Raw genomic sequence first — 57,671 nt, forward strand, 5'->3', positions numbered from 1 at the left:
CACAATGGTGGACAGTACCATTAGCCGTCATACTCGCGGTTCCCATGTATGCCAATGCCGCTGGGATTGTGCCAGTCATCCAAGTATTTGTGGCCAAAGGCATCCCTCTTGGTACCGCAATTGTCTTTATGATGGCCACCGTGGGACTCTCCTTTCCTGAGGCTACCCTACTCAAAAAAGTAATGACTACAAAACTCATCGCCATCTATTTTAGTGTGGTAACATTGTTTATCATATTATCGGGATTCCTGTTTAATGTGCTGCTTTGAAACTTTCCCCTGTTTCATTTATGTGAATTGCCCTTGAACAATTCCAAACAACACAGTAACTGTTACAAATTCAATAATTTGTCGTCTTATAGCCATAAAACCACATAAGATGGCATTTTCAATAGAACAATTCTTAAAATCCGGTCACGACATTGAATATTCCAAAAACGATTACATCTTACGTCAGGGCGACATATCGAAAAGAGCCTACTTTGTCAAAGAAGGCGTGGTAAGGCATTTTGTTATTGATTTAAAGGGAAATGAAAAAACCATAAGACTTTCCAAAGAGAATGATTTTTTCTATTCCTCCAACATCAGTTTTTGGACAGGGGAATCATCGTATATAAACTGTCAGGCCCTATTAAATGCCAAACTGTTATACTGGACAAAAGAAGAACTTGACAGCCTAAGTAGTTCTCAACCAGATTTTCTCGCTTTTGAAAGTGCCAAACTAAAGGAGTTCATTATTGAAAAACACAAAAAAGAACTCGCTGGTCTTACTCAAAATGTCACACAAAGGCTCTTGGAATTCAATGCCCTGAACAGCTCCCTTTTTAACCGTATTCCCCACCATATCATTGCATCTTATTTAGACATGACCCCAGAAACATTGTCGCGGATAAGAGCCAGATTAAAAGCTGTAAAATATTGATTTAGATCAATGTAAAGACATTTTCAGCATCATAGTTTTGTTTCATCAATCATAAAAACGTAAAACAATGACAAAACAATCCGTATTTTCACTAGCCTTTGCCCTATTCCTAATGTGCGCCTGTTCCGTTGATACCATTGAAAGATCAGGTATTGAAACCACCCAATCCAGAGAGTTGCCAACCTTCACAAAAATTGAAAGTGAAGGTGTTTTTGAAGTCAATATCATCCAGAGCAGCGACCAATTGGTGGAGATCACAGCCGACAATAACATCATTCATTTGGTTAAAACAGAAGTAAGTAACAATACCCTAAAGTTATACTTGGACGAGGATAAAAACTACAGAGACATCACGGTAAAAGCCACAATTCATGTAGAAAATATTACCAGCATTAAAAATTCAGGTACCGGAGACATTACCGTGATGGATGTCGACCTAGCAGGCAATTTTAAAATCGATAATTCTGGAACTGGAGACATTTCTATATACGGGATATCCGAAGGTCTAACCTTTACAAATGAAGGCACTGGAGACTTTCACGGCTTTGATTTCTTTATAGACCACGGCGACATAAAAATTGAAGGCAGCGGCGATTGCGAAATCAATTGCAGCAATCAGTTGAACGTAAACATTGAAGGTAGCGGTAATATTTATTATCTTGGTAATCCCGTTATCTCCGCCCAAATTACAGGATCTGGAGAAGTGACTAATGTCAATTAAAAGAGTTCAAAACCAACCTAAACAATATAGTCATTTATGAGATACTTGATGCTTTCCATTATAGCAATAACGCTGTCCTGTGCCCAACCCACCAAAAAACCACTTAATGATAACAAACTAACCCAAGAATTGGATAGTTTAATTGAAGTACAGGACTTCTTTAAATTAAAAAAGCAGTATCGCTCTCAAAAAAATAATTTGAGCAAAGAAAATAGCCTCTACTATGAAGCTATCATTCTAAATCGGTTTAACGACTTGGAAGCATCCAATTCGAAAATTGCTGAACTGCTCAAGATGGAAACATTACATCTAAATGATACCATGTTCAATACCCTATACAACACCAAACTGTTAAACCACGTCAATCTATATCAGTACAAAGAAGCAGCTGAAGCCAGTGAACACATCTTAAAAAACTATCGTCTTGTCAATGACTCCTCTAAAATTGAAAATTTAGAAAACGAATGGAAGATTTGGACATCTCTATCATCCATACCTCCTCAAGAAATCATCAAAAATGAGGACGCCACAATCCCCATGACCAAAGACAAGGTTGGACTTTTTAATATCGATGCCTCCATTAACAATAAAACCTACAATTACATTTTTGATACGGGTGCCAATATTTCGGTGATAAAGCGATCCCTTGTAGAAGAGCTGGGCCTCACCTACATCGAATCTAACTTTTATGTCACGGCCTTCACAGGAGAAAAGGTAGATAGTGACCTAGCTATTGCTAAAGAACTCAGCTTAGGAAATCTCACTTTTAAAAATGTGGTATTTTTGGTTTTGAATGATGAGGACATTTCCTTTCCTCAGATAGAGTACTATATCAACGGAATTATTGGCTTCCCGGTTATTGAAGCCATGGAGGAAGTACGCATTTCAAAAGACAATACCATCTCTACTCCAAAAACACCAATTGACTATAAGCAAAACAACTTTGCTTTGGACGGTCTGACACCTATAATCGCTGTAGAATACCAAAAAGACACTTTAAGCTTTGGGTTTGATACGGGCGCCAAAAGCACCTCATTATATGCCCCATTTTTTAGAAAATATAAAAAGGAGATTGAACAGCACTATACTTCCCAAACCTTTACCTCTGGCAGTGCAGGTGGCATTATTGAATTTGAAGGTTATATTATGGATAGCATCCCCTTAACCATTGGTAATTCCAAAACAACTTTAAGCAGCATACAACTTCATAAAAACGATATAGAAGCAGACGCCGATCATTTCTATGGCAATCTTGGTCAAGACTTTATAAAACAATTTGATGAAATGATCATAAGTTTTAAATACAGCTCGGTTATTTTTAAATGAAAGAAACCAAATAAATCTCAGTTATTATAGAAGGAATTTTCTTAAATTTATTCCAACCTTTTTATTAAAGGTATTTGCGAGTAATCCTTAACCAACCCATACATGAAACCTGAGTTTACCGAACAACAAAAATTCACCCAATGGTGGCTTTGGCTTATTTTAATTCCCATTGGCATCATGCCACTTGTGGGCATTTACAAACAGTTCATTCTGAAAGAACCTTTTGGGGACAAACCCATATCAGACCTCGGACTTATGGGCTTCGCTTGTTTTATCTTTGCTTTGGTTGCACTTTTTTTTGTCATGAAATTGACAACCCGAATCAACAAAAGCTGCATTGAAATGAGTTTCTTTCCCTTTGTAAAAAAGACCACCAAATGGAGCGACATCAAAACAGCCCAGGTAATCAATTACGGGTTTGTTGGAGGTTGGGGCATCCGTCTTTGGACCAAATATGGCACCGTCTACAATATGAAAGGCAACAAAGGCTTGGCTATTGAGCTTTTAAATGGTAAAAAATTCCTGATAGGCACACAAAAGGAAGCGGAATTAACAAGTATTCTTAAAAAATTGGGTGTTTGAGAACAGTCTATCGTCTTTTCTGAATCAACAATAACCTTTATCCTAACTAAAAGTCATGACCGCTGTAATGGATATTAAAAACATTATGTTTAGCCCTATGTTGTCTATAAATTATCTTGATTATGAATAAAATTATTTTAAGAACATTAGTTTTTGCTGTTTTGATTTTTGGATGCAATGCTGATAAAGCGAAGACTATCATAGGAATAAAACAAGTTAACTGCGAGAGTCCAACTGATGCCATAGTAAAATTCAAAGAACTAAAAGAAAGTGATGTTTCATTAGCTGTATTAAACTATGCAAAAAGTAAAAATATTGAATTTAGCAATTTAGAAGAAAAAGAAATTTCTGACTGGATCAATAACACTGTATTCAGTGACCAACGAGGTTATTCAGGAATTAAAGAATGGAATATTAATGATGATGATATTTGCTTTGTACAAAATTTGAAAATTAAATCAGCTTCAGACTCCACTCAAGTTTCTGAAGTTGACATCAAAATATGCAATTCAGTTTTAACTAAAGATGTTTCTGCTGGGAACTACTGGGAATTTGATTTCGAAAATTTTGTAATTCACCTAACTTATTGTTTCGATGCAATAGAGTTTATTAAACCAGTGGGCTACTATGAAATTTTAGATAAAAATGGACAAATGGAACGCTCTTTAAAGACAAACCTAAGAAAGCATAATTGTGTAGTTCATATCAACTTGACATTTATAGACAAAAAAAGCAATACAGAATTTCATAAGCAAATCTTATCTGATAATGGCCTTTTATATACCGATTTTAGAAACTGGAAAAACTCTAGACAACACCGGCTATAATCCATTACCAGCTCTTAACTATTCCTTTAAAAACCTCTCGGATTTTGTTTATACCCGTTCCTCAAGTTATAGCCAAACGGTTCACTATTCCCTCTACCCGTCACTTAGAGTACTATTGACACAGGAATCAGTGTATCGAGAAGTCGCAAATCACTAATTCTTACAAGCGTTGGATAAATTTTATGATTATTTTATAGATTTTTCTTACACATTATAAGAAAGAACTACTAACTTCATCAACATAAAACCATAAACATATATGCCGGCAACAAGATGAAAAAAGCAATAACAACCTTATTCCTAATCTTTACTCTAAATTCCATTTTTGCTCAAATCGAGAAAGACATCTATGAATTGAATCCAATGGAAAATCTTTTAACCAAGGATGTAAAAGAAATTCTAGACTCAAATTTAACAGACAAAAAAGTTGTCTTCTTAGGAGAGGCTGAACATCATATCGGCTCAGATTTTTTAGCTAAAACTCAATTTGTAAAATATTTAGTTCTAGAAAAAGGATATAAAGACATTGCTTTTGAAGGCGACTTTTTCAGACTTTATTTTGAGCACGATAAGATTAATCTATACTCCTTTTGGTCTCGCTCCTTACAATGCGAAGAACTATTTGAATTTTTAAAGGAACACAACGTTACAATTTGGGGCTTTGACAATCAAATGGGTTCTGGATATACTTGGGATAATTTCACAAAAAACTGACTGAATTCCTTAAAACCAACGCCATTAATTTTGAAGAAAATTTTATTGCAACAACTGAAACTTACATCAAAAACAGGCAAAATGCCAACAGGTCTCTTGGTAAAACAGATCTGGAATATTTAGTCAATGAAGTTGAAAAACTATTAAAAGATGACAAAGTTATTCAGGACAAACTTTGGTATCAATTTTTAGAAAGCTTCAAAAGCGATATTATCATAAATTCAACGCACTCCAGAATTGCAAAAGCAATCCCGGTTAGGGATACTCAGATGGCAAAAAACCTTGATTTTCTGGTTAAAACAATGCCTGAAAAAAAATTCATTGTATGGTTAGCGAATGCCCATATGGCAAAATATGAATACGATTTTATGAAAGGCCAAACTATGGGAGGTCAGTTTGTAAATTTAAATCCAAACATATCTTATCATATTGCAATTTCTTCTATCAATATGCCCTACAGAACAGGAAAAAGAATAAAAAGATGGAGCAATGACCAAGAAAACTTGCTTAACCTGCTACCATCAACTGAAAAAAACTACTTCATCGATTCCAAACAGCTAATTACCGACCATCCAGATTATGCCGACAAGAAATATGATGGAATGTTCAACCTTGAAGAAAATAAAACCAATTGCTTCAAACATTTTGATGCCTTAGTTTTTGTTGGAAAAGGAGAAAAAGTAAAATATCCTGAAGTAAAATAATCCACATTTACCTAGAACTCATAAAATTTGATTTCCATTGAATACACAGTCAAAGACCACGGTTGGACCAATGCACAAATAGGTAACGGTACCATAATTGAAGAAATTCATGCCTCCTATCTTCATGATACATTTGCTGACTTCGCCAATGCTGCCATTCATCTCTTAGAAAAAAAGCAACAGACAGTAGTGTTCTTTAGGGAACCAGGAGAAAGTCAACTAATTCTTAACATGATCAATGAAAAAGAAATAACCCAAGTTTTACAGTACAGAATTGTAGACCTACAGAGCTCACAATTTAAATTTTGGCCAAGGCTATTTTTATTCCCATAGCTATAAACACTAAACCTGTCAATTTATTCAACCATAATCCTGATTTTGGGCTGTACTTTAACTTTTGGCTAAAAACACTGGCGAATATTGTTAAAATTGAGAACCAAACCATACCGATTACGGCATAGGTAGTTCCTAAAACCAAAAAAGGAATTGGGCTATCCATTTGTTTTGCTTCAATAAATTGAGGAAAAAACGCCAAAAAGAATAATGCCACTTTCGGGTTTAAAGTATTGGTTAAAAATCCTGCCCAAAAATCATTTTTTGAAGTTTCACCTCCTGTTTTGATCTCAGTTGGAAACCCATCCTTTTTGTTTTTCAACTTTAAAACCCCTAAATAAATTAAATAGCCGGCACCTAAAAACTTGATGAAAGCCATAGCAAAAGTTGATTTTGCAATAAGCACGGACAAACCTAAGGCTGCAACCAATGTATGTACCAAAACGCCAGCATTTATACCTAAAGTAGCATAAATGCCCGATTTTCTTCCTTGACCTATTGACTTGTTTAAAACAAAAATGGTATCAAAACCGGGAGTCATAACGAAAAACAAAGCCGTTACCATAAAAGTTATTAAATTTTGAATGCCCATAAGGTTTGATTGTTTAGGGTTACTAACATATTTGCAGCAAAGAAACGGTTTTGACGTACTTCAAAAAATACATATTTTTGACTAACTAATGCTAAAAATGCATTAATCATGACAATTCAACAAATAGAATATTTTTTAGTCCTAGCCAAAGAACTTCATTTCTGGAACACAGCAGAGAAAGTTTTCATATCACAATCTTCATTAAGCAGGCAAATCCGAGCCTTGGAAGATGAATTACAAATACAGCTTTTTGAAAGGGACAAAAGAAATGTCAAGCTTACCAATGCGGGCAAATTTCTTCAAGAACAGTGGACGGAGCAAATAAAGGAGTTTGACCAAGTGATAAGGCAGGCAAAAAAAATTGACAAAGGCGGAGCAGGAACCATTGCCATAACCTATCCCGGCTCCATTGCCTATGAATTTTTACCGAACTTCCTAAAGGCTATAAGTGACCATTTACCCGATTTGAAAATGGAACTCATAGAACCAACCGATGAAAATCACGAAAAGTTTTTATTGGATTATAAAGCCGATTTAGCCTTTAGTAGAGACCAAATCAAGAACGCCAATATTGATTCGCAAAAGCTCTATTCAGAACCAATTTGTTTGGTGGTACCAAAAGCACATAGATTAAGCAAGGATAACTTGACGGGATTGGAACACGAAAAGTTCATTATTTCGGGCCTGCACCAAACCACTTTTTTTGCCTCATTATTAAGGTCGTGGTTTTCTAAAAACGGACTTGAACCCAAAACAATTGTTGAGTCAGACTTTGGAGGAATGATATTGAACCTTGTTTCAAAAGGACTTGGTATTTCAATCTTACCATTATCGTTTCAATCTGCACAAATAGAAAATGTTAAGTTTATAGAATTGGAAGAAAACATAGATTTATACATTAACTGGCGCAAAAAGGAACTGAATAATACCATTAAAACGGTTGTTGAACTAGCTAAAAATGTGACAAAATAATAAAAACCACCCCGCTACTACGCGACATCGAAGATTCAGCGAAGCTAATGTATCCCTTTCCCTAAACTATAAGCCAAAGGACGCACTACTCACTACTCACTACTCACTACTCACTTCCCCGTCACTTCGAGTGCTGTTGACGCAGGAAACAGTGTATCGAGAAGTCACCACACACGATTCCGTCACCCTAAGCTTGTCGAAGGGTCCTCCACTCATCATCATAACTTTTAATAACTCATAGTATGTTCTTATTCACCAATGGGAAAAACAACTAACTTTATAAATAATAAAAACAACCAAAACCTATATAGGCCATAAACGCAATGTGTTTGGCCATATGTTGGGCTTCATTATAACCAACTATCAATATATGATAAAATTCTTTAGAAAAATACGCTACGAACTTATGGAACAAAACAAAACTGGAAAGTATCTTAAATATGCTTTAGGAGAAATTGTACTTGTCGTTATTGGAATTTTAATAGCATTACAAATTAATAATTGGAACGAACAGAGAAAGGTAAACAATAAAGAATATCTAATCCTAAATGAGTTTCTTAATTCAATCAATAGGGACTTAAAGCAATATGAAGATTTTTTAAATCAAAGAATAGAAAGAAAAAAATCTGGATTAGATAGTCTTCAGAGGTATGTTTTTCACAAAAAAACAATTAACGATTCACTTTTTTTAGATTTTTATGCCAATTTAAGTATGGACATGTACCTGCGATTCGATAATGGGCCGTTTGAAGCTCTAAAATCAACTGGTTTAGATGTAATAAGGAATGATTCTTTAAGAACAGCAATTAATAGGGCTTACACTTCCAGATTACCTAACGCTACCTATTTTGCCAATGGCTTAAATAAGAGAACCGAATCCGAAATATCTGAATTCCAATACAAGTTTTTAAAGTTAAAGCGAGTATATCATGATAATGGACAGGAACACATGCATTTTGACCTAAAAGTCGAAGATATTCTAAATAATCAAGATTTTCTTTGGGCTTTTGATTTAGAACGTCAAAAGTATGAAGAGTATCAAAGAAGGTCAAATTCAATTAAAACTACTTTATTAGAATTAAAAACAATGATAGAAATGGAATTAGAAAAATAACGAAAGCACAACAATGCTATAAATAATTGCTTGTTCTCGCCTACTTCTGAAAATCCTCACGGGTTTTCTGTTCAACATATATTTGCAAAGTTACCATGCTTATGCGCGATTGTATCGCGTTCCCTAAGCTATAGCCAAAGAGCTCTCCACTCACTCCCCCACCACTTCGAGTGCTGTTGACGCAGGAAACAGCGTATCGAGAAGTTACTACCTTTTACCCCGTTAGCAACTCACAATATTTTCTTATTCACTAATTGGAAAAACAACTAATTTTATAAGTAATAAAAACCACCGCGCATATAACCTAGCTAAATGCAATGGTGTTTAACCCCATATGGTGCTTCATTGTAGTAAACCAACGTGCCAAGTAAAAAGTGGGTACACCACAGATCCCTTTTTATATCAATAAAAAAGACTATTTTAACTTAAAAATGCAAACAAATACATTTACAAATTTTAAAACCTTTAATAGTTTTATTGGTGCTCCAGAACCAATTAACGAGGATATTGATATTGGAAAATATCCAGAAACAACTTTGCTAAAATCGCAAGGAGTATTTATTGACTTTTACAGAATTTCCTTTAAAACCAATTACATCAATCCCGACTCCCCTGATTTTGCCCCTCAAAACCCTAAACCCATAACCGCAGTTTTTTTCAATAGTCCAGGAAAATTATACGAATGGGAATTAACCGATAAATTTGAAGGGTATTATCTTCAATTATCAAAAGAGATTATTGAAAAGAACCGCTATCTGTTTCAAAACTTTTTGGAGTATGGCTATCACGAAGCCCTATTTTTAACAAAGCAAGAAGAAAATGAAATTGTGCTACTTTATGAGAACCTAATACAGAAATCCAATAATAAAAATACTAACCAAAATGTGCTGTTGGCCTATGTCAATTTAATTCTGAATTTGGTAGAATCCTTTTATAAAAGGCAATTTACTACCGAAACAAAAAAATACAATTATATAGTTAGTGAATTTCAGCAATTGCTAAGAGACTATTATAATGGACGAATCGAGGACGTTCCTACTGTGCATTATTTTGCAGACAAAATGAAGCTCACCCCTAATTATCTGGGTGATGTGCTTAAAACTTACACTCATAAATCTGCCATTGAGACCATTCACGAGCACATTACCAAAAAAGCGAAAAAATTACTTCTTGAAAGCAACCTAACCAATGCCGAAATAGCCTTTGAATTGGGTTTTCACTATCCCAACTACTTTGCTAAGTTTTTTAAAAAGCAAACCCAGCTTACTCCAAAACAATTTAGGACAAGGCAACAATTCTTAAAAAAATAATCAAAATATCGCGCATCCGTAAAATGTTTCTTTTTAATCAGTAAATCGTTCAGCATAAACCATTTGTTATCAAGTAATTTTGGGTTGTAAGAAATATGAATCTTAAAACCTAATATGATGTCACAACAAAAAATTTCCTATAAAAACACAAATAACGGACTAACAATGTCCGCTTATTTAGACCTTCCAACCAATTTTGATGAAAACAAACAATACCCAGCGTTGGTAATTACGCATCCAGGAGGAGGTGTAAAAGAACAAACAGCCGGTATTTACGGCAGAAAATTTTCAGAACACGGCTTTATTACTATAGTAACTGATGCTTCATACCAAGGAGAAAGTGGTGGCGAACCACGTCAATTGGAAAATCCTTACATCAGAACAGAAGATATCAGTTCCGCGATAGACTACCTGACCACATTACCTTATGTTGATAATGAACGCATAGGTGCCTGGGGAATCTGCGCTGGCGGTGGATATACAGTAAATGCGGCCATTAATGATAAGCGAATTAAAGCAGTTGGTACCGTAAGCGCTGTAAATATTGGACATATGTTCAGTAAAGGTTGGCTAGGTGATCAAAACATGAAGGACGCTATGGGCTTTTTACAATTTGGCGCACAAGTTCGCACCAAAGAAGCTAATGGTGAACCTATTGAAAAAATGCCAATGGCGCCATTCAACAAGGAAGATGTACCTTATGCAGACTTACAGGAAGCCTGGGAATATTACAGAACTGATAGAGCACAGTGTTCCACTGCCCCTGGATATGGTACCGCACGAAGCCTAACGCAATTAGTAACTTATGATGCGTTCAATTTATCAGAAGTATTTTTAACACAGCCGCTGTTTGTGGTTGTTGGAAGTATTGCCGAATCAAAATGGATGAGCGACGATTTGATGAAACGTGCAGCATCTGAAAACAAACAGATGTACATTGTAGAAGGGTCAAATCACATGAAATTATATGATATTCCAAAATATTTAGATGAAGCCGTTGCACAGTTAGCACCTTTCTTTAAAGAGCATTTAGGAGTGGCCGAACTCATTGAAGCCTAAAATTAATTCCATTAGATAAGCCGAAGCCATGCTTCGGTTTTTTTTATTAATTTAACAAAAACCAAACCAATGAAAAAAGAACGCTTTGAGGCAATTACAGATGCCGTAATGGCCATTATTATCACCATCATGGCATTGGAAATCGAATTGCCAAATTTTAACGAAGAAGGTATTAACGAGTTTATGGTCCAAATCATAATCTACATCATCAGCTATGCGTTTATCGCCATTCTTTGGATCAACCATCACAACATTTTTAAATATGTAAAAATGGTTGACCATACCACATTATGGTGTAACTTTTTATTGTTGTTTTCAACCTCGTTAATCCCATTGGCCACAAGAACTATTGATAAGGAGTTTTTTAATAATCAAAGCCATATTTTGTTTGCTTTGGTATTGGGGTCAGCTACAGTGTTTTACTTTTTACTGGACGAAAGGGCAACCAAATTATCAGGAATTAAACGAACCACAAATACTCGTAAATTGAATAGTATAGCCACGGCATTGTTTGCTTTGGCAATTCCTTTAAGCTATGTGAGCATCTATATATCGGCTGCCATTTTTGTTTTGGTTCCAACCGCCTATTTTTTGTTGCCTAGAAAAATTCTAAATAAAAATCCTACCGATTGATCCAACACTATATTTTAACACATGGTAACCTCGTCCCTTTGGTTATAAAAGTTTTCACGACACTACTTAATGAAATAATGACAAACAACGAAAGCACAACACCGGTTATGATTCAGCAGGTTGCTAGTATGTGAACCAAAGAAAAAAGCGTATATTTAAGTTGCTTTCTTAAGCGTATAAATCCAGAGAATCCATCCCCGCCCAAATCACACCCTAAACGGTACTGCAAGCTAAAGCAACTCTTAACAAATGAAAAATGTAATCATAATATTCATCCTATTCATTGCTTTTGGTTGCAAACAGAAAGATTCTCAAAAGGAAAATGACGAAACTTCTGAAAATATTGAGAAACTTAATTTTTGGAAAAAACAATTTGCCCAAAAGGAGTCAGACGCCCTGAAAGAGCCTTTTGTTGGAGTTTTTACAGAAGATGGCGATTCGGCTGATTTGTTTCAAATTCATTCTACAGGCGTTTCAACTTTACCAATTCAAAAAGCTGCTGAACATTTTTTAAATAGCTTATCTCCTTCACAACTGCAACGTACCACATTCGACATGGAGGATGAGGAATGGAGAAAATGGTGTAATGTAGACAACGGCATATATGACAGACAAGGAGTTAGCCTGAAAGAATTGACCGAGAATCAGAAAAAATGTGCTTTTCAATTAATTCAAGAGTCTTTAAGTGCAAAAGGGCTCCAGCTTAGCAAGGATATTATGAAGACTGACCATACGCTTAAAGAACTCAACAACGGCTTATGGTATTATGATGAAGAATTGTATTTCCTGACCATTATGGGGAACCCCTCAAGTACGGAACCTTGGGGTTGGCAATTGGATGGACACCACCTGATTATTAACTACTTTATTTTAGGAGACCAAGTGGTAATGTCTCCTGTGTTTATGGGAGGGGAACCAATAATTACAACTACTGGGAAGCACAAAGGAAATACCCTTTTTCAAGACGAACAGAATTTAGGATTGAACATTATGCGTTCTTTAACGCCAGAACACCAAAAAGAAGCTACAATCACAAAAATTAAAGCTGGCAATAACAATGTGGCTGAAGCCAATAAAGATAATTTAACGCTCAATTATCAAGGGGTTCAAGTCTCAAAATTTTCTAATGAACAGAGGCAAAAACTCCTAGACTTAATTTATTTGTACATCAGCAATATTAGGGAGGGACACGATAAAGTCAAAATGGAGGAAGTAAAGGCACATATAAATAACACCTGGTTTTCATGGGTTGGAGACACTTCTGAAGATGCTGTTTTTTACTATCGAATTCATAGTCCGGTTGTATTGATTGAATTTGATCATCAAAAAGTTGTTGGTGTACCAAATGCCGATGATGGAAAGCCATCAAGAAACCATATCCATACCGTTGTAAGGACACCAAACGGAAATGATTATGGGAAAGATTTATTGAGACAACATAAAGAAAAACACCACCACAATAATTAACAGCCAGCAACCAACAACAGAATAAGCCCAGCTGGGTACGAAATCGAAGATTCATCGAAGCTAAGGTATCCGTTCACTAACCTATAACCAAAGGGTTCACTACTCTCTCCCTCGTCACTTCGAGTACTATTGACGCAGGAAACCGCGTATCAAGAAGTCACCACCCACTATTCCGTCACCATGAGCTTGCCGAAGGGGCCTCCGCTCATTATTAATAACTTTTAGTATTTTCTTACATATCATAAAAAAACACATAACTTTATAAATAATAAAAACAACCAAAACCTATATAGGTGATAAACAGCATAGTGTTTAGCCCAATGTTGTGGTTAATAACCAAACCAAGTTTAATAATCCCAGATTTAAATGAAAAACATAGTAACGACAATATTAGTTTTAGTGCTATATTCTTGTGTTAGTTCGCAAACCGTTGTTGATATGTCTGATGAAAGAAAAGAAGAGTATCGCAAAAATGGAAAGTACTATATAAAAGACAAGAAGAACTTTATGAATTCTTTCATAGGTACATGGCAATATATAAATGATAATACAGAGTTTAGAGTAACATTATCTAAAATTGAAAAGTACCATTATATAGGACCTTTTAATGTAAATTATTATAAAGATGGAATGGTAATTCAGTACCAAAAATATAAAAATGGAAAATTAGTTTATAATTCTACTGTTGGTACCCATCCAAATGGTGTTATTGAAGAATTTGGAAAACTATACATGTCTTTTTATGATTATGAAAAAAGAAATAACTACCTATTAGATTTAATTTTAATTCAAGAAACAAATAAAAACGATAAGTTAAGATTTACTTTATCTAGTATTATGTCAAGAAATAAATCAATCCCAAAAAGATTAGAGTATAGGTTTAGTTCTGGTGAAATAACTCCAGATGAGTCATTTTTTAGCGTACCAGATGATATTATCATGACTAAGATATAAAAACTAACTACAACACAATGTATGATTCATTGCTATCTTTATTTCATAACACGAAAAATCCGGATCACAATTTAAACCAACTGCCAAAAATTGATAACTAATGAATAAAATTTTAAAAACATTCCCGTTTGTTCTGCTCTCAATTATTGCCTGTAAGGCGCAAAACAATGAACCATCCAATTTTATTCCAAATGGATATACTGAATTTGAAAAATATTTTGGAGACCTAAATCAAGATGGATTGGAAGATTGTGTTATGATAATCAAAAAGTCTGACCCAACAAATATCGTTACAAATCGATTTGGCAAAAAAGTGGATAGAAATAGACGTGGAATTATTGTACTATTTAACAACGGGAATGATTACCAATTAGCCGATAAAAATTACGAGTGTTTTTCATCGGAAAATGAAGATGGAGGAGTCTATTTCCCGCCCGAATTATGGATTGAGATTAAAAATGAAAAATTGTATGTGAACTACACACACGGCAGATATGGATATTGGGAATATACTTTTAGATTTCAAAACTCTAATTTTGAATTAGTTGGATTTGACTCAACCAGTAATCATGGCCCAGTCACAAATAAAAAAACAAGCATTAACTTCTTGACAAAAAAGAAACTAATCAAAGAAAATACCAATGAAAATGCAGAAGGTGGAGATGAGATTTTTAATGAAACCTGGAGCAACATTGAAATAAAACATTTAATAAAAATATCTGATATAAAAGACTTTGACGAATTAGAAATGTATAACTTTTAGACACTTTCCCGCTAGTGAGCCAATTCGAAGATTCAGCGAAGCCAATGTATCCGTCCTCTAAGCTATAGCCAAACGGTTCACTACTACTCCCATTACCTCTCTACTGAATTCAATGCACAAAAAAAGCCGAACATTGCTGTTCGGCTTTTTGTCGGGGTGGCAGGATTCGAACCTGCGACCTCCTGCTCCCAAAGCAGGCGCGATAACCGGGCTACGCTACACCCCGAGTGGTTATCTAATCCATTAAGAACATCACAATGCCCTTAAATTGGGTGTGCAAATATATAGCTTTTATTGAAAAACCAACAACATTTCTATAGAAATTTAAAAACCTTGTAAAATTCCCTAATAGCAGTCAATATTTCAGCAGTTAAATTAGGACAAATATCCTCTTTTGCCTTACTGTATTAAACATCAACAAACCATTGACTACCCAAACATTGAAGATAAATAAAGCCACTATAAACTTCCCTAACAACCATGAATAGGCTTCCAATGCTCTTTTTTCATCACAACAAAAAAATTAAAACCAAAAAAATTGTTTAAGATGCGCTTTGCTCCCATAAATCTAACCTACACCCAATGCATGCCTTTTTCCCTTAACATTAACATCCCATTTGTAAAGGAAATTTATTGGCCAAACTTTAAAATTTCAGTACCTTGACAACGCTTATTTCCTCCTTAGCAAAGTAGCTTTGGAAGAACATCCAACCCCTTTGGTTTAGAGATTGGATAAGCTTATAAATTGTCAAACTATTACGCTCAACATAATGAATCTATACACACTCTTTATCTCGCTTTACCTCTCCTTTGGAGCTGGGACAAACTACTATACACCGGTACAAAAGTCATCGTTACAGGACAGCATCAAAAAAGGCAAAGTGGTGTATGAAAGCTTTTGCATGACCTGCCATATGGCCAACGGAGAAGGCCTCCCAAAAGCATTTCCTCCCTTGGCTAAAGCCGATTACCTTATGAACAAAAGAGCAGAGAGCATCAAAGCTATCAAATATGGACTTTCCGGAACCATCGTGGTCAATGGCAACACCTTCAAGGGCTCTATGGCCCCATTGGGATTGTCCGATAAACAGGTAGCCGATGTCATGAATTACATCACCAATTCATGGGGAAATCAAAACGATAAAATGGTCACGGAAAAAGAAGTTTCGGAAATTCGCCCTTGATTATTCTTGTAAATATTTAAATTTGCTTCATTAATAAAAGAGGAATTATGCTAATTATAGGGATTGCAGGAGGAACCGGCTGTGGCAAGACAACGGTAGTGAACCAGATACTCGAACAATCGCCTGATGGTGAGATTGGTATAATATCGCAGGATTCTTACTACAGGAACACCTCACACCTCACTTACGAGGAACGTACGGCTATCAATTTCGACCATCCAAGGTCCATCGATTTTGAGCTCATGGAGGCGCATCTCAAAGAACTGAAAGAGGGCAATACCATAGAGCAACCTATCTATTCCTTCGTAAAGCACAACCGCACGGGCGAAACCCTAAAAACCGCCCCTACCAAAGTGATGATTGTAGAGGGCATTTTGATCCTTACCCACCCCGAACTGCGCAAATTGTTCGACATTAAAATCTACGTGCATGCCGATAGTGATGAGCGCTTGATTCGCCGTTTGAAAAGAGACATCTCAGAACGTGGAAGAGATCTGGACGAAGTCCTGTCACGCTATCAGGATACCCTCAAGCCCATGCATGAACAGTTCATTGAACCAACAAAGGAATATGCCGACATCATTATTCCTAACAACAGATACAACACGGTGGCCATAGACATCGTAAAATCCATTATCAACCAAAGTTTATAAACGCGTTGACCTTTAAAATAAAATACCTTAAGCCCCTTAAAAATCCATTCGTGCTCATCTTGTTGGGCTTTGCTGTTTGGATGCTGTTTTTTGATGCCAACTCCTGGCTCATCCACCATGAACTCAATACCGACATTGAAGAATTGGAAGATGAAAAAGAGTACTACAAAAAAGAGATTTCAAAAGACAAGAAAGCCATCAAAGCCCTGAGTACAGAGGAAGGCCTTGAAAAATTGGCCCGAGAAAAATATTATATGAAAAAAGCGAACGAGGAGATATACATTATCGAATACGAAGACAGCTTAAAAACACAATCGAACCATGACTAAATTGGCGTTCAACGAATTTCAGGAGGTCTCTTCCAAACAATGGAAGCAGAAAATACAGGTCGACCTTAAAGGAGCCGATTATAACGACAACCTTATTTGGAATACCAACGAAGGCATTGATGTACGGCCTTTTTACCATTTGGATGAAATGGAATTGCCTTTTCCAAATCCAAGTACTCAAGCTTCTCAATGGACCATCAACCAGACCATTTTTGTAGCCGATGAAGCAAAATCGAATGCAAAAGTCAAAGAGGTCCTAAACCGTGGTGCCGAAAGTATCACCTTTGTCATTCCTTCTTCGGGAGTTGACTTAAACGCCCTAATGGAAGGATTGCTAAATTCTGAAACCACCTTTCATTTCACCCTGCAGTTTTGCTCAGATGAGTTTGTAAAGGAATTAAAGGCACTTTTGGGCAACACGCCTTTCGCGATACATATTGACATTATTGGAAATTTGGCAAAAACAGGTAACTGGTACCGCAACCTGAACAGCGATATCGAAGCCTATAAAGCCATCGTTGCCGAAACCAACGGCATTACCATCAATATGGGGCTATACCAAAATGCGGGAGCCAACCATATACAGGAACTAGCCTATGCCCTAGCCCACGCCAACGAATATCTGAACCATTTGGATAATAACCCTAGTATTAAGGCCACCTTCCAGGTGTCTGTGGGCAGCAATTACTTTTTTGAAATTGCCAAGCTTAGAGCCTTACGTTTGCTTTGGGCCTCTTTAGCTTCAGAATATAATGTAGACGAAACCTGCCATATCATTGCCACCCCTACCAAGCGCAACAAAACCTTATACGATTATAACACCAACATGCTACGCACCACGACCGAATGTATGGCAGCCATTTTGGGAGGGGCCGACACTGTGGGCAACTTGGCCTATGACGCCATTTACCACAAAGACAACGAATTTGGTGCGCGTATTGCCCGTAACCAACTCTTGGTACTAAAACATGAAAGTTATTTCAACAAGGTGAACAACCCGGCCGATGGCGCCTATTATATTGAACAGCTCACAGACCAGTTGGCAGACAAAGCTCTGGAATTGTTCAAGGACATCGAGCAACAGGGCGGCCTGTTGAAACAGTTAAAGGAAGGCACTATTCAACGTAAAATAAAAGAAAGCGCCACCAAGGAGCAGGAAGCCTTAAATAAAGGCGAATTGGTACTTTTAGGAACCAACAAACACCCCAACCCAGAGGATAGAATGAAAGACGAGTTGGAACTTTACCCCTTTGTCAAAACCAATCCGGTAAAGACACTTCTGCCGCCAATCGTAGAAAGACGCTTGGCCGAAGCTTTGGAACAACAACGAATCAAATCAGAATAACCAAATCATTTAAAATTATGAAATTTAAATTAGTGACATTATCAGTAATCTTAAGTTTTACCTTGTTCAACTGCAAACAGGAATCCAGCACGCCGGACATTCCTTTAATATATGCCAACCGCAACGAGATCAAGCTCTGCAACAGCAAGGACTCCTTACTATTGAACGAAGCCCTTCAATCTTTTGAAACCGATCTTTTGGACACCTATGGAGACGAAAAGAAAAACAGCAATAGGGCCTACACCCAGTTTTTCAATGCGGTGAGAACCAAAAGAATTGATTACACAACCATGGCTTCAGACCATACCAAGGAAGTTTTGGGAGCCCTAAAAACCCAACAGGGGCTTTGGGTTACCGATGGCACCGAATACCACCTAGACTACAACAACCCAATTGTAGAATGTGTGAGCACCAACATGACCGAGTCTGGTTTCAAAACCACTTTTAAAGCCTTATTGGACACAAACAGCATGAGCTACAGAATGTATGGAGAAGCCATTAGAAAACAGACTACTATGCTAAACAAAGACAAATATTTGGCGCTTTTTGTGGCTTTGGACATGTACTATGCAAAAATGCTCAACATCGACTTTTCAAAAGTGGAAGCAGCCTCTAATGTTGATTTCAACCAGACACCTCCTAAACAGGAAGACAACCACGAAGGACACAACCATTAATCATGTATAAAAAACTGCTTTCCATATCCCTCTTGTTCCTAACGCTAACCTCTTGTATGCAGGTGGCACAGCAAGTCAACAATTGGGCGGAACCTATAGAAGGAAGTGAAATATATGGCGACTATTTCCAATTGGATGACGACGCCATAAAAGTATTTCTGCCGGACTCATTTGTAAAATATTCGGCGGTGGAATACCAACAGATGTTGGATTCTATGCTTACCAAAGAAGCCTATGAATTTGAAACTAGAAGGCTCAGGTATTTAAGGGAAATGGAAGGCAATCATTATTTATTTTTCGATAAGGGAAATGGCGCTACTTACAGTATAAACACCATGCCGTTCACCCCTATATACAAGAGGGACGCCCAACAACTATTGGGGCTGATCAGGCTAAACTACGAACAAACAACCGCAGGCTCCGATTTGGAATTCAATAAAATAACAGCAAAATACAGTTCCAATGCGGGCACCCAAATATTCAAAGCTGTCTATCGCGTTGATAATAAGGAGACGCAAATTACGGCCTACAGCGCCAGTTATATACTGTCTGGGAACAAAAAAACGGTAATGATAAATCTAACCACTCCTTTTGAAGTGGATTTTGATCCCTACCTTCAAAAAATGATACTCTAATGCAAAGAAAGAACCTTCAACATATCACCCTTAAAAGGACCTTGGAAGCTCCCGAAAAGAGCCCTCAGGAAACCTTTCAAACGGCCGAGGACATTCCGGTAAAAACCACCTACTCCAAAGCCGATTTGGAGGAAGTAGACCACCTAAATTTCGTAGCAGGGATCGCGCCCAATTTACGTGGGCCTTACAGTACCATGTACGTGAGACGCCCTTGGACCATCAGGCAATATGCCGGTTTTTCCACAGCGCAGGAAAGTAATGCCTTTTATAGAAGAAATTTGGCCGCCGGTCAAAAAGGACTCTCCGTAGCCTTCGATTTGGCAACCCACAGAGGCTATGACTCCGACCACGAACGTGTGGTGGGCGACGTTGGAAAAGCAGGGGTAGCCATAGACTCCGTAGAGGACATGAAAGTGCTTTTCGACCAAATTCCATTGGACAAAATGAGCGTTTCCATGACCATGAACGGTGCAGTATTGCCCATCATGGCCTTTTACATCGTGGCTGCCGAAGAACAAGGCGTAAAACCCGAACAACTCTCTGGAACCATTCAAAATGACATCCTGAAGGAATTTATGGTGCGTAATACCTATATCTACCCACCTACACCTTCCATGAAGATCATTTCGGATATTTTTGAATACACCAGCCAGCACATGCCAAAATTCAACAGTATCAGTATTTCGGGCTACCATATGCAGGAAGCCGGTGCTACCTGCGATATTGAATTGGCATACACCTTGGCCGACGGATTGGAATACATCCGTAAAGGATTGGATGCAGGTATGGACATCGACACCTTTGCGCCTCGCCTATCCTTCTTTTGGGCCATTGGGATGAATCACTTTATGGAAATTGCCAAAATGAGGGCGGCCAGAATGCTCTGGGCAAAACTCCTGAAGCAATTCAATCCTAAAAATGAAAAATCACTGGCATTGCGTACCCACTGTCAAACTTCGGGTTGGAGCTTGACGGAACAAGATCCGTTCAACAATGTGGCTCGAACTTGTATAGAAGCTGCTGCAGCAGCGTTTGGAGGCACCCAATCCTTGCATACCAACGCCTTGGATGAAGCCATTGCACTCCCAACGGATTTTTCGGCACGTATTGCAAGAAACACACAAATCTACCTTCAGGAAGAAACCCAAATTACCAAAACTGTGGATCCTTGGGGAGGCAGTTATTACGTAGAAAAACTTACCCATGACATTGCAGAAAAGGCTTGGGCGCTCATTGAGGAAGTAGAAGCACATGGAGGAATGACCAAAGCGATCGAAGCTGGTATCCCTAAAATGAGAATTGAGGAAGCGGCGGCCCGTAAACAGGCCCGTATCGATTCTGGACAGGATATCATTGTTGGGGTGAATAACTACAGATTGGAGCACGAAGCGCCCATCCAAACCTTGGAAGTAGACAACCAAACCGTACGAAACCAACAGATAGAACGCTTAAATAGACTAAAGGCCAAGCGTAACAGTGAAGCCGTAAAAAAGGCCCTTTCAAAACTAACCGAAGCCGCCCACAGCGGTGCCGAAAATTTATTGGCCCTAGCCGTAGAAGCAGCCCGCGAACGTGCTACTTTAGGAGAAATCAGTGATGCTTTGGAAACAGTCTTCGGACGTTACAAGGCACAAATAAAATCAGTTTCAGGTGTGTACAGTAAAGAAATAAAAGAAGACGATTCCTTTAAAAAAGCAAGGGAATTAGCCGATACATTCGCCAATCAAGATGGTCGCAGACCGCGTATCATGATTGCCAAAATGGGACAGGATGGTCACGACCGCGGCGCCAAAGTAGTCGCCACGGGTTATGCCGACATAGGTTTTGACGTGGATATTGGTCCATTGTTCCAGACCCCTCAGGAAGCTGCCAAACAGGCTGTTGAAAATGACGTCCACGTGTTGGGAGTATCCTCTTTGGCCGCCGGTCATAAAACCCTGGTACCACAGGTAGTAGAGGCCCTCAAAGCCTATGGCCGTGAAGACATTTTAGTAATTGTTGGCGGGGTAATCCCAAAACAGGATTACCAATATTTATTTGATGCCGGCGCAGTAGCTGTATTTGGTCCTGGAACCAAGATTAGCGATGCAGCCATTCAAATTTTAGAAATTTTGATTGACGAATAAAGAGTATCACCACCACATATAGCCCCAATAAACCCTTGCGAGACCAAGACTGCTTTGAAAATAAACGTTTAACGTTTGTTAACAATTAACGTTTTTTAAACTCGCAAATAATCGTATTTTTACCAAGACAAAAACCAAATCAATTAATGGGTAAAATCATTGCAATTGCAAATCAAAAAGGAGGCGTTGGAAAGACAACGACCTCGGTAAACTTAGCCGCTTCTTTAGGTGCTTTAGAAAAAAAAGTATTGCTTATCGATGCCGATCCTCAGGCCAATGCAACCTCAGGCCTTGGTATTGATGTTGAAAGCATTGAAATTGGAACCTATCAATTATTGGAGCATACATTGCCCGTAGAGGAATGCATTATGCCAACCGAGTCCCCTAACGTAGATATCATTCCTGCGCACATCGACTTGGTGGCTATCGAAATTGAATTGGTTGATAAGGACCAACGTGAATACATGATGAAAAAGGCCATTGGCCACTTAAAGTCAACTTATGACTATATCTTGATCGACTGTGCCCCATCTTTGGGCCTTTTGACCTTGAACGCCCTAACCGCTTCGGACTCCGTAGTAATTCCTATCCAGTGTGAATATTTTGCTTTGGAAGGATTGGGCAAACTGTTGAACACCATCAAGAGTGTTCAAAAAATCCACAACCAGGATTTGGATATCGAGGGCATGTTGTTAACCATGTACGACGCCCGTTTACGCTTGTCTAACCAAGTGGTTGAGGAGGTTCAAAAACACTTTAGCGATATGGTGTTTGAAACCATCATCCAGCGTAATGTACGTTTGGGGGAAGCGCCTAGTTATGGTGAAAGCATCATCAACTATGACGTGACCAGTAAAGGCGCCGTAAATTATTTAAATTTGGCGAAAGAAATCATTAAAAAGAATGAGTAATGGCGAAGGTAGTAAAAAAGCAGGCCTTAGGAAGAGGACTTTCCGCACTTCTTAAGGACCCTACTAATGATATAAGTTCTGTTCAAGATAAAAATGCCGATAAGGTTATTGGAAATATTGTGGATTTGGATATCACTTCCATTGAAATCAATCCATTCCAGCCCCGTACCAATTTTAACGAAGAAGCTCTTCGTGAATTGGCCACTTCCATCAAGGAGCTTGGGGTCATCCAACCTATTACGGTTAGAAAATTAGATTTCAACAAATACCAATTGGTATCTGGAGAGCGTCGTTTTAGAGCCTCCAAATTATTGGGCTTGGAAACCATTCCTGCCTACATCCGTATTGCCAACGACCAAGAGTCTTTGGAAATGGCCTTGGTGGAGAACATCCAACGTCAAGATCTGGATCCTATAGAAATCGCTTTATCCTACCAACGTTTGATTGATGAAATCAACTTGACTCAGGAACAAATGAGCGACCGTGTGGGGAAAAAGCGCTCTACAATTGCCAACTACCTCCGTTTGTTAAAATTGGATCCAATCATCCAAACAGGGATGCGTGATGGCTTTATTTCCATGGGACATGGTCGTGCCATCATCAATATTGAAGATCAAAACGCCCAATTGGAGATTTACGAAAAAATCATTTCCAATAAATTATCCGTACGTGATACCGAAGCCTTGGTAAAAACCTACCAAGAAGAAAAAACTGTTAAAGTACCGAAAAGCAAATCAGGCGAACAGGAACTACCTGTGTTCATCAAAGATGGGATTAAGGAGTTCTCGGAATACTTTGGACACAAAATCAACGTTAAAGTTTCCAAGAATGGTAAAGGAACCATTTCCATTCCCTTCCATTCCGAAGAAGATTTTAACCGTATGCAAAAATTAGTTAAAGGTGTCAAATAAGCTTTTTTATAGTACGCTTTTTTTCATCCTATGTCATCTTTCAGGTAACGCTCAAACTCAAACGGACAGCACGGCTGTAAACACCGACCTAATGGTGGTTCAAGACAGTGTAAAACGTCGTCCATTGAATATATTGGCTCCTTCAAAGGCTGCTTTCTATTCTGCTGTGTTACCTGGTTTAGGACAGGCCTACAACAAGAAATACTGGAAAATCCCGATTGTTTATGCAGCATTGGGAACCGGTATTTACTTTTATGTAGACAATAGTAAGCAGTACGACCGCTACCGCGATGCCTACAAACGTCGTTTGGCCGGTTTTAAGGATGATGAGTTTTGGGGTGAAGATTCTGAAGGAAATCCTTTGGAGAATCCGCGACTTTCCAAAGAAGGTCTTATCAGAGCCCAAAAAACTTTACGTAGTAACAAAGAAGTGTCACTTTTGGTGACCTTAGGACTATATGCCCTTAACATTATAGATGCCAATGTCGACGCGCATTTACTGCAATACAATATCGACGAGAACTTGGCATTGAAACCTCACTTTAAATATAACGAACAAGATAATAGTTCCGATTTGGGACTTACCCTCAATTTTAAATTTTAGATCATGAAAATAGCCTTATTGGGATACGGAAAAATGGGAAAGGCCATCGAAGCCATTGCCATCGACCGTGGACACTCTATTGTAATTAAAGCCAATGCCGATACCGATGATTATGATATTACCGAAGCTGATGTAGCCATAGATTTTAGTGTACCCTCTTCGGCATTTAAAAATATCTCCAAGTGCCTTAGCAACGGAGTACCTGTCATTTCAGGAACCACTGGATGGCTTCAGGACTACGACAAGGCAGTTGAGCTTTGTAATGCCAATGAAGGCGCCTTTATTTATGCGTCTAATTTCAGTCTTGGTGTCAACCTCTTTTTTGAGTTGAACCGTGTGTTGGCCAACTTGATGAAAGGACAACCGCAATACCAAGTGAGCATGGAGGAAATCCACCACACTCAAAAATTGGATGCCCCTAGCGGAACGGCCATTACACTAGCCGAAGGAATTATCGACAACAATGCCACCTACAACAATTGGACTTTGGAAGCGCCGCAAGAGGACCAAATCCAAATTGAAGCGAAACGTATTGCCGACGTTCCAGGAACCCACATAATCAACTACGATTCTGAAATTGATTCCATTCAAATTTCGCACACCGCACACAACCGTCAAGGGTTTGCTTTGGGTGCCGTGATTGCTGCGGAATGGATTGTTGGGAAAAAAGGTGTATTTTCGATGAAAAATGTGTTAAACATTGGTTAAGGAGCCATTTCTTCTTTACCTTTTTCGATACATTTCAACTTACTAAACTCTAAAACATGACATTATCACAATGGTTTATCTTTTTCCTTGCCATACAACTAATCCACGGCTTGGGAACCTGGAAACTTTATGTTAAAGCAGGACGTCAGGCATGGGAAGCATTTGTTCCCGTTTACAATGCCGTCATCCTCATGAAAATCATTAACAGACCTTGGTGGTGGACCATTTTGTTATTTGTTCCTATTGTGAACCTAATCATGTTTCCGGTGGTTTGGGTAGAGACAGCTAGAAGCTTTAAAAAGAATTCTACCACTGATACCCTTTTGGCTGTTGCTACTTTAGGATTTTACAATTATTATCTAAACTATGTAGCGGATGTAGAATATGTTGAAAATCGTGATTTACATCCCCGAACTGCTTTTGGGGATTGGGTAAGCTCGATCCTGTTCGCCATTGTAGCCGCAACCATTGTGCACACCTATTTTATTCAACCGTTTACTATTCCTACCTCCTCTTTGGAAAAGACTCTTTTGGTAGGAGATTTCCTGTTTGTTAGTAAAGTAAACTATGGTGCAAGAATCCCAATGACCACTATTGCCGCGCCTATGGTACACGATACCATTCCCGGTGCCAAAATAAAATCGTATATCCCAAAATTTGAATTGCCTTATTTAAGACTCCCTGGTTTTGAAGATATCGAGCGCAATGACATTGTGGTGTTCAATTGGCCTGTAGATACCATGCTGGACATGTATCACACCGATAAGTATTACTACAAACCTATCGACAAAAAAACCAACTATGTAAAACGTTGCGTGGGTATTCCAGGGGATTCTTTGGAATTAAGAGATGGCTATGTTTACATCAACGGAGAGCAAAATGACCTTCCAGATCGTGCCAAGCTGCAATTCTCTTATGAAATCTCTTTTAAAAGAAATATCCATCCACAAGAAATTGTAGCGATGTTGAATCGTTACGACATTACAGACGGTTTGGCTTATGGAAGAAGTCAAGGGTCTTATTTAATTCCTGCTGCTTCTGATGAAGCCATTGCTCGTTTAAAAAACCACCCAGATGTGGCAGACATCGTTTCTTTAAAAAATCCTAAAGGAGAAAGATCTTCTGGAATTTTCCCAAGTAATGTTGCCTACAACTGGAACAACGACAATTTTGGACCATTGTATATCCCTAAAGAAGGAGCTACCATCGATTTGAATCTTGAAACATTGCCACTTTACAAACACTTAATTACCCATTACGAAGGGCATAAATTGTCAGTTAATGGAAATCAAATCCTTGTAGATGGACAACCTACTACTAGTTACACCTTTGCCAAGGATTATTACTGGATGATGGGAGACAACCGTCATAATTCACAAGATTCACGTGTTTGGGGCTTTGTACCATTTGATCACGTGGTTGGGAAACCTGTATTTATCTGGATGAGCTGGGGCAATGGCAAACCGCGTTGGGAGCGTTGGTTCACCACTGTTGAAGGTAGTGGCAAGCCTACTTCCTACTTAATTCCGTTCTTGGTGTTATTGGCAGGTTGGTTTGGCTTCAGCAAATGGAGAAAACGAAAAGCAGAATAAACATTCTCTAGTTTCTAATAGATTTTTTAGTAGTTATGGATATTGTCATACACCCTACCTATTTTCCCAATGTGGCGCATTTTGCAGCACTATTGCAGGCAAAAACTATCACCTTGGAAATGTGTGACAACTATCAAAAACAAACCTACCGTAACCGCGCCTATATATATGCGGCCAATGGTAAGCTGCTTTTGAATATTCCTATTAAGCATACCCAAAAAAACCGACAGCTATACAAGGATGTAAAAATTGCCAACGACACCGATTGGCAATTGCTTCATTGGAAATCTTTGGAATCGGCCTATCGAACCTCCCCATATTTTGAGTTTTACGAAGTCGATTTGGAACCTCTGTTCAAAACACCTTTTGAATATCTTTTAGACTTCAATTTGAAGTGTTTTGAAACTATTTGTGAATGTCTGCAATTGGACATCAACTTTGAAACCACTAGCGAGTATCACAAAGACCCGACTCCGCTAGAAGATTTTAGAAGCTTGGTGAATAGCAAAGGAGAACCCCAAAGAGACTTTGAAGCTTACACCCAAGTGTTTGGCGACAAACATGGTTTTATTTCCAACTTGAGCATCTTGGATTTGTTATTTTGCGAAGGCCCTAATGCCATTACCTATCTGGAAGCTCAGAAACTACAAAAGTAATGCTACAAACCATTATACATTACGGGATTCACTTTATGCTTCCCGTGTTGGTTTCAATTATCTTTTTTAAACCAAAATGGCTAATGGCAACACTCATTATGTGGGCCTGTTTTGCCATCGATTTAGATCACTTACTGGCAACCCCTATGTTTGACCCCACACGCTGTAGCATAAATTTCCATCCACTTCACTCCTATTATGCCATTGCAGTTTATGCCGCACTTTCATTTTGGAAACCTAGTAGAATTTTGGGAATTGGCCTGCTCATTCACATTTTGGCAGACTCGGTAGACTGCCTAATGATGTAGCTTTAATTTGGTCATGATGGGATAATGATCGGAAAGTTCGGTATCGAAGGTTTTAAAACTGTTCACCTCAAAATCCTTATCCGCTAAAATAAAATCAATCCTTACTGGGAAAAACTTGAAGTTAAAAGTTCGTCCAAAACCATTTCCGGCCTCTACAAAAGTATCTTGAAGCTCTCCTTTGATTTCCTTATACACATAGGAATAGGCCGTATTGTTGAAATCGCCACAAATAATCATTTTATAAGGACATTTCGCCTTGTTCCTTAAAAAGAGTTCTGTCTGGCTTTGTTGCATCTTAAAAGTGCCTCCAACGCGCTTAAACAGGTTCTCTGAGGATTCCTCGGCCAACTTTTCCACATTAGGGTCAATCCTCAGGGATTGTAAATGCACATTGTAGATTCTAATGGTATCCTTCAATTTTACAATATCCACATAAATGGCGTTGTTCGAAGAATTTGGAAACTCAATAGAACCGGAATTCACAATAGGGTATTTTGAAAAAATGGCCTGCCCACTCTTTACTTTATTTCCCGACACCTTTTCAAACTTATGATAATTTTTAAGTTGAATGCTTTCATCTGGACGGTATTCCTGAAGGCTTATAATATCTGGTTCCTGCGTTTTGATAAAGCTCAACATCTCTTTCTTAACGTCTTTGTCTTTGATCCATTCAAACAAATTGAACAAACGCACATTATATGTCATCACCGAAAGGTTGGCCTCATCTTCGACATCTTTGGAAGACGAAAATTTATAAAGTGAAAACAGATAGGTATAACCAATACTTAGAACCAAGAGCGACAACAATAATTGCTTCTTGACTTTGAGCAACCAATAAATGACAAAAAGAATATTGAGGAGGATGAGTACCGGAACCGCTAAACTAAGCACCGATAAAAAAGCAAATTTACCAGGCGATACGTGAGGTAAAATATAAGATAGCAACAACATGGTTGCTACAATGGAGTTAATGAAGAATACTAATTTTTCAATGATTTTTAGTCGCTTCATACAGTCTTAATCCTTTCCTGCTTTAAACAAAAATGATTTTTCTTCCTGCGTCAAACTTTCATAGCCGCTCTTGCCAATTTTATCCAAAATAAGATCAATGCGCTTTTGTTTGGTAAATGCGTTGAATTCTTCTTTGTTATGGCCCACAAAAGATTTAGCTTTACTTCTATGCACAGTTTTTAAAGGCGACTTAGGCTTAAAGAAACTCTCAATCCATCCCATAAAATTTTCAAACCACTTGCCAATATCTTTGCCTTTTGTGAGCTGTTGCGCATAAACATATCCCAGCAAACTTCCTCCCAAATGCGCCACATAGCCTCCTTGATTCAAACTGAACAATCCCAAAACATCGATCACTACCATGGCCACACCAATATACCAAAGCTTGATATTAAAAGTCATTAAACGGGCTTCTTTGTGTGGCATATAGGCACTTAAAAATATAATCAAGGCGCGCACACCTGCAGATGCTCCAACAAGGGTTCCTACATTTTTTAACTGTGATTGAGGAAACAGATTATAGACCAACAAAAAGGCCAATCCACCGGAAACAATCCCCATAAAGTAGATGTTCAAAGCCGTTTTGGTACGGAACAAATTGAGCATCATTTGGGAAATAAAGTACAGAATAAGCATGTTGAGTGCCACATGCCAAAACCCATAGTGCACAAAACCATAAGTAAACAAAGACCAAGGCTGATGGATAAAATCCTCAAAACGTTTAGGCAATTCAAACCAATGTAAGCTAGTTCCGTAGGCCTTAAAAAGAATTAAGGAGATAAGGAACACCACGATATTAATACCAATGATTTTTTCAAAGGCATTTAATCGCTTGAGCTTATATTGTATGTCCTGACTCAAGGAAGTCATATCAATACCATCTGTTTTTATTGAACTGTGTTTTCTTCCAATACCACATGATAAGGAATCCTGTCAAAGCACCTCCAATATGTGCTATATAAGCTGTATTACTAGGACTAAAGAACGACTGACCGGTAAGCGCCGAAATCAAATCCAAAATGATAATTCCTGGGATAAAATATTTAGCTTTTATAGGGATTGGCAGAAAAATCAACATAAGTTTTGCTTCAGGATTCATCATTCCAAAGGCCGCCAATAATCCCATAATACATCCGGAGGCCCCCACCATGGAAGAGTTTGTTTTAACATTTAAATGATAAAATGCCTGAAAACTATTCTTATCCACTAGTGAAAAATTCTCGTTAAATGTCGTGAAAATAGGTTGCATTTTATCATATAAGATATCCCCGTTATAATAGTTTCCTTTAACGATATCTAGATTAATAATTTCTTGAACCATATCCGTAGGCAAACCTAAAGAGGAAATTTCTTTTAAATCAGGAAAAATTTGAATATAGTAAACAATGAACGTTAGCAAAACAGCTCCCAAACCAGAGGATATATAAAGAAATAAAAATTTCTTATTTCCCAACTGCTGCTCCACCGCACTTCCAAACATCCATAAAGCCAACATATTAAACGCAATGTGCGCTATATTGCCATGCATAAACATATGGGTAATAATCTGCCAAGGTTGGAAGAATTCATGTTTCGGAAAATACAAGGCAAACCATTTGTAAAACAATTCGCCATGACCTATAGTAATGGTACCAATAAACATGATCACATTAATAATAATGAGATGTTTTACGGTATCGGTAATCCTAATCATAGTCTACATAAATTTTTTATCCAAATCGTCCACACTCATCGTAATGAAGGTTGGTCTATTGGTTGGTGACACAGAAGGTTCTTTACAGGCAAACAGACTGTTAACCATGTGCTCTTGTTCTAACTTTGTAAGAGATTGTCCTGTTTTGATGGCCAAACTTTTGGCGATGGATTTAGCCAAAAGATCGGTGGCACTAAAACTACTATCAGGCACTTCCTGTTCCACATCGCTGATGAGCTGCTCCAAAATAATGGACACTTCACTCTCGGGCACATTTACGGGAACACCAGTAATCTCAACAAGATCCTCACTGAATTGGGAAAACACAAAGCCTGTAAATTCCAAATCTTCCTTAAGACTCTCTAAAATAGGAATTTCATTTGATGAAAAGTGCAATTCCAAAGGAAAAAGTAGCTGTTGGCTTACCGCTTCCCTAACGGTCATACTTTTCAGCAGGTTTTCATAAAGAATACGTTGGTGGGCCCGGTGCTGGTCGATTACCAACATCCCCGACTTAATCGTGCTTACGATGTATTTGTTATGAACCTGATACGTGTTTTGTGTCGCCCCTACTTCATGATCTTGGAACAATGGTTCGGTGGTTTCCTCACTTTCAAATTCTACTTCACTAAAATCCTCTTCATCTCTAGTCCCTTTGGATTCCAAACCAACATAAAGACTCTCCCAACTAGCTCCTGTATCTTTTTTATACGATGTAGTTGCAAAGCTTCCTCCTCCAAAAGAAGAAGAAGAAGAAGAAGAAGAAGAAGAAGAAGAAGAAGAAGATTGACGCGAAGTACTCATCTCCTCCGCAAACGGATTAAAGTTTCTATCCACTTCTATCGTTGGTGTGGATGCCTTCTTATCTTTATAATCATAAGGCGTATCCAAATTGGTATCCAAATCGAAATCCAAAACCGGAGCAATATTGAACTGCCCCAAACTGTGCTTTACCGAAGAACGGATAATGGCATATAAGGTATGCTCGTCATCAAATTTAATTTCGGTTTTGGTTGGATGAATATTGATATCGATAGTTTTTGGGTCTACCTCCAAATTCAAGAAATAACTTGGATGCGCCCCATCTTTTATCAAGCCTTCAAAGGCTGAATTGATGGCATGGTTGAGATAGGCACTCTTGATAAAACGATCATTTACAAAAAAGAACTGTTCGTTACGGTTCTTCTTGGCAAATTCCGGTTTTCCAACAAAGCCCGAAATCTTTAGAACTTCGGTGACTTCATTTACGGGCACCAATTTTTCGTTGGTCTTGCCTCCAAAAATATTCACCACACGCTGCCTATAATTACTAGCAGGTAAATTAAAGGTTTCACTGCCGTTATGATACATCATAAAGGCGATATCCGGATGCGCCAAAGCTACACGCTGAAACTCATCGATGATATGACGAAGCTCAACCGTATTGGACTTTAAAAAGTTACGTCGTGCCGGAATATTAAAAAACAAATGCTTCACAGCTACCGAGGTACCTTCGGGTGTGACCACCACTTCTTGCGCGGTGACCTCACTGCCTTCAATGGTAATTTGGGTCCCTAATTCCTCTTCGCGTTGACGGGTTTTAAGCTCTACATGGGCAATGGCTGCAATACTGGCCAAAGCCTCTCCCCTAAAACCTTTGGTATGCAAACTGAACAAATCTTCAGCTGCCCTGATTTTGGAGGTGGCATGGCGCTCAAAACTCAACCGTGCATCGGTAGGGCTCATCCCCTTCCCATTGTCGATAACCTGAATGAGCGTTTTTCCCGCTTCTTTTATAATAAGTTTTACCTGATTGGCGTCGGCATCAATAGCATTTTCCATAAGTTCCTTTACCACGGAAGCAGGCCTTTGCACCACTTCACCGGCAGCTATTTGATTGGCAACGTGATCAGGTAAGAGTTGAATGATGTCTGCCATTAGGGTTTTGAAAAGAATATAGATAAATCGAAATCGATGATAATAAGGAATATCAGAATCAAGATTCCCACAATAATCAGGACACGCTGGTTGGCGCCCATGGTGTCTGGGTTGTTCTTATAATCTTCCAAAGCATTGTTGACCTTGGTTTTCAGACCTCTGTTGTTGCCTACGGTCTGCCTGTAGTCATCAAATTTATGCTTCAGCTCATAAGGACTTCCTTCACCTTTATAATATCGTGGTGTATACTCGAATTTCTTGTTCTTTTTTAAGCTAAATATTCCCATAATGTATCTGTTATTCGTAACGACTTAAAATGTATAGTAGTACTAGAACAGTAATCAAAAATAAGACCAAAAAAGGAAGCGAGGTAAAAAAAGATTTTTTTCGGCGGTTAGCATCCCTAACTTCCTTCCATTGCGACTCCATAGTGTCTCTGGCTTCCTTCTCCTCACTTTTTAGATGTTTGGGAGTATAGCTGTACCGCTTATTTTTACGTTGGCCAAATAAATTCACTATAAAATTTCGTCACTATTACACTTCAAATGTACTTAAAATACAAGGAAATATCATGCTTGGTATGCTAAAAAATGTTAACACACCCAACTTAAAAAAATTGACGTTGGAATCGGATTGGTACTAAGCGTTTTGGCGCAGTACAGCCATTTTAATGGCCGCTACGGCTGCTTCTACCCCTTTGTTTCCATGTTTCCCACCGGAACGGTCTATGGCCTGCTGCATGGTATTGTCTGTCAACACACAAAAGATCACAGGGATATCGTGCTGTACATTCAAATCCTTGATGCCTTGGGAAACGGCTTCGCATACAAAATCAAAATGCTTGGTTTCTCCTTGGATCACACTACCTATAGCAATTACGGCATCTACTTGTTGTTCCTGCATTTTTTTGCTTCCGTAGATAAGCTCGTAGCTTCCCGGGACATGCCATTGCAGTATATTTTCGGGAAGAGTCCCGTGTTCTACCAAAGTGTCATAAGCCCCTTGGGCCAGTCCTTCGGTGATGTTATCGTTCCATTCTGAAACAACAATCCCAAACCGAAAGTCCTTCGCGTTTGGGATTGTGTTTTTATCGTATTGAGATAAATTTGTTGTTGCCATATTATAGAGCTGCTTCCGCTCTACCTATGAAAACATCAATATTTGTAGCTTCCGTAGAGTCTGGAAATTCATTTTTGATACGCTTAAAGTAAGTCAAGGCTTTGTTGGCATCTCCCAACTTGTTAGCAAGAGTTGCCGCCTTAAACAAATACAATGGTGTAGTAAATTCGTTGGCTGAAGCATTAATAGCCTGCTCATAGTACCCTAGAGCATCATCCAATTGATCCAATTGCACAAAGGCATCTCCAATACCTCCTTTTGCCAAAGGAGCCAACATGATATCACTACTTGAAAAGTTTTGTAGATATTCAATGGCGTTTTTGTAATCCTTAAGGTTTAAATACGCCATACCTGCATAATAATTGGCTAAGTTTCCTGCTGGAGTCCCGCTGTACTTGTCAGCAATATCCACCATTCCAAACTTTCCTCCAGAACCTTCCAAGGCCAAGGTGTAAAGAGAATCTTTTTCAGTACCGTTTACCGCTTGGTCAAAATACTGTTGTGCAGTGAACATGTCGTTCATAGCTTCTTCAGCTTTTGGCTCGGCAATAAATTTGTTATACCCCAAATATCCCAAAATAAAAACCGCTACGGCTCCTACGGCAACCAAAATAGTCTTTTGGTTCTTTTCGGCCCATTCTTCAGTTTTTGATGCGGACTCATCTAAGGTGTTAAACACCTCAGCTGTAGTTGAGTGCTCGTCTACAATCTCTTCTTCCTGTGGTTCTACTTTAGTCTTTGGTTTATATCCTCTTTTCTTGTAAGTTGCCATATATTCTGTATTAATGCGCCGCAAAAATAAAATTTTTATTGATAAATAAAAGGCAATTTTTTTGTTATTTTTAATAATTTGCACCGCCTTTTGCAGAACTGGAGCAAAAACACATCTTACATTCTCATTTTATGATTTTAAAGTCTCTTTCATTAATCAACTACAAGAATTTTGAAAGCCAATCCTTTACGTTTGATGCCAAAATCAATTGTTTTGTTGGAGCCAATGGCATTGGAAAAACCAATGTGCTGGATGCTATTTACCATTTATCCTTTGGAAAAAGCTACTTCAACCCTATTGCCTCCCAGAACATTAAACATGGTGAAGACTTTTTTGTAATAGATGGTGTTTTTGACCGTGAAGAACGCTCCGAAAAAATTATTGTATCCCTTAAAAAAGGCCAGAAAAAAGTCATTAAACGCAATGCCAAGGTTTACGATAAATTTAGTGACCACATTGGCTTTATTCCATTGGTGATCATTTCTCCTGCCGATAGGGACTTGATTTTGGAAGGCAGCGAAACACGACGCAAGTTCATAGACAGCGTCATTTCGCAAAGCGACAAGGTATATTTAAATAACCTCATCAATTACAACAAGGTGCTTTCGCAACGGAATGCCCTATTGAAATTTTTCGCCCTGAACAACACGTTCAATGCCCAAACCCTGGAAGTGTACAACGAACAATTGCACCAGTACGGCACCGCTATTTTTAATACCCGTGATGAATTTTTAAAAACTTTCATCCCTATTTTCAAATCGCGCTATGAAGCCATAAGCAATAGCATGGAAACCGTGAACCTCAGTTACAAAAGCGATCTTTTTGAGCACGACCTATTAGAGCTTTTTGCCCAAAATCTGAACAAGGACAAGGCGTTGCAATACACTAGTAGAGGCATCCATAAGGACGACCTTAACTTTGAAATAGAGGATTACCCCATCAAGAAATTTGGAAGTCAAGGTCAGCAAAAGTCCTTTTTAATTGCCTTGAAATTGGCACAATTCGACTTTATAAAACAGCAAAGCGGCGTTACTCCCATCCTACTTTTGGATGACATTTTTGACAAACTGGACGAACATCGCGTAGCCCAAATTATCAGTTTGGTGGACCACGAACATTTTGGGCAATTGTTTTTAAGCGATACCCATGCCGACCGTACCGAAAACATCATCAAGCAAATTCACCAATCTTACAAGATTTTTAAACTGTAAATCCTCTTTCATCTTAAAAAGAAAAGACAATCCTTGTATTTTCCCATAGGATGGCAGACCTTTGGAATTCAAAGTTTATAACAGATGAAATTCAAACTTTTCTTTACAGTTTTAGCCTGTTTCACACTATTTCATTGTGGAAAAAATCCAGAAACATCCCTGCAATATCTCAATGGTTACTGGGAAATCAAGGAAGTCACTTTGGCCGATGGCTCCAAACGGGAATACACCTTCAGCAATACCATAGATTTTATAGAACTTAATGACAGTTTGGTTGGGTTCAGAAAAAAATTGACACCTACTTTGGAAGGCACATTTAAAACTTCTGGTGATGCTGAAAATATCAAGGCTATCATACAGCATGACAGTTTGATTTTGGAGTATACCACTCCTTTTTCCAACTGGAAGGAAACCGTCCTAAAGGCTACCGAGGACAAACTTTTAATCGTCAATGCACAGAAAGATTTGTACCTTTACAGTCGTTATGAACCTTTAGAACGCATCAATTAATGGCAAAACGGCACAGTGAATATTTAAGCATCAGTGAGGTACTCAAGGAATTTGTAGATACCAATAATCTGCAAGGCGGTCTGGACAAAATAGATGTAAGGGATGCCTGGGCAAAAATGATGGGAAATGGCGTGAACAACTATACCACGGCCATTCAATTGGAGCGAGACACCTTGTATGTGCAACTGAGCTCTAGTGTACTTCGGGAAGAATTGAGTTACGGCAAGGAAAAAATTATCAGCATGCTCAACGAATCCTTGGGCAAGGAAGTCATCAAAACCCTTGTACTTCGTTAAAAGCAAAACCCTATAAAAACAAAAAACGCAACGGTATCGTTGCGTTTTTCTGTTTATGGTAAATGTACCTTAAAACATTTCTCTTCCTGCAAAGTGGAATGCACCTTCAATGGCAGCATTTTCATCGCTATCACTTCCGTGAACAGCATTCTCCCCAATAGACTCAGCATACATTTGACGGATAGTTCCCTCAGCAGCTTCAGCAGGATTGGTAGCTCCAATCAAAGTTCTAAAATCCTCAACAGCATTTTCTTTTTCCAAGATAGCCGCTACAATAGGACCACGGGTCATATATTCTACCAACTCTCCAAAGAAAGGTCTTTCTTTGTGGATTGCGTAGAAAGCCTCAGCATCTGCAGCAGTCATTTGAGTTAATTTCATTGCTACAATTCTAAATCCAGAAGCTGTAATTTTCTCCAAAATCGCACCAATATTCCCTTTTTCAACAGAATCTGGCTTAAGCATTGTAAATGTTCTATTTGTTGCCATTTTATTATATTAAATTATTCAGATTTTACGTTTGTTTCCATCACGGTAAAGGGTTTAGGCGCTAACCTATAGGCTCCCCGTAATTTGGGTGCAAAAGTAATGCATTTCTTCATAAAAACCACATAAACCATTATTAAAAAATTGTATCTTCGCCCTCTATGACAAAGCAAGATATCAAGAACATCCAAACGCTTTTAAGCAGACCAAAACATATTGTAATCATTCCTCACAAGAATCCAGATGGCGATGCCATGGGCGCCTCTTTGGCCCTATACCACTATCTTAAAAAACTGGATCACGAGGTAAGAGTCATTGCTCCCAACGATTATCCTGACTTTTTAAAATGGATGCCTGCCGATGAACTTGTTCTAAAATATGAGTTCAGTCGTAAAGAAAGTGATGAGTTTCTTAAAAATGCTGATTTGATTTTTACATTAGATTTTAATGCCCTAAATCGTATCGGTGATATGGAAACGCCTGTAAAGACTTCCGAAGCCATTAAAATCATGATCGACCACCATCAACAGCCAGACGATTATGCGCTCTACACCTATTCTGAAGTGGGCATGTCCTCTACCTGTGAAATGGTTTATCATTTTATTGATAAGTTAGGAGATTTGGAAGCTATCGATCAAGACATTGCTACCTGTCTTTACACAGGCATCATGACAGATACAGGATCCTTCCGTTTTGCGTCTACCACAAGCACCACACATAGGGTGATTGCGCATTTAATAGACCAAGGCGCCCAAAACGCCCAGATTCATAACAATATATACGACACCAATTCCTTCGACCGCCTGCAACTGTTAGGCCGAGCGCTAAGCAATCTTACGGTTTTGCCCGAATATAAAACAGCCTATATTTCCCTGACCCAAGAAGACCTGAACACCTTCAACTTTAAAAAAGGAGATACCGAAGGTTTTGTGAATTACGGACTTTCCGTAGAGGGGGTTGTCCTGGCGGTTATCTTTATTGAAAACCAACAGGAAGGCATTGTAAAAATCTCATTGCGCAGCAAGGGAGATTTCTCGGTGAACGAATTATCCCGCGCCCATTTTGAAGGTGGCGGCCACACCAATGCTGCTGGGGGTAAAAGCGATTTGTCTTTAGAGGCCACTATTGAAAAATTTATTAGTATATTACCAAGCTATAAACATGTCCTAAGTCATGAATAAATATATACTAATGGGGCTCTTGGCAAGTTGTGCCATGGCCTGTAAATCTCCCGAAGCCCGTAAACCGGTTACGGTCAACAAAGGGTCCTTCATCAATCTCTCGGTAGAGCGCAATATCAAGCTCAACCAAAAGGAACACGAATTTATTGAAGGCATCATAAAAAAAGATACCAGCAACACTTATATAGCTTCAGAGAGCGGATTTTGGTACTACTATAATACCAAGGTTGAACAGGATACCATCACTGCAAATTTTGGTGACATTGTCAACTTCGATTACAGTGTCACCGATTTAAGCGGCAACCAGATCTATTCCGAAGAAGAAATTGTCCCAATGGACTATGCCATGGACAAGGAAGAGTTGTTCACAGGCCTTCGTGAAGGTCTTAAATTAATGAAACCGGGCGAAACGGTAACCTTTTTCTTTCCGTCCCAAAAAGCCTACGGGTATTACGGCGATTCCAACAGAATTGGCACCAATACCCCACTCATTTGTAAAGTCACAGTTAATACTATAACCCAAACCCAAAATGATTAATATGAGAAACATGAAAAACAAAGTATTGCAATTATTTTTTCTTGTTGCCTTAATGACAACCACGGCATGTAATGACAAGTATCCTGACCTAGAGGATGGTTTATATGCTGAATTTGTTACCAACAAAGGAACCATGGTCGCTAAACTATATTACGACAAAGTTCCGGTAACCGTTGCAAATTTTGTTGCCCTGGCCGAAGGGACCCACCCAATGGTAAAGGAAGAATATAAAGGAAAGAAATATTACAACGGAACGACGTTCCACCGCGTTATCGATCAATTTATGATCCAAGGAGGAGACCCAACTGCTACAGGTACTGGAGATCCAGGGTATAAATTTGAAGATGAATTCAACCCAGACTTAAAGCATGACAAGCCAGGTATTTTATCTATGGCAAATTCTGGTCCTGCTACCAATGGAAGCCAGTTTTTCATTACCGAAGTTCCTACGCCAAACCTAAACAACCGTCACGCTGTTTTCGGAGAGTTGGTTTTAGGTCTTGAAATTCAAGACAGCATTTCCAATGTAGAAACTTCTAAGCCAGGAGACAAGCCAAAAGAAGACGTTGTGATTCAAGAATTAAACATTATCAGAAAAGGATCGGCTGCTAAAAACTTCGATGCACCTAAAGTGTATATGGAAGAACTTCCTAAAATCAAGGACAAGCAAAAAGCCTTAAGAGAAGAAGCTAAGAAAAAAGCTGAAGAAGAGCGTTTGGCCAAAGAAGCTAAAAATGCTGAAGCTGGCGCTGCTTTTAAAGCGACTTTAGATGAATACAACACTAAAGCCACTACGCTTCCTTCTGGATTGAAAATGTATGTGATTACCGAAGGAACCGGTGAAAAACCAAACACTGGAGACATGGCAAAAGTAAACTATGAAGGTTACTTTGCAGATGGTCGTTTGTTTGACAGTAACGTTAAGGAAGTTTCTGAAAGACACGGAATGTTCAATGAAATGAGAGACCAACAAGGTGGTTACGAGCCTATGCCAATGAAGGTTAGTCCAGACGCCAACATGATTCCTGGATTTAAAGAAGGTGTTGCTGCTTTAAAAGTTGGTGACCGTGCGTATTTCTACTTGCCATACCACTTGGCGTACGGAGAGCGTGCTATGGGGCCAATTCCAGCAAAATCAGATTTGATTTTCATCATTGAAATGGTTGAGATTACTAAATAATTCTCTTAACAGATATAACTTAAAAAGCCGCTATTAAGCGGCTTTTTTTATTTTAGGTAAATATGTTCCTATTTCTTTGGAATCGCTTTAAGGATTTCCAATACAAACTTCCAATATTTTTGAGTTGAAGAAATCTGTGCACGTTCATCAGGAGAGTGTGCCCCCTTAATATTTGGCCCAAAACTAATCATGTCCATCTCAGGATAATTGGTCCCTAAAATACCACATTCCAAACCGGCATGGCAAGCAGCTACATGAGGTTCTTCACCTTGATTCAATTCTTTATACAAAGGCACCATCACCTTCAAAATATCAGAATCCATATTTGGCGTCCATCCCGGGTAATCCCCACTGAATTCTACTTCGCAACCTGTCAGTTCAAAAGCTGCCCTAAGCGTGTTGGCCAAATCCCACTTGGAACTTTCTACAGAAGAACGCGTCAAACATCCAACTTTTATTTCACCATCCTTGATTACCACATTGGCAATGTTGTTGGACGTTTCCACCAAACCAGGAATATCGGCACTCATACGATACACCCCATTCCAAGCCGCATACAAGGCTCTTGTAAACCCTTCCTGAACGCCAAGATCCATAATACGCTCTGGAGTTTCAGTTTTGGTCACGATGATTTCCAAATCCGGTTCCATGGTTTTTAATTCTGCTTTGATTTCATCTGCCAAATCATTGGTTTCAGCAATAAACACTTCTTCGTGCATGCTATCTATGGCCACAATGGCTTTGCTTTCTCTTGGAATAGCATTGCGCAAACCACCTCCGTTGATTTCAGAAATTCGCAAACCAAAGTTTTCAAACCCATCAAACAACAAACGGTTCATGATTTTGTTGGCATTGCCCAAACCTTCATGGATCTGCATTCCAGAATGGCCTCCTTGAAGCCCTTTCACCTCAATGCTGAATCCCATTTTAAATTCTGGAGTTTCTTCCTCTTCATAACTGCGTGTAGCCGTAACATCTACGCCACCAGCACATCCTACACCGATTTCATCGTCCTCTTCGGTGTCAAGATTCAATAAAATCTCACCCTCCAACAAACCGCCTTCCAATCCCATGGCACCGGTCATTCCCGTTTCTTCATCTATGGTAAACAAAGCCTCAATGGCTGGGTGCTCAATATCGCTGCTTTCCAAAATAGCCATAATGGTAGCCACGCCCAAACCGTTATCGGCACCAAGGGTCGTTCCTTTGGCACGTACCCAATCACCGTCCACATACATCTCGATGCCCTGGGTATCAAAATCGAAATTGGTATCGTTATTTTTTTGGTGTACCATATCCAAATGCGATTGCATCACAATAGTTTTCCTATCCTCCATTCCAGAGGTTGCAGGCTTTTTAATGATGACATTGCCAACCTTGTCCACAATGGTTTCCAATCCTAGATTTTCACCAAATTCTTTCATGAACGCAATCACACGTTCTTCCTTTTTTGACGGTCTTGGAACAGCATTCAAATCGGCGAATTTATTCCATAACGCCTTTGGTTCCAACTGTCTTATTTCTGAATTCATATGTATTAGCTTAAAGTTGCACAAAGGTACAAATTGAAGTCCACAATTAAGAGTCACAGATCTGCTTCTTTTTATTACATTTGAAGTATGCAGAACTTTGGCCGCCTTTTTATTGCCTTTTCCATTCTCCTCCAAATCGCCTTCATCAAGCTTATAGCGAAGTTCCCCGAATTTGTCGAGCGTTGGTATAGCCATGGACTGTATGTTTGGATTTCCAAAGCGATGCGCTTTGCCTTTGGATGGCTTCCTTTTTCAATTGGAGATGTGTTTTATACACTGGTAGGCATTTACATTTTAAGATGGCTTTATACCAATAGAAAACGTATGTTCAAGAATTTTAAGTCTTGGGCTATAGATGTTCTTATGGCTTTGTCGATGGGCTATTTGGCCTTTCATATGTTATGGGCCTTTAATTACTACCGTTTACCACTACACCAATCTTTAGGTTTGGAAAAGGATTATACTACCGAAGCCCTTTTGGTAACCGCTGAACGCCTTACTGAAAAGGTCAACAGCCTGCATACTTCCATTACCCACAACGACACGCTTGAAGTAGTCATGCCTTATGATCAAAAAGAATTGCTTCAAGCCGTTCCAAAAGGCTATGAAATACTGTCTAAAGAATACCCCCATTTGGCATATGCACCAAAAAGTATCAAATGTTCGATTTATAGTTTGCCACTCACCTATATGGGATTTAGCGGCTATTTGAATCCGTTTACCAATGAAGCTCAAATAGACGGGATGATTCCTATTTGGAAGTACCCTACAACTGCCAGTCATGAAGTGGCACACCAATTGGGATATGCCGCAGAAAATGAAGCCAATTTTATAGGCTGTATGGCCGCTATACACCATCCTGATAGGTATTTTCAATATTCAGGATATGCTTTTGCTCTACGCCACTGTCTTTTGGAAATCTACCGTAGGAATCCCGAAACGTATGATGAAATGCTGACCAAAGTGAATAAAGGGGTATTAAAAAACTACCAGGAATCACGTGACTTTTGGATGCGTTACCAAAACCCATTGGAACCGGTATTCAAAACTACTTATGACAATTTTTTAAAGGCCAATAACCAAACCGATGGCATGGAAAGTTACAGCTATGTGGTGGCACTATTGGTTAATTATTTTGAGGCCAATCCAGAGCATTAATTCAATATTTAATCGCTCTTTAGGATAACCAATTAATTCCTACTTTTGTGAACAGTATGGGCAAAGTAATTACAAGTGTACAAAACCCTCTCATAAAACACCTTCAACAGTTGAAGGACAAATCGAGAGCGCGGAAAAAATCAGGAGAATTTATTATTGAAGGACAGCGCGAACTGTCATTAGCCATTGGAGGCGGCTATACTATAGAGCAAGTATTATTCCTTCCTGAACTTTGCAGTGAAGAAACATTGCGCAATTTGCTTCCTAAATCAGCCGAAATAATTGAAATATCTAAAGATGTGTTCCAAAAACTAGCTCATAGAGACAGTACAGAAGGTATTATTGCTGTGGCAAAATGTAAACAACATGAATTAGGTCAACTAAAATTAAACTCGAAGGCCCCATTAATAATGGTAGCCGAAGCCCCTGAAAAACCAGGAAACATAGGCGCTTTACTTCGTACAGCCGATGCTGCCAATGTGGACGCCGTGATTATCGCTAACCCCAAAACCGATTTATACAACCCAAATATCATCCGCTCCAGCGTGGGATGTGTCTTTACCAACACGATTGCCGTAGGTAGCACCTCCGATATTATTGCCTTTTTAAAAAAACATCACATTGCTATGTATTGCGCCGCGTTACAGGCTTCGGTGGGATATCACACCCAAGATTACACAGGCCCTACTGCTTTGGTGGTAGGCACTGAAGATACTGGCCTTAGCGACGAATGGCGCACCAATTCAACACAAAACATTATCATTCCTATGCAAGGCGCTATAGATTCCATGAATGTTTCGGTGGCTGCTGGTATCCTGATATTTGAAGCCAAAAGACAGCGTCAGTTTTTATAATCAAAAATCCATTTATTTTCACTAAACTCTTATGAACTCCCAAACCCTATTCTATATCATCATTGCCATTATTATTCTGGATTTTATCGTCGACAAAGTGTTGGACGCCCTAAACGCCAAACATTTTAAAGATCCTATTCCACAAGAATTGCATGATGTATATGATGAAGAAGCCTATAAGAAATCACAGGATTATAAAGCTACCAACTATCGTTTTGGTTTATGGAGTTCCAGTTTTTCAATACTAACAACACTTGCCTTTTTAATCTTTGGCGGTTTTGAGTATGTCGATCAATGGGCTCGAAATTTCAGCAACCATCCTATTGTGATTGCCTTGATATTCTTTGGAATTATCATGTTGGCAAGTCAGTTAGTGAGTTTACCGTTTTCATACTACCGAACTTTTGTAATTGAAGAGCGTTTTGGATTCAATAAAACCAGTAAAGGAACTTTTATTTTGGATAAGCTTAAAGGACTACTCATGGGCGCTATTGTGGGAGGAGGTTTGCTGGCCTTGATTATTTGGATCTACCAACTCACCCAAGAGCGCTTTTGGCTATATGCATGGGGCGTCATTGCACTTTTTTCTGTGGTAATGAATATGTTTTACTCCAAACTTATTGTGCCTCTGTTCAACAAACAAAGTCCTTTGGAAGATGGTCCCTTGCGTGAAAAAATTTCGGAATACGCTCAATCGGTTGGATTTCAACTGGACAATATTTTTGTGATTGATGGTTCCAAACGCTCCACCAAAGCCAATGCCTATTTTTCGGGATTTGGAAGTCAAAAACGCGTGACTTTATACGATACGCTTGTCAAGGATTTGGAAGAAGATGAAATTGTAGCCGTGTTGGCCCATGAGGTAGGACACTACAAAAAACACCATATCATTTTTAATTTGATAGCCTCGCTATTACTAACTGGAGCCACCTTATTTATTTTATCCATTTTTATTTCCAATCCATTATTATCGCATGCCCTGGGCGTGAGTGTTCCGAGTTTCCATGTGGGCTTGGTGGCTTTTGGGCTGCTATATGCACCAATTTCGGAATTGACAAGTTTGGTGATGAACCATTTTTCACGTGCTTTTGAATATCAGGCAGACAACTATGCCAAAAACACCTATAAAGCAGCGCCATTGGTAAGTGGACTAAAAAAGCTTTCCAAAAACAGTTTGAGCAACCTTACACCACACCCCGCCTATGTTTGGGTACACTATTCGCATCCTACCTTATTGCAACGGGTCAACAATTTATACCATTCATAAGATGTTATTTTAAGGTATAGGTTCCCATGGAGTATCCATAGGGTTACTATAGGGTTACTATAGGGTTGATATGGGGTTGATATAGGGATGCTATAGAGCATATTTTAGGGATATTACAACTTCACACAAAGGTTCTTTTTATTAAAATAAAGTAGATTTAGAAGAACACATAAACCATCATTAATAAATTCACTTTTTCACCATAAATTGCGGCAATTAAAAAGAATATTTTGAGCTACGGAAAATTTTTAGATGAAGCCTGTGCACTTCACAATTTAAGAAAAACAAAGAACCTTCCGGAACAATCAATAGAAAAAACGGATGAAGACTTAAGGGACATTTGGATTGAAAACAAAAGATATTCCGAACTAATTGCTTTCATTCACGAAAACTGGGATTTAGGACAATGGGATGAATTCTTCGAGCCATTGGAAAATCACTTATTAGAAAACAAGCTTGAAAAGGAATTTATAAAGTTTTGGAAGGGAATTTTAAGACATCGTTTTGAGAGTTTATGGGAGTGGCATAAAGAACTTGGTAAAAAAACAAAATATTGGGATGGTACAAAAAAAACTTTTGAGTATCAAAAGTTTACTTTGGAAGGACTGAACAGATTCCGCCATGGATTAACAATACTTTGTGTGGAAGACGAAATAAGGAAAGTAAATGAACTTATAAAAACTGTTGACAAATTAGAAAAACCCAAACCCAAAAAAACAACGGATAAGAGAAAGATGGATGAAAATATATTTTGGGAACTCATTGAGACCAATAGAAATAAGTCTGAAGATAAAATTGATTTTATTGAAAATTTATCATTCCAATTGGAGGAATTCAAACCTTCAGAAATAAGACGCTTTGAAAGAGTGTTTTTAACAATATACCAAGAACTGAATCGACAGGAAATTTGGGCATTGGCCTATATTGTAAGACGTGGGTGTGGAGATGATGAATTTGATTATTTCAAAGCTTGGGTAATTTCTAAAGGACAAAAGGCATTCAAGGACATTAAAAATCTAAACCTTTCGAAATTAAAACAATATTTTGATGAAGACCCTCAACTAGAGGAAATGCTACGGCTTTCAGAAAATGTTTATGAAAATAAAACTGGAGAATTAATGTCTCCTGTGAGAGTAAAAAAACAAAAATTGTCAGGTAAGGAATGGAAAGAAGATCATTTAGAAAATGAATTTCCTGAAATTTGGAAATTATTTGAAGATTAAACTACTGCTCGCAAGCAAATCCTTCATCTCTGTTAATGCTATCCTCTAAAAAAAGAAGGCACTTAAGTCAAAATTAAATCAGCAACAAACACCTTATAACGTCTTTTGTAACCAGAAAACACTTTCAAATTAGTATCTTGGGTGCATGTTATAAAAAATTAAGGTCCTTCAAAACAAGACACCTTACACCAACCAATACCAAACTTGAAATTCAGAAATAAGATTTTAGTTAGCATTTTAGGCTTTTTGATCATTGGCTTTTTAATTCCTCAGAATCTAAAAATGCCCGTAATAGGAGCATCAAAATCCGATTACAATCCAAAATCATTTTGGCATTTCCCTTGGGGCAAATCCGTAACCCATAAAGGCGTTGATATATTTGCGAAAAAAGGGACTGAAATCCATTCCTCAACTTCTGGAATGGTATTATACTCAGGGACCATCAGTATGGGTGGTAATTTTGTATTGGTCCTTGGCCCTAAATGGAGACTTCACTATTATGCGCATTTGGATGAATTGAAAACCTCAACCTTCACCTTAGTTTCCAAAAATTCAGTTGTAGGAACAGTTGGCTCAAGTGACAATGCTATTGGTAAAGCTCCGCATTTACATTATTCCATAGTGACCTTACTACCCTACATTTGGAAAATTGACAATGATAGACAGGGATGGAAGAAGATGTTCTATCTAAACCCAATTGAATTCTTTGAGAACTAAAACCTTTAAATAAACATTGTATTACACTCCAAATATTAACATAACCAAAACTAACATTATGATTGAAATTATCGCGATTATTTCCTTGAGTAAATCCATAAAAACCATGGTACTTGAAAAAGGACTAAAACCAACTAAGTACATTGTTACAATGATAGTATTGTGGATTTTATTTGAATTTCTATTTGCTATAATTGGAGCAATAATTTTTGGAGAAGGCCTAATGATTTACCTTTTCTGTATGCTGGGCGCTGCCCTTGGCGGGTATACTGGATATAGCATCGCCAAAAATGCCAAACCCAATGGATCCCATACAGTTGAAGAAAATTTACAAAACTAACCAAACCCCATATAATGACAGATTACTCTGAACGCCTAAAATATCTTGATAACAAAAAACTTATGGATGTTGTAAAAAATTATCGTCAATATGGTTATGACATTTCTGTTCGAACCACAGCTATTTCAATACTGGGAGAAAGAGGATTTTCAGAAGAAACTTTAGAGCTTACGGGAAATATGGATAACAAAACATATGACTACGCGGAAACTCTATATAATTCATTTAAAAGAAATTCCAAGGTAGCATTCATCCTCTTCTGCGTACTTCTAATCACCAATATATCAACTTCTATTTTTGCAGTAAGCGCCAACTATTTGACTTCTGTTTCTGTGTCAATAAATGCCATAGCAACCATTCTTTACTTTCTTTTTTTAATTAAATCATTCTTAAATCAAAACAAGTTTTACAAGGTCACTAATGACGATTATGGCACAGAGGGAGTTCTCATGTATTTCCTCTTAGGCATGCCACTTTATATTGTTATGTATTTTTATTTTGGAAATCAAATGAAAGAAAAAATGAAAGATATCCAATAAGATTCTTTCCCGCGAGATAACATTCGCTCGGTTATTTTTCTTGAAGAAAGCAAACCACTCTATTTTCAAGGAATTACCCTTGCCAAGAAGAACAAAAGGAATCCTAGAAATTATTGATTTTCAGGAGTCAACATCACAATATCTCTCATCAAAACCCTAATACCTGGGCAAAAATTCCTTACTTTTATATGGCCTAAAAACCTTAACAAATAAGGTCCATTTTAAACTTACCAAATGAAAATATCCAACATCTCCAAAACCCTAGTTCTTGGACTAAGTTTAGCCCTTGTAAGCTGCGCCGAAACCGCCAAAACCAAAACCATTGCTCAAGAAGCCCCTATAAGCAAAGAAGCCTTTGAGGAAGCCCATAGCATTGTGACCCAAAACTGTGTGACCTGTCATGCTCCTGCTGGCAACCCAACCACAAGAATTGCCCCACCACTCATTGCTGTTAAGGATCATTACTTAAAACCAGACATGACGGAAGCTGAATTTGTTCAGTCCGTAGCCAGTTTTTTAAATACCCCGAAAATAGAAAATTCACAAATGCCCAGAGCTGTAGAGCGTTTTGGCCTGATGCCTAAACTAGGCTATTCCCAAGCCCAACTGGAAGCTGTAGCCACCTATATTTATAGAGCTAAATTGGATCAACCAGATTGGTTTGCAACCCATCACCAACAACGCGAAGCCGATTTGATGAAACATTCTGAAACTGGCACCCAAGATTACCTCAAGAAAGGAATGAGCATTGCCCTATCCACCAAAGCGGTTTTGGGCAAAAACCTGCTAACCGCCATCCAAACCAAAGGCACTGCAGGAGCTTTGGAATTTTGCAACGAAAGAGCCATTGTTCTTACAGATAGTATGTCTACCGAACTGCACGCCATTGTGAAACGTGTTTCAGACAAAAACAGAAACCCTAACAATCTAGCAAATGCTAAGGAACTAGACTATATCGCAGTGGCAAAACAAGATATTGCTGCCACAGGAGAAGCAAGCCCTAAAATGGTTGAAGACAACGGAAAATTAATAGGCTACTACCCTATCATGACCAACCAAATGTGTTTGCAATGCCACGGTACCCCAAACAAAGACATTACGCCTGAGACCATAATGACGCTTAAGGAAAAATACCCACAAGATTTAGCAACAGGATATGGTATAGATGAACTGCGTGGAATTTGGGTCATTGAAATGGATAAGCCCCAGTAAGTAATAAAATTAACCTAAGATCACATTGCCCCCATAGGCTGCTCCAGTTCCTGCAGTAGTTTATAAAACCTAGGATCTTCTGGATACAATTCCATTAATCCTTTACATATAGCTCGTGCTGTATTTAAATCGCCTGTATTCATGGCCGCGATCATTTTAATGTACAGCAAATCGGTATTGTTAGGATCGTATTGCAGTGCTTTATCCAAAACTTGCGAAGACAATTTAAAATTCTTGGCTTCCTGAAGTTTTAAGGCATAATTGTAATATGCGCGTAAATTAAAGGGCTCCTTTTGGCAGGCTTCACCCAAATATTTCAAGGACATTTCGTCCTGCCCCATTTCATTATAAAGTAACCCCAACATATAATAAGGATAACTGTTATTCGGTTCAAACTCTAAAATGTCTTTATAGTATTTTGCCGCATTTTCAAAATCGCCGTTTTGATAGTATAGCAATGCCAAATTGTTTCTGGCATTATTGTTATAACTATCAAATGAAATAGCTTTTTGATAAGCTGCAATAGCCTTTTCTACATCCTTTTTAAAATAATGATGCTCAGCTATCTGTACCTGCCCCAATGAAAAATCGGAGTTCATTTCCTGAAACTCCTCAAATTCTTTATGGGCTCCGGCAAAACCATCCAACTGAGAGGTTCCATGACCATAAATGTCCAAATATTTAGCTGAAGTAATGCGTACCACCCGCACTGAATCCGTCAAAAGTTTGGCAACTTCCTTAATACTGGTTGTATCTCCTATTTGGGTCAATGCGGTTACAGCTTCATTTCGTACCAAGGCCGACGAATCCTTCAAAAAGGCCTTCAATTGCTCTAGTTCTTTAGAAGTTAAAGCCATAGTGCCATAATTGCTCAAAGCGGTCGCCCGAAGCAACTCGGAAGCTTGATGATTTGACGCCAAAGTGTGAAAGGCATCTTTATCACCAGCATAACCCGCCAACAAATAATCGGAAGGATGGTCTTTGGCATCAATAGCCTTGGTTTTTCCCAAAGTCTTAAGGGCATTTAAAGCCCATTCTGGAGTTTTATCCTCATGGCATCTGTTACAGGCATTTGGTGTGCCATAAGCCAAACTCTGATCGGGTCTCGGCACTCTAAAACTGTGATCTCTTCTAAAATCATTCCCCATATACGTTCGTCCTGTCATATGGCAGTTCACGCATTGGGCCGCCTCAGTACCTGCCATATGAAAATGATGGGTTTCCGTATCGTAAACGCTAGGCGCGTGGCAATTCAAACAAAGGGCATTACCCTGCTCTTTCAACTTTAGGGAATGGACATTGTGGCAATCGCGACAGGACACTCCGTTTTCATACATTTTACTCTGCACAAAGGATCCATACACATACACCTCGTCATAAATCTGTCCATCGGGCTCATATAAAGGCTGCGTTAAAAGTGCCGGCAAATATTGATCCAAGAATGCCTCATCATGCGTAAAATCCTTGGTAAGTTGTGTCCTTCTTGAGTGACAACGCGCACATTGATTCACCAAAGTTTGAGGTGCCGTATCGGGCGTCATGGTCAATTTACTTTTATAGATAGGATCTTCACCTTCTTCGTAGAATTTCACATGGTTACTGGCTGGCCCGTGGCAAGCTTCACAACTTACATTGATAATTTTAAAAGTCGTATTATAGGATTCCGAAACTGGATCGTAGTTTTTATGCAAATCGGTGGAATGGCAATCGGCACAAGCTGTATTCCAACGCATCCCTCCTCCTGTCCAATGGATCCATTCATCGCTCCGCAACTCTAACTCGGGATATAGGTTGAACCATTGCTGTTTATCACTATCCCACGCAATAGTAAGACATTGCATTTTGCCTTTGTCCAACTCCACAATATATTGCTGTAACGGTGTGTACCCAAAGGTATATTTTATCGGGTAATCTTGATAGGTATCATCAGGACCTGGAATATTCACATAAAAATCAGCATCTTTTTTATAGAACGTGGCCTTGCCTCCTTTGTATGGAAATTCCACATTATTAAAATCGCCCAACACCGACACAGAATCGGCTACTTTCATGGCCAAATCATGATGAGAACCTTTCCAATCGTTATAAGCTTCCTGATGACAGGACATACAGGCTTCATCTCCCAAAAACGTAGCCATGGGAGAGGCACTTGCTAAGTCTTTTTTATCGACATAGCTTTCATCTTTACATGAAAAAACAGTTAAAAACAGAAGGAATATTAAGGGCAAACAACGTTGTATTGGGAGCATATTGAATTATTTGGAACTCATTGATTATTACCAAATTTACAAATAAATACCAAAGAACAGCCGAAACATATGTAAGAAAATCAAACGTTTAAAGCCTGGAGCATTTCAAGCAAGCAGTTAAGAAAAAATAGCTACCTTAGTAATTCCTCATCTTCCATTTCCAATTAACCTCCCAGAACTTTACAAACTAAAAACATATTGCAAGATGACAGCAAAAGTAGCATTTATAACCGGGGGAAGTCGCGGCTTGGGCAGAGACATGGCACTAGCCATTGCCAAAAAGGGACTCAATGTTGTTTTAACCTTCCAAAGCAATCAAGATAAAGCCAATGAAGTGGTTGCGGAAATAGAAGCCCTAGGCCAAAAAGCCATTGCCCTATCTTTAGACGTCACAAACCCTAGCAGTTTCCCTGAAACCATAAAGCAAGTACAAACTGAAATGGCAAGCTCCTTTGCCTCCGATAAAATTGACTATTTGGTGAACAATGCCGGTATTAGTGCCTATGCTCCCTTTTCAGAAACCACCGAGGCCCAATTTGATAATATGTATCACATTCATTTCAAAGGTGTCGCTCTCCTAACCCAGCAACTGTTGCCTGTGATGAATGATGGAGGCGGTATCGTTAATATTTCTTCTGGCCTCACACGTTTTGCCATTGGCGGATATGCCGCCTATGCGGCCATGAAAGGTGCCGTTGAAACTCTTTCCAAATATATGGCCAAAGAATTGGGCGAACGCAAAATCCGTGTGAATGTTGTAGCCCCCGGAGCCATTGAAACCGACTTTGGAGGTGGCGCTGTTAGGGATAACAAAGAACTGAACGCCTTTATCGCTTCCATGACAGCCTTAGGCCGTGTAGGTTTACCAGATGATATTGGAAGTGTCGTGGCATTTTTATGTACCGAGGATGCCAAATGGGTAAATGCCCAAAGAATTGAGGTTTCCGGAGGACAGATGATTTAGAACCTCTCCTTTAATTTTAAATGAAACCAGCTAAACATATATCATTTCGCTAATAGAGATAATTCTTAAATTAGCCAAAAAGCTCACTGCCAATCAATTTAACATGCCCATAAACAATACCCCTAGAACACTCGCCCTAATTGCCGGGATTAGCTACTTGATTATTTTCTTCGCTGCTATTTTTGCCAACTTCTTTGTTTTGGAAGCACTTCTGAATGCTCCCGAAGAAACAATTTCTAAAAGCCATATGATGGTCCGCTTTGGGATCATGGCCTTTTTGCTTACGGCTGTATTTGACGTAGTCGTTGCCTGGGCTTTGAATGAATTGTACAAACATCATTTTTTATCACAATTGAGCACTTTATTTAGAATGATGCACGCCGCTATTATGGCCGTAGCACTATTTGCCCTAGTGCAAACTTTGGAAGTTACGGAAGCCAAAGACATATTGCATTTAGTAAAACTTTTCAATACCATTTGGCTCATTGGCCTGTTCTTCTTCGGAATACATCTCATTCTTTTGGGACGCATTATAAAATCACCCAAAATAATAGCACTCTTCCTCATAATTGCGGGACTAATGTATATGGCAGATACAGCGGCACATTTTCTGTTGGCCAATTACCAATCCTATAGTGAAGTCTTTTTAGCCTTGGTAGCCATTCCCAGTATATTTGGAGAAATGTCCTTTGCCATTTGGCTTTTGATAAAAGGAGGCAAACCCAAACTAGCAAATCCCTAGTTTGGCCAAGCTTTACCCTTTCTTGGCATAAACATTCATATAGAACAAACTTCTACACGGCAAATATTTAAAGGGTTCTAGCTAGCCAAAACCCTCAAAAAGCCGTTAAAACTATTGCGCATTTATTTTCTTTACATTACTTTAGATTTATGACAGAAGTAGAGATAGAAAAGGAGAATGCAGCCATTGCCAAGGCTTACAAAGAACTTCTCAAGGTAAGTTACCAAACATTAACCACAGAAGATAAAAAACTCATCCGCCACGCCTTTGATGTGGCGGTGGAAGCCCATAATGGACAGCGCCGTAAATCTGGAGAAGCGTATATTTTCCACCCTATTGCCGTGGCCAAAATTGTGGCTCAGGAAATTGGACTGGATGCCACTTCCATTGCTGCGGCCCTACTCCACGATGTGGTTGAGGATAATGAAAATTATACCAAGGAAGACATAGAACGTATGTTTGGCGACACCGTTGCACGAATTGTAGACGGGCTCACCAAGATTTCCTCCTTGAGCAAAGAGACCGATGTATCTACTCAAGCGGAAAACTTCCGTAAAATGTTGCTGACCCTTAATGACGACGTTAGGGTAATCATCATCAAAATAGCCGACCGTTTGCACAACATGCAGACCATGGATTCCATGCGTACGGACAAGCAGGAAAAAATTGCCTCGGAAACCCTGTACATCTATGCGCCTTTGGCACATCGTATTGGGCTTTATAATATCAAAACCGAATTGGAGGACCTCGGTTTAAAATATACCGAACCCGAAGTGTACCATGACATACTTCACAAAATCAAGGAAAGTAAGGAGGAGCAGGATGCCTACATCAAAGCCTTTTCCAAAGTAGTTGTAGACGCCCTGGACAATGAAGGGTTGAATTACGAAATCAAGGGACGCCCAAAATCCATTTTCTCTATTCGTAGAAAAATGATCAAGCAAGGTGTGTCTTTTGAAGAGGTTTACGACAAGTTTGCCGTTAGGATCATTTACAAATCCGATTTGGCCAACGAAAAGTTCCTGGCTTGGAAAATTTACTCCATCGTTACCGATCACTTCACCCCTAACCCTACCCGATTGCGAGATTGGATTTCATCACCAAAATCTACTGGTTATGAAGCTTTGCATATCACGGTAATGGGTCCAAAAGGCCGTTGGGTAGAAGTTCAGATCCGTAGTGAACGGATGAATGAAATTGCAGAAAAAGGGTATGCTGCCCATTACAAATACAAACACGGTAATGCTGAAGATGCCTTAGATACTTGGATTGACAAGCTTCAGGAAGCTTTGGAAAGCAATGAGACCAATGCCGTGGATTTTGTGGAACAGTTCAAACTCAACCTTTATTCCAAAGAAATCTATGTGTTCTCCCCTAAGGGAGATTTAAAATCGTTACCAAAAGGCGCTTCACCGCTTGATTTTGCATTCAGTATCCATACCGAAGTAGGGATGAAAACCCGTGGCGCAAAAGTGAATGGAAAACTCGTTCCGTTAAGCCAAGAGCTTAAAAGTGGCGACCAAGTAGAAATCCTTACGTCTGAAAACGCCAAACCCAATGCCAACTGGCTCGATTATGCCACAACGGCTCGAGCCCGAAGTAAAATTAAATCGTCCCTAAGGGAAGAGAAGAAACGCATTGGCGAAGATGGTAAGGAGATTTTAAGACGTAAGTTGAAACAGCTTAAAATCCACTTGGACGAAAAGACCATTAACGATATGGTGGTCTATTTTAAGCTAAAAACCAGTTTGGACCTGTTCTATAGAGTTGGTGTGGGCACCATAGACAACACCATGTTAAAGGAGTTTGCTGCCTCCAGAAGCAATGCCCTGATGAGTTTTATCAAAAATAAAATCACCAGAAGGCAAAATATTTCTAAGGAAGAACTCGATCGAGAAGAAGTGACTTCCAAATACGACATGCTGGTGTTTGGTAAGGAAGAAGAAAAATTAGACTATAAATTGGCAAGTTGCTGCAACCCTATTCCGGGAGATCCTGTCTTTGGATTCTTGACAATCAACGAAGGCATCAAGGTGCACAAAAAGAATTGCCCGAATGCGCTAAGCCTGCAATCCAACTACGCTTACAGAATTATGTTAGCCAAATGGATTGACTCTTCGCAACAGGAATTTTCTGCCATTATTACCTTGTCCGGAATCGATAATATTGGGCTTGTAAATGACATTACACGTATCATTTCTTCCAACATGCACGTAAACATGAAAAGCCTTAGTTTTGACTCGGATGACGGTATTTTCTCTGGAAAAATTAATGTGATTGTTAAGAATAATTCCATGCTAAAAAAGCTCATTGATAACCTGAAAAAAATTAATGGTATTGATAAGGTGAGTAGAGTGTAAAAAATGTGTAAATTTGCAACTTAATTATGAGTGTAAAAACAGAACAGACGAATCAGGAAATTGTAAAGAATGTATTTACTAATTTTCTGGAAGAAAAAGGTCACCGTAAAACACCGGAGCGTTACGCTATACTTCAGGAAATTTATGATAGTGAAGAGCATTTTGATATCGAATCTTTGTATATCAAAATGAAGAACAAAAACTATCGTGTAAGTCGTGCTACACTATACAATACCATAGAGATTCTTTTGGAATGTGGCTTGGTACGTAAGCACCAGTTTGGTCAAAACCAGGCACATTACGAAAAATCGTATTTCGATAAGCAGCATGACCATGTTATCCTGACCGATACCGGTGAAGTTATCGAGTTCTGTGACCCTAGAATTCAATCAATTAAAAAAACGATTGAAGAGGTGTTTGATATTTCTATATCAAATCACTCACTTTATTTTTACGGAACGAAAAACAAACAACCTAACTAATTTTTATAATGGCAGTAGATTTACTACTTGGTTTACAATGGGGGGACGAAGGCAAAGGGAAAATTGTTGATGTATTGACCTCCAAATACAATATTATTGCACGCTTTCAAGGTGGGCCTAACGCAGGACACACTTTGGTGTTTAACGGCAAAAAGCACGTGCTACACACCATTCCTTCTGGGATTTTTCATGAAGACACCGCAAATGTAGTAGGAAATGGCGTGGTAATAGACCCTGTTATTTTTAAAAAGGAATTGGACAAATTGGCTGAACAAGGGATTGACTACAAAAAATCTTTGTTGATTTCTAGAAAAGCCCACATCATTTTACCAACACACCGTTTATTGGATGCGGCCAGCGAAGCTTCCAAAGGAAAAGCTAAAATTGGCTCTACGCTTAAAGGTATCGGTCCAACGTATATGGACAAAACCGGAAGAAACGGAATTAGAGTTGGTGATATTGAATTAGCCGATTGGAAAGACAAATACCGTTCTCTAGCTGATAAGCATGAGGACATGATCAAGTTCTACAATGTTGAAATTCAATACGACTTAAAAGAACTTGAAATTGAGTTTTTTGAAGCTATCGAAACTTTAAAAACATTAACCTTTATCGATTCTGAAGAGTATTTACACCAAGCTATGAAAGGTGGACAAACCATCTTGGCCGAAGGAGCTCAAGGATCGTTATTGGACATTGATTTTGGAACCTATCCATTTGTAACGTCTTCCAACACAACTGCTGCTGGAGCCTGTACAGGATTGGGAATTGCCCCTAACCAAATTGGGGAAGTTTTCGGAATCTTCAAGGCGTATACTACGCGTGTAGGTTCAGGACCATTCCCTACCGAGTTATTTGACACTAACGGCGAAATCATGGCCAAAGTAGGACATGAATTTGGAGCAACTACAGGTCGTCCAAGACGTTGTGGTTGGTTAGACTTGGTAGCCCTTAGATATGCTTGTCAAATTAACGGTGTTACCCAATTGATCATGATGAAAGGTGACGTACTTTCTGGTTTTGAAACCTTAAAAGTATGTACGGCCTACAATTATAAAGGTGAAGAAATTACACATTTGCCATTCAATATTGAAGAGGAAAACGTAACACCTATCTATACTGAATTTAAAGGTTGGAACGAAGACCTTACTGAAATGACCGAGGCTTCTCAAATGCCACAAGCATTGAACGATTACATTGCCTTTTTGGAAAAAGAACTTGAAATTCCAATTACCATTGTATCGGTAGGACCAGACAGAAAACAGACGATCGTTAGACAATAACATATCATCATACTAAAAAAGACCTGCTCTATGTTTATAATTTAGCAGGTCTTTTGTGTTAAAAAAAGTGTTAAGGCCCACCAAAGCCTCTATTTAATAGTTATTTTTGAACCAAATCTTTGAAATTTGAAAGTCAACCAATTCGTATTAATTCTTCTTTTATGTAGCTTTTTAACTACTCCCCTTTGGGCTCAAAACAAGCGTATACAAATTGAGTATTCTGGTTTTACGGTTAGGGACAGTACCATGGGAAAGGAAGTCACCACTTTTATTCGGGACGACAAACAACAAATCCATGTAGTCCATGAAGGAATTAATATGTATTGTGATAAGGCCATTTACTATAAAAACGAAAATTTTATAGAAGCCTTCAGCAATGTGCACATGCAACAGGGTGATACCATCAACATGACTTCCAAATATGTTGAATACAGTGGCATAACCCAATTGGCATTTGCCAGTGGCGATGTGGTGCTAACTGAACCACAATCTGTTTTAACAACCGACACCCTTTGGTTTGACAGGGCCAAACAACAAGCCTACTACAAAACACGAGGAAAAGTAGTTAGAGATACTTCTGGGACCATTACCAGTCAAATTGGGAGGTATTATATGAACGCTAAAAAATACCAATTTGTTCAGGATGTGGTATTGGTAAATCCTCAGTATACCCTTAATACCCACCAACTCGATTTTTATACCGAAACTGGAGGCGCCTATATGTATGGGCCTTCAACCATTATAGGCGAAAACAACAATATTTATTGCGAACGCGGTTTTTACGACACCAATAATGACACTGGATATTTTGTAAAAAACTCTCGCATAGACTATGAACAGCGCATCGTTGAAGGTGATAGCCTCTACTTTGATCGGGCCAGAAGTTTTGCTTCGGCCACCAATAATATCAAAGTTACTGATACTATCAACAACAGCATTATCAAAGGACATTACGCCGAAGTCTACCGTGCAAAAGATTCGGTATTTATTACCAAAAGAGCCTTGGCTATTGCAGTTCAGGAGAATGATTCCATCTACATTCATGCAGACACCCTCATGGTTACTGGAAAACCTGAACACCGAATCACGCGAGCCTATTATAATGCCAAAATGTATAAAAGTGACATGAGTGGCAAGGCAGATTCCATTCATGCTGACCAAAAAACAGGCCTTACCCAACTGATCAATTTAGAGCGTTTGTCCT

Annotated in this window: 62 protein-coding genes and 1 tRNA gene (2 of these 63 running past the window's edge); 51 read left to right on the top strand and 12 right to left on the bottom strand. The window is 38.7% G+C overall.

Going from position 1 to position 57,671, the window contains the following annotated elements:
* The 9 genes from ZA06_RS00840 to ZA06_RS00880 form a co-directional block, all read left to right on the top strand.
* Nucleotides 1–269, top strand: the 3' end of a protein-coding gene (locus tag ZA06_RS00840) for a permease (RefSeq protein WP_053975522.1). Its footprint begins 706 nt before the window's first position; 269 of the gene's 975 nt are visible here — the last part of the coding sequence; its start codon lies beyond the left edge, outside the window; the stop codon is at nucleotides 267–269.
* Between the two features lie 109 nt (nucleotides 270–378).
* A complete protein-coding gene (locus ZA06_RS00845; protein ID WP_053975523.1) occupies nucleotides 379–921 on the top strand; it encodes a Crp/Fnr family transcriptional regulator in 543 nt (180 codons plus the stop codon).
* A gap of 67 nt (nucleotides 922–988) precedes the next feature.
* Nucleotides 989–1,642, top strand: a complete 654-nt coding sequence (locus tag ZA06_RS00850) for a head GIN domain-containing protein (protein WP_082331892.1) — start codon at nucleotides 989–991, stop codon at nucleotides 1,640–1,642.
* 36 nt (nucleotides 1,643–1,678) lie between these two features.
* The gene (locus ZA06_RS00855) at nucleotides 1,679–2,968 is read left to right on the top strand and encodes a retropepsin-like aspartic protease (RefSeq protein WP_082331893.1); all 1,290 of its coding nucleotides are present in this window, start codon (nucleotides 1,679–1,681) and stop codon (nucleotides 2,966–2,968) included.
* A 102-nt stretch (nucleotides 2,969–3,070) separates the two neighbouring features.
* Nucleotides 3,071–3,550, top strand: coding sequence for a hypothetical protein (locus ZA06_RS00860; protein WP_053975526.1), 480 nt, complete (start codon nucleotides 3,071–3,073; stop codon nucleotides 3,548–3,550).
* 122 nt (nucleotides 3,551–3,672) lie between these two features.
* Nucleotides 3,673–4,377 (top strand): hypothetical protein, encoded by a 705-nt coding sequence (locus tag ZA06_RS00865; protein ID WP_053975527.1) that lies wholly within the window; start codon nucleotides 3,673–3,675, stop codon nucleotides 4,375–4,377.
* Nucleotides 4,378–4,650: 273 nt separating this feature from the next.
* Nucleotides 4,651–5,091: a TraB/GumN family protein gene (locus ZA06_RS00870; protein WP_053975528.1), complete on the top strand. Its 441-nt coding sequence runs from the start codon at nucleotides 4,651–4,653 to the stop codon at nucleotides 5,089–5,091.
* Nucleotides 5,092–5,306: 215 nt separating this feature from the next.
* Nucleotides 5,307–5,795 (top strand): erythromycin esterase family protein, encoded by a 489-nt coding sequence (locus ZA06_RS16850; RefSeq protein ID WP_394332249.1) that lies wholly within the window; start codon nucleotides 5,307–5,309, stop codon nucleotides 5,793–5,795.
* Nucleotides 5,796–5,822: 27 nt separating this feature from the next.
* Nucleotides 5,823–6,128, top strand: coding sequence for a hypothetical protein (locus tag ZA06_RS00880; RefSeq protein ID WP_053975530.1), 306 nt, complete (start codon nucleotides 5,823–5,825; stop codon nucleotides 6,126–6,128).
* On the opposite strand, the gene ZA06_RS00885 is transcribed toward ZA06_RS00880, so the two are convergent.
* Complete coding sequence (locus ZA06_RS00885) at nucleotides 6,094–6,720, bottom strand: LysE family translocator (protein ID WP_053975531.1); 627 nt, start codon at nucleotides 6,718–6,720, stop codon at nucleotides 6,094–6,096. The genes ZA06_RS00880 and ZA06_RS00885 overlap by 35 nt on opposite strands.
* Before the next feature lie 108 nt (nucleotides 6,721–6,828).
* Here ZA06_RS00885 and ZA06_RS00890 point away from each other — a divergent pair, with 108 nt between their 5' ends.
* The 8 genes from ZA06_RS00890 (at nucleotide 6,829) to ZA06_RS00925 (ending at nucleotide 14,992) form a co-directional block, all read left to right on the top strand.
* On the top strand, nucleotides 6,829–7,692 hold the full coding sequence (locus ZA06_RS00890; protein ID WP_053975532.1) for a LysR family transcriptional regulator: 864 nt from the start codon (nucleotides 6,829–6,831) through the stop codon (nucleotides 7,690–7,692).
* Nucleotides 7,693–8,098: 406 nt separating this feature from the next.
* On the top strand, nucleotides 8,099–8,806 hold the full coding sequence (locus ZA06_RS00895) for a DUF6090 family protein (RefSeq protein ID WP_168155192.1): 708 nt from the start codon (nucleotides 8,099–8,101) through the stop codon (nucleotides 8,804–8,806).
* Nucleotides 8,807–9,237: 431 nt separating this feature from the next.
* Nucleotides 9,238–10,116, top strand: a complete 879-nt coding sequence (locus tag ZA06_RS00900) for a helix-turn-helix domain-containing protein (protein WP_053975534.1) — start codon at nucleotides 9,238–9,240, stop codon at nucleotides 10,114–10,116.
* A gap of 117 nt (nucleotides 10,117–10,233) precedes the next feature.
* Nucleotides 10,234–11,175 (top strand): alpha/beta hydrolase, encoded by a 942-nt coding sequence (locus ZA06_RS00905; RefSeq protein ID WP_053975535.1) that lies wholly within the window; start codon nucleotides 10,234–10,236, stop codon nucleotides 11,173–11,175.
* 69 nt (nucleotides 11,176–11,244) lie between these two features.
* Complete coding sequence (locus ZA06_RS00910) at nucleotides 11,245–11,808, top strand: TMEM175 family protein (protein ID WP_053975536.1); 564 nt, start codon at nucleotides 11,245–11,247, stop codon at nucleotides 11,806–11,808.
* A gap of 249 nt (nucleotides 11,809–12,057) precedes the next feature.
* Nucleotides 12,058–13,275, top strand: coding sequence for a DUF3500 domain-containing protein (locus ZA06_RS00915; RefSeq protein ID WP_082331894.1), 1,218 nt, complete (start codon nucleotides 12,058–12,060; stop codon nucleotides 13,273–13,275).
* 366 nt (nucleotides 13,276–13,641) lie between these two features.
* On the top strand, nucleotides 13,642–14,229 hold the full coding sequence (locus ZA06_RS00920; protein WP_157503029.1) for a DUF6705 family protein: 588 nt from the start codon (nucleotides 13,642–13,644) through the stop codon (nucleotides 14,227–14,229).
* Between the two features lie 100 nt (nucleotides 14,230–14,329).
* A complete protein-coding gene (locus tag ZA06_RS00925; RefSeq protein ID WP_053975538.1) occupies nucleotides 14,330–14,992 on the top strand; it encodes a hypothetical protein in 663 nt (220 codons plus the stop codon).
* A 151-nt stretch (nucleotides 14,993–15,143) separates the two neighbouring features.
* On the opposite strand, the gene ZA06_RS00930 is transcribed toward ZA06_RS00925, so the two are convergent.
* A tRNA-Pro gene (locus ZA06_RS00930) sits at nucleotides 15,144–15,218 on the bottom strand.
* Nucleotides 15,219–15,762: 544 nt separating this feature from the next.
* On the opposite strand from ZA06_RS00930, the gene ZA06_RS00935 reads away from it, so the two are divergent.
* From ZA06_RS00935 to ZA06_RS01000, 14 genes are all read left to right on the top strand, one after another.
* Nucleotides 15,763–16,176 (top strand): c-type cytochrome, encoded by a 414-nt coding sequence (locus tag ZA06_RS00935; protein WP_082331895.1) that lies wholly within the window; start codon nucleotides 15,763–15,765, stop codon nucleotides 16,174–16,176.
* 47 nt (nucleotides 16,177–16,223) lie between these two features.
* The gene (gene udk, locus ZA06_RS00940; protein WP_053975539.1) at nucleotides 16,224–16,829 is read left to right on the top strand and encodes a uridine kinase; all 606 of its coding nucleotides are present in this window, start codon (nucleotides 16,224–16,226) and stop codon (nucleotides 16,827–16,829) included.
* 5 nt (nucleotides 16,830–16,834) lie between these two features.
* A complete protein-coding gene (locus tag ZA06_RS00945) occupies nucleotides 16,835–17,158 on the top strand; it encodes an FtsB family cell division protein (RefSeq protein ID WP_053975540.1) in 324 nt (107 codons plus the stop codon).
* Nucleotides 17,151–18,503 (top strand): methylmalonyl-CoA mutase subunit beta, encoded by a 1,353-nt coding sequence (locus tag ZA06_RS00950; protein WP_053975541.1) that lies wholly within the window; start codon nucleotides 17,151–17,153, stop codon nucleotides 18,501–18,503. Before ZA06_RS00945 ends, ZA06_RS00950 begins: the two co-directional genes overlap by 8 nt.
* A 17-nt stretch (nucleotides 18,504–18,520) precedes the next feature.
* Nucleotides 18,521–19,180: a hypothetical protein gene (locus tag ZA06_RS00955; RefSeq protein WP_053975542.1), complete on the top strand. Its 660-nt coding sequence runs from the start codon at nucleotides 18,521–18,523 to the stop codon at nucleotides 19,178–19,180.
* 2 nt (nucleotides 19,181–19,182) lie between these two features.
* Nucleotides 19,183–19,815, top strand: coding sequence for a hypothetical protein (locus ZA06_RS00960; protein ID WP_157503032.1), 633 nt, complete (start codon nucleotides 19,183–19,185; stop codon nucleotides 19,813–19,815).
* Nucleotides 19,815–21,941, top strand: a complete 2,127-nt coding sequence (gene scpA, locus ZA06_RS00965) for a methylmalonyl-CoA mutase (protein ID WP_053975544.1) — start codon at nucleotides 19,815–19,817, stop codon at nucleotides 21,939–21,941. Before ZA06_RS00960 ends, scpA begins: the two co-directional genes overlap by 1 nt.
* Nucleotides 21,942–22,087: 146 nt before the next feature.
* Nucleotides 22,088–22,852, top strand: a complete 765-nt coding sequence (locus tag ZA06_RS00970) for a ParA family protein (protein WP_053975545.1) — start codon at nucleotides 22,088–22,090, stop codon at nucleotides 22,850–22,852.
* On the top strand, nucleotides 22,852–23,763 hold the full coding sequence (locus tag ZA06_RS00975; protein ID WP_053975546.1) for a ParB/RepB/Spo0J family partition protein: 912 nt from the start codon (nucleotides 22,852–22,854) through the stop codon (nucleotides 23,761–23,763). The genes ZA06_RS00970 and ZA06_RS00975 overlap by 1 nt, the downstream gene beginning before the upstream one ends.
* A complete protein-coding gene (locus ZA06_RS00980; RefSeq protein WP_053975547.1) occupies nucleotides 23,753–24,367 on the top strand; it encodes a DUF5683 domain-containing protein in 615 nt (204 codons plus the stop codon). Before ZA06_RS00975 ends, ZA06_RS00980 begins: the two co-directional genes overlap by 11 nt.
* A 3-nt stretch (nucleotides 24,368–24,370) precedes the next feature.
* On the top strand, nucleotides 24,371–25,075 hold the full coding sequence (gene dapB / locus ZA06_RS00985) for a 4-hydroxy-tetrahydrodipicolinate reductase (protein ID WP_053975548.1): 705 nt from the start codon (nucleotides 24,371–24,373) through the stop codon (nucleotides 25,073–25,075).
* A gap of 56 nt (nucleotides 25,076–25,131) precedes the next feature.
* On the top strand, nucleotides 25,132–26,667 hold the full coding sequence (gene lepB, locus ZA06_RS00990; RefSeq protein ID WP_053975549.1) for a signal peptidase I: 1,536 nt from the start codon (nucleotides 25,132–25,134) through the stop codon (nucleotides 26,665–26,667).
* Nucleotides 26,668–26,702: 35 nt separating this feature from the next.
* Complete coding sequence (locus tag ZA06_RS00995) at nucleotides 26,703–27,323, top strand: WbqC family protein (RefSeq protein ID WP_053975550.1); 621 nt, start codon at nucleotides 26,703–26,705, stop codon at nucleotides 27,321–27,323.
* A 35-nt stretch (nucleotides 27,324–27,358) separates the two neighbouring features.
* A complete protein-coding gene (locus ZA06_RS01000) occupies nucleotides 27,359–27,631 on the top strand; it encodes a DUF6122 family protein (protein ID WP_316931769.1) in 273 nt (90 codons plus the stop codon).
* On the opposite strand, the gene ZA06_RS01005 is transcribed toward ZA06_RS01000, so the two are convergent.
* The 7 genes from ZA06_RS01005 to ZA06_RS01035 form a co-directional block, all read right to left on the bottom strand.
* The gene (locus tag ZA06_RS01005) at nucleotides 27,620–28,642 is read right to left on the bottom strand and encodes an endonuclease/exonuclease/phosphatase family protein (protein WP_053975552.1); all 1,023 of its coding nucleotides are present in this window, start codon (nucleotides 28,640–28,642) and stop codon (nucleotides 27,620–27,622) included. The two genes, ZA06_RS01000 and ZA06_RS01005, sit on opposite strands and share 12 nt — an antisense overlap.
* Nucleotides 28,643–28,648: 6 nt before the next feature.
* Nucleotides 28,649–29,512 carry a rhomboid family intramembrane serine protease gene (locus ZA06_RS01010; RefSeq protein WP_053975553.1) on the bottom strand — a complete coding sequence of 288 codons (864 nt, stop codon included), beginning with the start codon at nucleotides 29,510–29,512 and terminating at the stop codon, nucleotides 28,649–28,651.
* Nucleotide 29,513: 1 nt separating this feature from the next.
* On the bottom strand, nucleotides 29,514–30,335 hold the full coding sequence (locus ZA06_RS01015; RefSeq protein WP_053975554.1) for a rhomboid family intramembrane serine protease: 822 nt from the start codon (nucleotides 30,333–30,335) through the stop codon (nucleotides 29,514–29,516).
* A gap of 3 nt (nucleotides 30,336–30,338) precedes the next feature.
* Nucleotides 30,339–32,252 (bottom strand): DNA mismatch repair endonuclease MutL, encoded by a 1,914-nt coding sequence (gene mutL, locus ZA06_RS01020; protein WP_053975555.1) that lies wholly within the window; start codon nucleotides 32,250–32,252, stop codon nucleotides 30,339–30,341.
* The gene (locus tag ZA06_RS01025; protein ID WP_053975556.1) at nucleotides 32,252–32,539 is read right to left on the bottom strand and encodes a hypothetical protein; all 288 of its coding nucleotides are present in this window, start codon (nucleotides 32,537–32,539) and stop codon (nucleotides 32,252–32,254) included. The genes mutL and ZA06_RS01025 overlap by 1 nt, the downstream gene beginning before the upstream one ends.
* A gap of 352 nt (nucleotides 32,540–32,891) precedes the next feature.
* Nucleotides 32,892–33,371: a 6,7-dimethyl-8-ribityllumazine synthase gene (ribH, locus tag ZA06_RS01030; RefSeq protein ID WP_053975557.1), complete on the bottom strand. Its 480-nt coding sequence runs from the start codon at nucleotides 33,369–33,371 to the stop codon at nucleotides 32,892–32,894.
* Nucleotide 33,372: 1 nt separating this feature from the next.
* Entirely contained in the window at nucleotides 33,373–34,143 is a 771-nt protein-coding gene (locus tag ZA06_RS01035; RefSeq protein ID WP_053977015.1) for a tetratricopeptide repeat protein, read from the bottom strand.
* 131 nt (nucleotides 34,144–34,274) lie between these two features.
* Between ZA06_RS01035 and recF the strand changes: the two genes are divergently transcribed.
* From recF to ZA06_RS01050, 3 genes are all read left to right on the top strand, one after another.
* Nucleotides 34,275–35,354: a DNA replication/repair protein RecF gene (recF, locus tag ZA06_RS01040; RefSeq protein WP_053975558.1), complete on the top strand. Its 1,080-nt coding sequence runs from the start codon at nucleotides 34,275–34,277 to the stop codon at nucleotides 35,352–35,354.
* A gap of 84 nt (nucleotides 35,355–35,438) precedes the next feature.
* Entirely contained in the window at nucleotides 35,439–35,864 is a 426-nt protein-coding gene (locus ZA06_RS01045) for a lipocalin family protein (protein WP_053975559.1), read from the top strand.
* The gene (locus ZA06_RS01050) at nucleotides 35,864–36,160 is read left to right on the top strand and encodes a DUF721 domain-containing protein (protein ID WP_053975560.1); all 297 of its coding nucleotides are present in this window, start codon (nucleotides 35,864–35,866) and stop codon (nucleotides 36,158–36,160) included. The genes ZA06_RS01045 and ZA06_RS01050 overlap by 1 nt, the downstream gene beginning before the upstream one ends.
* A 69-nt stretch (nucleotides 36,161–36,229) precedes the next feature.
* On the opposite strand, the gene ZA06_RS01055 is transcribed toward ZA06_RS01050, so the two are convergent.
* Nucleotides 36,230–36,649 carry a nucleoside-diphosphate kinase gene (locus tag ZA06_RS01055; protein WP_053975561.1) on the bottom strand — a complete coding sequence of 140 codons (420 nt, stop codon included), beginning with the start codon at nucleotides 36,647–36,649 and terminating at the stop codon, nucleotides 36,230–36,232.
* A gap of 158 nt (nucleotides 36,650–36,807) precedes the next feature.
* Here ZA06_RS01055 and ZA06_RS01060 point away from each other — a divergent pair, with 158 nt between their 5' ends.
* The 3 genes from ZA06_RS01060 to ZA06_RS01070 are packed head-to-tail and all read left to right on the top strand — an operon-like array spanning nucleotide 36,808 to nucleotide 39,545.
* Complete coding sequence (locus tag ZA06_RS01060) at nucleotides 36,808–37,827, top strand: DHH family phosphoesterase (protein ID WP_053975562.1); 1,020 nt, start codon at nucleotides 36,808–36,810, stop codon at nucleotides 37,825–37,827.
* Nucleotides 37,820–38,365 carry a gliding motility-associated peptidyl-prolyl isomerase GldI gene (gene gldI, locus ZA06_RS01065; RefSeq protein WP_053975563.1) on the top strand — a complete coding sequence of 182 codons (546 nt, stop codon included), beginning with the start codon at nucleotides 37,820–37,822 and terminating at the stop codon, nucleotides 38,363–38,365. Before ZA06_RS01060 ends, gldI begins: the two co-directional genes overlap by 8 nt.
* Before the next feature lie 10 nt (nucleotides 38,366–38,375).
* Nucleotides 38,376–39,545, top strand: a complete 1,170-nt coding sequence (locus tag ZA06_RS01070) for a peptidylprolyl isomerase (RefSeq protein ID WP_053977016.1) — start codon at nucleotides 38,376–38,378, stop codon at nucleotides 39,543–39,545.
* A 68-nt stretch (nucleotides 39,546–39,613) separates the two neighbouring features.
* Here ZA06_RS01070 and ZA06_RS01075 read toward each other — a convergent pair whose 3' ends face one another.
* A complete protein-coding gene (locus tag ZA06_RS01075) occupies nucleotides 39,614–41,077 on the bottom strand; it encodes an aminoacyl-histidine dipeptidase (RefSeq protein ID WP_053975564.1) in 1,464 nt (487 codons plus the stop codon).
* Between the two features lie 87 nt (nucleotides 41,078–41,164).
* On the opposite strand from ZA06_RS01075, the gene ZA06_RS01080 reads away from it, so the two are divergent.
* The 8 genes from ZA06_RS01080 to ZA06_RS01115 all read left to right on the top strand — a co-directional run bounded on the left by ZA06_RS01080 (nucleotide 41,165) and on the right by ZA06_RS01115 (nucleotide 48,387).
* A complete protein-coding gene (locus tag ZA06_RS01080) occupies nucleotides 41,165–42,235 on the top strand; it encodes a DUF3810 domain-containing protein (RefSeq protein ID WP_053975565.1) in 1,071 nt (356 codons plus the stop codon).
* Between the two features lie 56 nt (nucleotides 42,236–42,291).
* On the top strand, nucleotides 42,292–43,089 hold the full coding sequence (locus tag ZA06_RS01085) for a TrmH family RNA methyltransferase (RefSeq protein ID WP_053975566.1): 798 nt from the start codon (nucleotides 42,292–42,294) through the stop codon (nucleotides 43,087–43,089).
* A gap of 31 nt (nucleotides 43,090–43,120) precedes the next feature.
* A complete protein-coding gene (locus ZA06_RS01090; protein WP_053975567.1) occupies nucleotides 43,121–44,356 on the top strand; it encodes a M48 family metallopeptidase in 1,236 nt (411 codons plus the stop codon).
* A gap of 428 nt (nucleotides 44,357–44,784) precedes the next feature.
* Nucleotides 44,785–45,579, top strand: coding sequence for a DUF4240 domain-containing protein (locus tag ZA06_RS01095; RefSeq protein ID WP_157503036.1), 795 nt, complete (start codon nucleotides 44,785–44,787; stop codon nucleotides 45,577–45,579).
* Between the two features lie 204 nt (nucleotides 45,580–45,783).
* Nucleotides 45,784–46,296: a M23 family metallopeptidase gene (locus ZA06_RS01100; RefSeq protein WP_053975569.1), complete on the top strand. Its 513-nt coding sequence runs from the start codon at nucleotides 45,784–45,786 to the stop codon at nucleotides 46,294–46,296.
* 58 nt (nucleotides 46,297–46,354) lie between these two features.
* Complete coding sequence (locus ZA06_RS01105) at nucleotides 46,355–46,636, top strand: hypothetical protein (protein WP_157503040.1); 282 nt, start codon at nucleotides 46,355–46,357, stop codon at nucleotides 46,634–46,636.
* A 14-nt stretch (nucleotides 46,637–46,650) separates the two neighbouring features.
* Nucleotides 46,651–47,175 carry a hypothetical protein gene (locus ZA06_RS01110; protein ID WP_053975571.1) on the top strand — a complete coding sequence of 175 codons (525 nt, stop codon included), beginning with the start codon at nucleotides 46,651–46,653 and terminating at the stop codon, nucleotides 47,173–47,175.
* A gap of 234 nt (nucleotides 47,176–47,409) precedes the next feature.
* Entirely contained in the window at nucleotides 47,410–48,387 is a 978-nt protein-coding gene (locus ZA06_RS01115) for a c-type heme family protein (protein WP_053975572.1), read from the top strand.
* Between the two features lie 20 nt (nucleotides 48,388–48,407).
* Here ZA06_RS01115 and ZA06_RS01120 read toward each other — a convergent pair whose 3' ends face one another.
* Complete coding sequence (locus ZA06_RS01120) at nucleotides 48,408–50,636, bottom strand: tetratricopeptide repeat protein (protein ID WP_053975573.1); 2,229 nt, start codon at nucleotides 50,634–50,636, stop codon at nucleotides 48,408–48,410.
* A 205-nt stretch (nucleotides 50,637–50,841) separates the two neighbouring features.
* Here ZA06_RS01120 and ZA06_RS01125 point away from each other — a divergent pair, with 205 nt between their 5' ends.
* From ZA06_RS01125 to ZA06_RS01150, 6 genes are all read left to right on the top strand, one after another.
* Nucleotides 50,842–51,600 carry an SDR family NAD(P)-dependent oxidoreductase gene (locus ZA06_RS01125; RefSeq protein WP_053975574.1) on the top strand — a complete coding sequence of 253 codons (759 nt, stop codon included), beginning with the start codon at nucleotides 50,842–50,844 and terminating at the stop codon, nucleotides 51,598–51,600.
* Between the two features lie 103 nt (nucleotides 51,601–51,703).
* The gene (locus tag ZA06_RS01130; RefSeq protein ID WP_053975575.1) at nucleotides 51,704–52,342 is read left to right on the top strand and encodes a DUF4386 domain-containing protein; all 639 of its coding nucleotides are present in this window, start codon (nucleotides 51,704–51,706) and stop codon (nucleotides 52,340–52,342) included.
* 149 nt (nucleotides 52,343–52,491) lie between these two features.
* Nucleotides 52,492–54,702 (top strand): RelA/SpoT family protein, encoded by a 2,211-nt coding sequence (locus tag ZA06_RS01135; RefSeq protein ID WP_053975576.1) that lies wholly within the window; start codon nucleotides 52,492–52,494, stop codon nucleotides 54,700–54,702.
* A 26-nt stretch (nucleotides 54,703–54,728) separates the two neighbouring features.
* Complete coding sequence (locus ZA06_RS01140; protein ID WP_053975577.1) at nucleotides 54,729–55,184, top strand: Fur family transcriptional regulator; 456 nt, start codon at nucleotides 54,729–54,731, stop codon at nucleotides 55,182–55,184.
* An 8-nt stretch (nucleotides 55,185–55,192) separates the two neighbouring features.
* Nucleotides 55,193–56,467: an adenylosuccinate synthase gene (locus ZA06_RS01145; RefSeq protein WP_053975578.1), complete on the top strand. Its 1,275-nt coding sequence runs from the start codon at nucleotides 55,193–55,195 to the stop codon at nucleotides 56,465–56,467.
* Nucleotides 56,468–56,593: 126 nt separating this feature from the next.
* A protein-coding gene (locus ZA06_RS01150; RefSeq protein ID WP_053975579.1) for an OstA-like protein crosses the window boundary here: on the top strand, nucleotides 56,594–57,671 show its 5' portion. Its footprint extends 707 nt past the window's final position; 1,078 of the gene's 1,785 nt are visible here — the first part of the coding sequence; the start codon lies at nucleotides 56,594–56,596; its stop codon lies off the right edge, out of view.

The organism is Mangrovimonas xylaniphaga, from assembly GCF_001280435.1.
Taxonomy (GTDB): domain Bacteria; phylum Bacteroidota; class Bacteroidia; order Flavobacteriales; family Flavobacteriaceae; genus Mangrovimonas_A; species Mangrovimonas_A xylaniphaga.

What these genes read in the sequence shown, in the direction of transcription:
- ZA06_RS01085 (WP_053975566.1), top strand. Translation starts at nt 42,292, where the DNA reads ATGGGCAAAGTAATTACAAGTGTACAAAACCCTCTCATAAAACACCTT.
- mutL (WP_053975555.1), bottom strand. Translation starts at nt 32,252, where the DNA reads ATGGCAGACATCATTCAACTCTTACCTGATCACGTTGCCAATCAAATA.
- lepB (WP_053975549.1), top strand. Translation starts at nt 25,132, where the DNA reads ATGACATTATCACAATGGTTTATCTTTTTCCTTGCCATACAACTAATC.
- scpA (WP_053975544.1), top strand. Translation starts at nt 19,815, where the DNA reads ATGCAAAGAAAGAACCTTCAACATATCACCCTTAAAAGGACCTTGGAA.
- ZA06_RS01005 (WP_053975552.1), bottom strand. Translation starts at nt 28,642, where the DNA reads ATGAAGCGACTAAAAATCATTGAAAAATTAGTATTCTTCATTAACTCC.
- ZA06_RS00895 (WP_168155192.1), top strand. Translation starts at nt 8,099, where the DNA reads ATGGAACAAAACAAAACTGGAAAGTATCTTAAATATGCTTTAGGAGAA.
- dapB (WP_053975548.1), top strand. Translation starts at nt 24,371, where the DNA reads ATGAAAATAGCCTTATTGGGATACGGAAAAATGGGAAAGGCCATCGAA.
- ZA06_RS00865 (WP_053975527.1), top strand. Translation starts at nt 3,673, where the DNA reads ATGAATAAAATTATTTTAAGAACATTAGTTTTTGCTGTTTTGATTTTT.
- ZA06_RS00910 (WP_053975536.1), top strand. Translation starts at nt 11,245, where the DNA reads ATGAAAAAAGAACGCTTTGAGGCAATTACAGATGCCGTAATGGCCATT.
- ZA06_RS01060 (WP_053975562.1), top strand. Translation starts at nt 36,808, where the DNA reads ATGACAAAGCAAGATATCAAGAACATCCAAACGCTTTTAAGCAGACCA.
- ZA06_RS01035 (WP_053977015.1), bottom strand. Translation starts at nt 34,143, where the DNA reads ATGGCAACTTACAAGAAAAGAGGATATAAACCAAAGACTAAAGTAGAA.
- ZA06_RS00995 (WP_053975550.1), top strand. Translation starts at nt 26,703, where the DNA reads ATGGATATTGTCATACACCCTACCTATTTTCCCAATGTGGCGCATTTT.
- ZA06_RS00900 (WP_053975534.1), top strand. Translation starts at nt 9,238, where the DNA reads ATGCAAACAAATACATTTACAAATTTTAAAACCTTTAATAGTTTTATT.
- ZA06_RS00935 (WP_082331895.1), top strand. Translation starts at nt 15,763, where the DNA reads ATGAATCTATACACACTCTTTATCTCGCTTTACCTCTCCTTTGGAGCT.
- gldI (WP_053975563.1), top strand. Translation starts at nt 37,820, where the DNA reads ATGAATAAATATATACTAATGGGGCTCTTGGCAAGTTGTGCCATGGCC.
- ZA06_RS01110 (WP_053975571.1), top strand. Translation starts at nt 46,651, where the DNA reads ATGACAGATTACTCTGAACGCCTAAAATATCTTGATAACAAAAAACTT.
- ZA06_RS00855 (WP_082331893.1), top strand. Translation starts at nt 1,679, where the DNA reads ATGAGATACTTGATGCTTTCCATTATAGCAATAACGCTGTCCTGTGCC.
- ZA06_RS00905 (WP_053975535.1), top strand. Translation starts at nt 10,234, where the DNA reads ATGTCACAACAAAAAATTTCCTATAAAAACACAAATAACGGACTAACA.
- udk (WP_053975539.1), top strand. Translation starts at nt 16,224, where the DNA reads ATGCTAATTATAGGGATTGCAGGAGGAACCGGCTGTGGCAAGACAACG.
- ZA06_RS00975 (WP_053975546.1), top strand. Translation starts at nt 22,852, where the DNA reads ATGGCGAAGGTAGTAAAAAAGCAGGCCTTAGGAAGAGGACTTTCCGCA.
- ZA06_RS00850 (WP_082331892.1), top strand. Translation starts at nt 989, where the DNA reads ATGACAAAACAATCCGTATTTTCACTAGCCTTTGCCCTATTCCTAATG.
- ZA06_RS01125 (WP_053975574.1), top strand. Translation starts at nt 50,842, where the DNA reads ATGACAGCAAAAGTAGCATTTATAACCGGGGGAAGTCGCGGCTTGGGC.
- ZA06_RS01010 (WP_053975553.1), bottom strand. Translation starts at nt 29,512, where the DNA reads ATGACTTCCTTGAGTCAGGACATACAATATAAGCTCAAGCGATTAAAT.
- ZA06_RS00860 (WP_053975526.1), top strand. Translation starts at nt 3,071, where the DNA reads ATGAAACCTGAGTTTACCGAACAACAAAAATTCACCCAATGGTGGCTT.
- ZA06_RS00950 (WP_053975541.1), top strand. Translation starts at nt 17,151, where the DNA reads ATGACTAAATTGGCGTTCAACGAATTTCAGGAGGTCTCTTCCAAACAA.
- ZA06_RS01070 (WP_053977016.1), top strand. Translation starts at nt 38,376, where the DNA reads ATGAAAAACAAAGTATTGCAATTATTTTTTCTTGTTGCCTTAATGACA.
- ZA06_RS00885 (WP_053975531.1), bottom strand. Translation starts at nt 6,720, where the DNA reads ATGGGCATTCAAAATTTAATAACTTTTATGGTAACGGCTTTGTTTTTC.
- ZA06_RS00915 (WP_082331894.1), top strand. Translation starts at nt 12,058, where the DNA reads ATGAAAAATGTAATCATAATATTCATCCTATTCATTGCTTTTGGTTGC.
- ZA06_RS01055 (WP_053975561.1), bottom strand. Translation starts at nt 36,649, where the DNA reads ATGGCAACAAATAGAACATTTACAATGCTTAAGCCAGATTCTGTTGAA.
- ZA06_RS00925 (WP_053975538.1), top strand. Translation starts at nt 14,330, where the DNA reads ATGAATAAAATTTTAAAAACATTCCCGTTTGTTCTGCTCTCAATTATT.
- ZA06_RS01050 (WP_053975560.1), top strand. Translation starts at nt 35,864, where the DNA reads ATGGCAAAACGGCACAGTGAATATTTAAGCATCAGTGAGGTACTCAAG.
- ribH (WP_053975557.1), bottom strand. Translation starts at nt 33,371, where the DNA reads ATGGCAACAACAAATTTATCTCAATACGATAAAAACACAATCCCAAAC.
- ZA06_RS01025 (WP_053975556.1), bottom strand. Translation starts at nt 32,539, where the DNA reads ATGGGAATATTTAGCTTAAAAAAGAACAAGAAATTCGAGTATACACCA.
- ZA06_RS01115 (WP_053975572.1), top strand. Translation starts at nt 47,410, where the DNA reads ATGAAAATATCCAACATCTCCAAAACCCTAGTTCTTGGACTAAGTTTA.
- ZA06_RS01080 (WP_053975565.1), top strand. Translation starts at nt 41,165, where the DNA reads ATGCAGAACTTTGGCCGCCTTTTTATTGCCTTTTCCATTCTCCTCCAA.
- ZA06_RS00890 (WP_053975532.1), top strand. Translation starts at nt 6,829, where the DNA reads ATGACAATTCAACAAATAGAATATTTTTTAGTCCTAGCCAAAGAACTT.
- recF (WP_053975558.1), top strand. Translation starts at nt 34,275, where the DNA reads ATGATTTTAAAGTCTCTTTCATTAATCAACTACAAGAATTTTGAAAGC.
- ZA06_RS01120 (WP_053975573.1), bottom strand. Translation starts at nt 50,636, where the DNA reads ATGCTCCCAATACAACGTTGTTTGCCCTTAATATTCCTTCTGTTTTTA.
- ZA06_RS01145 (WP_053975578.1), top strand. Translation starts at nt 55,193, where the DNA reads ATGGCAGTAGATTTACTACTTGGTTTACAATGGGGGGACGAAGGCAAA.
- ZA06_RS01015 (WP_053975554.1), bottom strand. Translation starts at nt 30,335, where the DNA reads ATGATTAGGATTACCGATACCGTAAAACATCTCATTATTATTAATGTG.
- ZA06_RS01135 (WP_053975576.1), top strand. Translation starts at nt 52,492, where the DNA reads ATGACAGAAGTAGAGATAGAAAAGGAGAATGCAGCCATTGCCAAGGCT.
- ZA06_RS00870 (WP_053975528.1), top strand. Translation starts at nt 4,651, where the DNA reads ATGAAAAAAGCAATAACAACCTTATTCCTAATCTTTACTCTAAATTCC.
- ZA06_RS01000 (WP_316931769.1), top strand. Translation starts at nt 27,359, where the DNA reads ATGCTTCCCGTGTTGGTTTCAATTATCTTTTTTAAACCAAAATGGCTA.
- ZA06_RS01090 (WP_053975567.1), top strand. Translation starts at nt 43,121, where the DNA reads ATGAACTCCCAAACCCTATTCTATATCATCATTGCCATTATTATTCTG.
- ZA06_RS00955 (WP_053975542.1), top strand. Translation starts at nt 18,521, where the DNA reads ATGAAATTTAAATTAGTGACATTATCAGTAATCTTAAGTTTTACCTTG.
- ZA06_RS00970 (WP_053975545.1), top strand. Translation starts at nt 22,088, where the DNA reads ATGGGTAAAATCATTGCAATTGCAAATCAAAAAGGAGGCGTTGGAAAG.
- ZA06_RS01130 (WP_053975575.1), top strand. Translation starts at nt 51,704, where the DNA reads ATGCCCATAAACAATACCCCTAGAACACTCGCCCTAATTGCCGGGATT.
- ZA06_RS01140 (WP_053975577.1), top strand. Translation starts at nt 54,729, where the DNA reads ATGAGTGTAAAAACAGAACAGACGAATCAGGAAATTGTAAAGAATGTA.
- ZA06_RS00845 (WP_053975523.1), top strand. Translation starts at nt 379, where the DNA reads ATGGCATTTTCAATAGAACAATTCTTAAAATCCGGTCACGACATTGAA.
- ZA06_RS00920 (WP_157503029.1), top strand. Translation starts at nt 13,642, where the DNA reads ATGAAAAACATAGTAACGACAATATTAGTTTTAGTGCTATATTCTTGT.
- ZA06_RS01105 (WP_157503040.1), top strand. Translation starts at nt 46,355, where the DNA reads ATGATTGAAATTATCGCGATTATTTCCTTGAGTAAATCCATAAAAACC.
- ZA06_RS00960 (WP_157503032.1), top strand. Translation starts at nt 19,183, where the DNA reads ATGTATAAAAAACTGCTTTCCATATCCCTCTTGTTCCTAACGCTAACC.
- ZA06_RS01045 (WP_053975559.1), top strand. Translation starts at nt 35,439, where the DNA reads ATGAAATTCAAACTTTTCTTTACAGTTTTAGCCTGTTTCACACTATTT.
- ZA06_RS01075 (WP_053975564.1), bottom strand. Translation starts at nt 41,077, where the DNA reads ATGAATTCAGAAATAAGACAGTTGGAACCAAAGGCGTTATGGAATAAA.